Source organism: [Bacillus] enclensis (genome assembly GCF_001456935.1).
Classification (GTDB): Bacteria; Bacillota; Bacilli; order Bacillales; family Bacillaceae_B; genus Rossellomorea; species Rossellomorea enclensis.
Window position 1 is genome coordinate 980,167 of sequence record NZ_KQ758483.1, and the last position, 44,223, is coordinate 1,024,389.

Sequence of the window (44,223 nt, forward strand, 5' to 3'; positions counted from 1 at the left end):
AGAAAAATGCAGTATAAAGTCGTAAATTTACTTTTACTCAAATGACGCCCTCCTTTTTCGCTGCATATTCGATCTTTCCATCTAAAATTGTGAGCTCTACATTTATATCCCGCAGTTTCGAATGATCGCACGTCAGAATCGAATCATTCAATACGACAAGGTCGGCAAGCTTTCCAGGCTCTATGCTGCCTTTCAGGTTTTCTTCGAAACTCGCATATGCACCGTTCCATGTATAGGCCTTGATTGCTTCCTGGACGGTGATGCGCTGTCCTATGCCGATTTCCTTACCCGAATTGGACATTCTTGTGACCGCTGACACTATGCCGTGAATAGGATCTGCCGTTGTGATCGGACTGTCGGAACCAATGGCAAAAGGAATCCCGTATTCTGAAAAACTCCATAAGGGGAACGTGTGGTTGACACGCTCGCCATAATCTCTGACATATCCCTCCCCAAACTCATAAATAAATGCAGGGTTGGGAATCGGAATGATATTCAGGTCTTTCATTTTCACAAGCAGATCAGGCGGCGTCATCCCGGAATGTTCGATACGGTGACGGTGGTCTTGTCTCGGTTCGTGCTCGAGTGCGGACCTGACTGCCTCGATCATCATGTGGACGGCTTCGTCACCGATGGCATGCGCTGTGATCTGCCAGCCTGCCTGATGGGCTTTTCCAAGAGACATATTCAACTCTTCCTGTGTCAAATATAGGATTCCCGAGTCTTTGGGATCACTTGTGTAAGGATCCCTTGTTTTAGCAGTGGGACCGCTGCTGCTGCCATCAATAAAGACCTTGGCAGGACCGATTTTCATCCATTCATCCCCGAGGCCTGTCCTTATTCCGCTCTGAAGACCCATCTCAACCATTCCAGGGGAGTCATGCAGGGAGCCATACAGGGCATAAACTCTTTGTTTGATCCGTTTTGAGGAGACGGCGTTCAAAAGGGAGCGGATGTGGTCCGGCCCGTAGCCTCCGGCATCATGAACACTGGTGATGCCTTTCACTAAAAAATCTTTTGAAGCGAGTTCCAGTCCATGCATAACCTCTTCCTCGGAATAATTTGCAAACAGGAACATATTCATGTGAGCAGATTCCAGAAGCAGTCCCGTCAATTCTCCAGCCTTGCGTTCGTATTTCCCGCCTGGAGGATCTTCCGTCCGAGAATGTATCCCTGCCAGTTCGAGTGCTTTACTATTTACACAGGAAATATGCCCGCACGTCCGGACAACGATGATTGGATGCTCCGTTGATACCTCATCGAGATCCCAGCGGGTGGGATGCCGTCCTTCAGCATAATGATTCTGATTATAGCCCCATCCACGGATCCATTCTCCTTCCGGGGTGGTTTTCGCTTTTTCCTTCAACCTTTCAATTAATTCGCTAATGCTGTCAGCTGTCTTTCCATTCACTCCCAGCCTGTTTGTCCCATAAAGCTCGAGGTGGGCATGGGCATCTATAAATCCCGGTAGAATACTTCTGCCCGCTAAATCTATGATGTCAGTATCTTCACCCTTAAGGGCAAGGATTTCTTCATTCGTTCCCACCGCGATAATCTTGTTATCCTTTACGGCCACGGCTTCCATTACAGAAAACACCGAATCTACCGTAACCACTTCCCCATTAATAAAAAGCATCGTCGCGCTCACATCAACACCTCCTGATATATTCGCATCCGGGTCATGGGGACAGGTACACTGACTCATATCTTAGAGATGTTACTCCATCAATAACCAACAGTCTTTCCTCACAAGTCCTTTGACCAGGACTTCCTTGTTCAGTAGAAGCGGGTCAAGGCACCAGTCCCCCCAGGCTCACCCTTGAGCGATTCGCAATGCGGTTTTATATAACAGTTGAACCCCTTTTTCTATGTCATCCATTTCTGCGAATTCAAGCGGATTATGGCTGATCCCTTTTTCGCAGCGGACGAAGATCATCCCGTAGTCAGAGATATAGGACATAATCAATGCATCATGGAAAGGCCCGCTCATCAAAGTTGGTGAATCCAGCCCTAGCTTTCCGTCTTCTTCTTTCATGATGGCTTTGATCCAGTCGGCACAATATCTAGGCTCACTGCGGGTATCTTCTTTAATGTCAACTTTCAGCTTGTATTCAGCTGCAGATTCTTCAATAATTTTATACAGTTTTTCTTCCAGCCTTGTCCGGGCTTCGAGATCGATATCCCTTAAGTCGACTGTGAATTCAACCTTTTCGGCAATAATGTTTCTTGAATTCGGGAATACCTGCATACTGCCCACTGTCCCGACTGTTGTATCAGTGCCTTCTGTTTTTACAAGCCTGTCAAACTTTGTAATGATATCGGATGCTCCGAGAAGCGCATCCTGCCTCATTTTCATCGGAACCGAACCTGCGTGGCCGGCGAACCCTTCGAGGGTGACCGTCAGCCAGATAGGACCTGAGATCCCGGAAACGATTCCGACTGGTTTATTTACATTCTCAAGGACAGGGCCTTGTTCGATATGCAGCTCCAGAAAAGCGGCAATATCCCCTTTTTGGTAGACCGGACTCTTGCTAAGATCCGGCTCGACACCAAACTCCTTCAGAGCTTCCCTTCTTGTCATCCCCTGCTTATCCTTTCGTTCCAATTCACCTTCTTCAATCATTCCTGCCAATCCCCGGACTCCAAAGATCCCCTTGTTAAAACGACTCCCTTCCTCATCCGAGAAACAGATCACTTCTATTGTGCGTGCCGGTGTGATTCCATTCTCTTTCATGCTATGTACGACTTCAATCGCCCCGAGTGCACCTGCTGTCCCGTCAAATCTTCCCCCGTATGGCTGGGAATCTATATGAGAACCAAGAATGAGAATCGGAAGTTCGGGTTCAGATCCCTCCAGCCGGCCTATCAAGTTTCCAAAGCCATCGATTCTTGCAGTCAATCCCGCATCTTCCATCCAGCCCTTTACTATTTCCACTGCCTGGCGGTCTTCTTTTGAATGAGCCAGACGGCAGACACCGGTTTCTCCGATCTTTCCAATTTCGGCGAGTTCCTCCAGGTGCTGCTTTAATCTTTCCCTATTGATGGACATAGTGTTAACACCCCTAAATTTATAATTTGATGGTTAATAAACTAATTACTTCAATGCCTTTTGCTGCCATTATTAGTGCTTGATTCTGCCTAACCCCAACTCAACTACTGACGAGTGGTTACCATCATTGTAGTTTGAAAAATCATATGATTCATTAGACACTCTGTCCATGATGTGATGAAATAGACTTACAATACGTAAAATAGATGGAACATTCAGAAAATAAAAGACAAATTCTGGCTTTTAGCCCCCTTCCCCTTAGAATAGAATGATCCTTTGAATCTTTAGGTTCGTGAAGCGGCGGAAATAGTCCTGCTAAATTGACGAAAATGGACCCTTTTACATATTACGGATTGTTGAAGGATTATTATCGCGGTTTAGCAAAGATTTCAAATGTCAAAATTTTTTTGTAAGACAGAACTTCAGGAAAGCATCGTGTTATCAAGTTGGATTATTTGCTTATCCACTATCTGCCCCGTAGACTTATACCTGATACTTAAGCTGAAAGGGGTAACCAGGATGGCACAAATGATTCAAGGCAAGATTGCGTATATTACAGGAGCCGGACGAGGCATCGGGAAAGCGACGGCATTGGAACTTGCAAGAGAGGGAGTCCATGTAGGATTGATTGCCCGAACCGAAAGCGCTTTGAAACAAGTCGCGGAAGAAGCGAGAGCACTGGGTGTAAAGGCCAGTGTGGCTGCGGCGGATATATCTGAAATGGATCAGGTGGAAAAGGCAGTTGCGTCGCTCCAGGATGAATTGGGTTCCGCGGATATCCTCATCAACAACGCCGGTATCGGCACGTACGGGGATTTTTTAGAAATCGATCCGGAAGATTGGAAAAGGACGTTTGAAGTGAATGTGTTTGGGACTTATTATGTCACGCGCGCCGTCCTGCCTCAACTGATAGAAAAGAACCGTGGGGATATCATCAATATATCGTCAAGCAGCGGTTTGAAAGGCACCGCCGGCAGCACAGCCTACAGCGGATCGAAATTTGCGGTCCAGGGAATGACCGAGGCCTTGATGCAGGAAGTACGTAAGCATAACATTCGTGTGATGACATTGAACCCAAGTCTTGTCGCCACAGACCTTACGTTCGGGGATGAACTGGATGAAGCGGATACGGAAAAGTATATGCAGCCCGAAGATCTGGCCGAACATATGGTAGCGCAGCTGAAACTGCATCCGCGTATTTTTATCAAGCAGTCACTGCAATGGGCAACGAATCCATTTTAATGATATTTTTCGCTAAGACACACCGCCGATTTTTTGGCGGTGTGTTTTCTTATAGGAGGATACTGTTGAGTCTTTCGTCCAATCTATGTTTCTTGCTTCGGCATATTGTGTCCATAAATAAATCTTGTAATCTTTGAGCTGCTTTTTGTAATTGCTCCTCTGTGACCTGCCCTGGGTAAGTACTGAGATATTCACTTATAAATTCCGTCTGGAGTGTCTCGAACGCCTTGAACTGATGGAGCTTCTTGCCTTCGATCAAAGTTTGGAGCTGCAGGGTATGTTCCCTCATTGTTTCGAGCATTTTCAAGGCATAAATCATATTGCTGCGCTTCAGTTCTGTCTGGAATTTCCTCATACTGTACATAAAATCAAATGCGATATCATCACTGAACGCATAGTCAGATTGTTCAAATTGTTTCTGGGCATCTTTCATTCTTGCAGATATATTACCAGTTTTATCTACTACTACCTTCCATAGTGGTGATTTAACACTCAATAATTCCCTGGGAAGGACGGAAACATTAAATTCCAGTCCATTCTTCAAAAAAGCGATGATCAGGTAAATATTCTTTCTTAACTGTAATATTTTTATGTAAACAGAATTGATAGTCATAAAATGCTTTTGCAAGAAAGACATTGCTTCCCCCAGATCGGCAACTGACGGAGCCGCCACCATCAAATCAATATCCGACAGTTCATCCTTATACCCTGCCACCCCTGATCCAAGCTGGACGACTCCTTCGATATTTTCAGATAGTTCCAGAGTGCGGATGGTCCTTGTAAAATACTGTTCTCTTTCTTTTGGCGTATACATCAAACTTCCCTGCCTTCTTTTTCATTGGATGTATTATAAAGTGATTATACCAAATATTTCTTTATTCATAGATTCTTTTACTTACATATTTGAACGGCTGAAGAAATCAGCATGTATGAAGACAAGTAGGAATATTAATGACTATACCGTTAATGGAAGGGGATAAGGATGAAGAAACTGGCATTATGTGTTCTTACGATGTTGATAATGAGTGCCTGCAGTATCGGTAAAGAGGAAAAATACGAGTTATGCGGGTATGGACCAATGATGGTGGTTGAAGGAAAAGAATACTTAAGAATTGATACGAAAAAAAGGGTGATCCTTGGGGATGAACTTGGAAAGATCAAGAAACAGATAAATGAGGAATATCATCCGGTAGACAACTTTTCATCAAACACACTAGCAAAAGGATCCAGTATTTTCAGGGTAAAGGGTCAAGATCAATATCTCGTTGCTAAAACAAAGGATGAGAAATATATATTATTTCAATTGTTGGATAAGGAATAAGAAGTACCGGGTCAGGGGTTCATCCCCGCCCGGTACTTCTTATTCTTATTCCCTATCTATCGTCAATCCTTCCACAAACTTTTTTCCCATCAGTTTATCTTTCTTCCGATTGTCTTTACTTTCGAAAATGATGTCAAAATCATAGTCTTCCGGGTACAGTTCTGCAGCTGAAATATAAAGGGATAACCGTTTATGCGGAATTTCATGTTTTTCATCCTTGATTTGTACAATGCAGCGTCCCTTGTCGTCCGGTCCTTTGTAAATGATGCCGAAATCTCCGCCTGGTGATACTTTTACATTATCCCCTTTTGAAAACTGCTGAACCGACGGCTTGACTTGTGCCTTATTCCTGCGATCTCTTCTTTTATGCTTGTTCACGATGATTTGTTTTTCCATTTCTTTCTTTGCATGAATATCCTGTTCATCATTGCTGTACACTTTGGTTTCCCGGTAGGTAATATTATGCGCTTTTTCAATGATGGAAGGATGCATGCCGAGCTTCAGGGCAATGGAGAACGCCTGGCTCTCCCCTCCTTTTCCAACGATGAGCCTGTAAGTCGGTCTAAGTGTTTCAATGTTGAATTCCATGCTCCCGTTTATGAAACCCTCGTGTTCTTCAGCGAAATGCTTGATTTCACTGTAATGAGTGGTCGCGAGCAGGGTCGCTCCCTTTTCATATAATTGATCGAGGATCGCAGTCGCCAGCCCCATACCTTCCTGTGGATCCGTACCTGAACCGAGTTCATCAAGCAGCACAAGGGTACGGTCATTCGTTTCCATTAGAATTTCGATGATGTTTTTTAAGTGAGAGCTGAAAGTACTCAAGTTCTGCTCAAGACTTTGCCCGTCGCCGATATCAAGCAAGATTTTATCAAAAATACTGATTTCACTGCCCTTATCGGCAGGGATATGAAGACCGCACTGAGTCATAAGGGTGAGCAGTCCAACGGTCTTAATGGCGACGGTCTTCCCTCCCGTATTCGGTCCGGTGATCACCAAAGCATGATACGAGTCCCCCATCTCTATGGTCAGTGGCACCGCCCCTTTACCAAGCAGAGGATGGACTGCATTCTTCAAGCCAATGTAATGATGCTCGTTGACCGCCGCACTCACTCCGTCAATTGCGCGGCTGTATTTAGCCTTGGCAAAAAGGACATCATAATGAACCATCGTTTCGATGGCCAGCTTGAGCTGCTGTTCATATGTCTGTATCAGCCCTGTCAGTGCCCAAAGGATGTTCTCGATTTCCTGTTCTTCCTGAAGTTTATACAGAAGAAGCTGATCCTGCTGCACGCTCAATTCCTCTGGTTCGATATAGAGCGTCGAGCCTGATGCAGATGAATCCAGCACCGACCCTTTCACCTTTCCTCTGTATTCCTTCTTTACGGGAATCACATACCTGCCATTCCGCTGGCTCACGATAGCTTCCTGCAGCAGTGATCTGTATTTGGCCGACTTAACGATTGATTGGACTTTGTCCTTCAGCCTTTCCTCTTGAATGGCGAGCTGTTTCCGTATCCGCAGCAGCTCCCTGCTCGCATAATCATCCACCCTGCCGTTTCGGATGCAGCGATTGATTTCATCTGCGACTTCCGGTATGTCTTCAATGGAGTAAACATATGCAGACACCCTGGGAGCAAGGAATTGCTTATCGGCCATATATTTCTTTAACTTTTTGCATGTATCAAGGAAGATATACAGTTTTGTTAATCCATCAGGTCTTAAAGGAACACCTTTATTCAGGCTGGCCATGATTTTCTCCACTCCATCCATGCCATGGATCGGTACACTAGCACTTTTTTCAAGTATCCTTACCGCTTCGGTCACCTCCTCCAGCCGCATTTCGATCTGTCGTTTATTGACAGACGGCATCATATTCAACAATACTGCTTTTCCTTCTTCTGTCAGGGCGAAGTTCGACAGCTCCTGTTTCACTTTGTGAAATTCCAATGTTTGAAATGTTCGTTCGTTCAATGTTTTCTCCTCCAATAAATAAAAAATAGACCACAACAGACAGAACAATGTCCATTGTGGTCTTCACGACTTGTATACAAAGGGCCTATTTTGGAGAGCGCTAAAAAAAGCGCCCCACGTACTTCTGCACACAAAAAGAGCTGTGCACAAAAGACACAGCTCTCCTAAAATAAGGGATGTACAGGCTATGACCATTGTTCTTAACTACATTTTGCAGGCACAGTTAAATAAGCGTACATTCCACCCTTTTTTATGAAAGAGTGGAAGCCGGCAAAATGTCCGTATTCATTTCACGGTTAGTTAAGAACGACACCTAACATATTACATACTCCCTTTACTATACAAAGATTAAATTTACATCATCATTATATGCCGGAGTCCATTTATTGTCAATAATCGTTCCCCCAGCATCAGGTTTCATTAAACTTTCACGGCGGTAGATAGTTATGTCCCGGTTAGAGCAGTCTCCTGCCTTTAGCGATATAACCATTCATGATGGATGGCGGGACCAGGTTCCCTCCTGTTGCCCATACAAGATGTGTAGCCCGGGATAACTGTTTTTGCGTAAGTGAGAGCGACTCAAGGTGCGGCCTGAGCCGGGACTGCACCGGACCAAGCATGCCTGCCAGGGCGGATGGTTCAAGGGAAATGGACTCCGAGTCATATAATAGAGCCAGCATTTTATTAAGGTTCTCATCGCTTACGGTGTAAACACCGTTCAGCATCTTTTCCACCATTCTGCCGGCAAGTGCAGACGGGCGGCCGACTGCAAGTCCGTCAGCTTCTGTCATATTGCTAAGACCAATGTCCTGTACAGCGATCTCTTCATGTTTACCGGTCGAGAGACCAAGGAGCATGCATGGTGAATTCACCGGCTCAGCAAAATAGCAGTGAACATCGTCCCCGAATACATGTTTCAAGCCGTACGTTACTCCCCCTGGCCCCCCGCCGACTCCGCATGGCAGGTAGACAATCAGAGGATGCTCTTTATCTATTTCAATATCCTCTTGTTTGAATTGCTTTTGCAGTCTCAATGCTGCCACCGCATATCCCATGAACAAATCCCGCGAATTTTCATCATCTATAAAATAACATGACGGATCTTTCGAACACTGATTCCTGCCCTGTTCGACAGCATGAGAAAAATCGTTTTCGTGTTCTACGACGTTGACACCTTTTTCTCTTAGAAGGTCTTTTTTCCATTGCTTTGCATCCTGCGACATATGGACGGTGACTTTGAAACCAAGAGCTGCACCCATCATGCCGATACTGAGGGCAAGATTCCCTGTCGAGCCTACTGCTATCGAGTATTGAGAAAAAAATTCTCTGAAGGATTCCCCTGTCATTTTTGAGTAATCTTCCGTCTCGTGAATCAGTCCGTTTTCCAATGCCAGTGTTTCAGCAAGCTTCAATACTTCATAAATGCCGCCGCGTGCCTTGATCGATCCCGCTATCGGCAGCTCGTTGTCGCACTTTAACATCAGTTTCCCTGGAATAGTTGTGTGATAATGTGTTTGCAGCCTCTGCTGCATTCCAGAAAGATTAATAATGGGTGACTCGATAATGCCATCAGTGTTTCTGGTTTCCGGAAATACTTCTTTTATGTACGGGGCAAATCTTGCAAGCCTTTGTTCTGCTTCTACTATGTCCTCTGACTCTGATCGCTTGAATGATGAGAGCTTTGGATTTGGCCAAAACACTTCAGTCTGCTGCTGTAATTCTGATAGCAGTTCCTGATCAATGATAATTCGGTTGTTCACTTGTGATCTCCCCCTTTTTAAATATGACTCAGTATCTATAACGTACCATATTTCATTCTTATCCGCTCAAACATACTTCAGTATAAAATAACATAACTTGAAACCATTTATATTACATCTTCGTATTAATTAATAAAGATATCATTCACATTGGAGGAATGGACATGATGCTCCTTATTGGCATTCAATTGTTTATCATTGCCCTATTTTCGGTACTTGGATGGGCAATACGATATAAAAAGGTATATGAATTGATTTCAGGATTTGCCGGCAGGTCCGAGGAAGAAAAAGCAGAACTGATCAGGAATGGGTACCCCCAGAAGAACGGCACGCTGCTGCTTTTAACTGCCACGGGAATGCTCTTACTTCTTCCATTGTCTTTCACTTCCTTCACTTTTACAATGGAGGTTCAATTCGGCTTCATGCTGATATTCCTGATGGGCGGGATGATCTATCTTTCAAGATATGAGGTACCACGCAAACGTAAGCGAAGCTACTGGATCAGTTCTATCCTAATGATCGCTGTGTTTGCATTAATCGGCGGTCTCACTTTCATCGGTTACCAAAAAAATGAATTGATTGTATCCAATGATTCTTTCAAGATTACGGGCATGTATGGTGATACGTGGGATAAGGACAAAATCGAAACGGTCAAACTGCTCGATGAGATGCCGGAAGTCACATGGAAAATTAACGGATTTGGGCTTTCAACGAAGGCTAAGGGCGTATTCAAGGTCAAAGATTACGGAAGAAGCCTGTTATTCATCAAAAAAGAATCTCCTTATATATATGTGAAAGTGGAAGGTCAACATCTATTCATTAATGGCGGATCGCCCGAGGAAACAAGGTTGTGGTATGAAGAACTTACGGATTAAGACCTATTAACTCATATTAATTCATATTGATGCATTCCCATTTTGGACACGGTAATGATAATTTGAGATAGTAAAGTTACTAAATCAAAAGGGGATACCTGAATGATCACTCTTTTTTTCATATGCGTGTTGGTACTGTTCATTTATCTACTGTTCAAACTGCACCCCGCTTTCGGCCGGAAACCCGCTAAAAACAGGGTGGAATTTTCACCGCAATTTTCTAATGGCTCATTTAAAAATACAATCCCAACTTCAATGAATACGGACTTGAAATCTTCATTGACCATGATCCGGGATGTGGTGAGGAAAAATGAGGACTTGAAGCCCGGGGACAGCCTTCCAAACATAAATTTCCCTATGTTGGACCACCCTTCCAATAAAACGAATGTGACATGGTTCGGACATTCTGCATGTATGATCGACATTGATGGAAAGCTGATCCTACTTGATCCGATGTTCGGTGACAGCCCTTCCCCTTTCCTCGGATTAGGAGGTAAAAGATTCAGCCGGGGATTACCTTTTTCAATAAAAGATCTACCGGTAATCGACGCTGTTCTATTCTCACACGATCATTATGATCATCTGGATTACGGGACCATTCAAAAGCTGCGGGCTAAAGTCCGGCATTATTTCGTTCCGATCGGGGTGGGAAGTCACCTTGAACGGTGGGGCATCGACCCGGACAGCGTCACCGAACTTGACTGGTGGAGTGAAGTGGAATTTCAGGGGCTCACATTGGCTGCTGCGCCTGCAAGACATTTTTCCGGAAGGAGTCTGCATGACAGGAACAGCACATTATGGAGTTCCTGGATCATTAAAGGAAGTGAATCAACCATCTTTTTCAGCGGAGACAGCGGATACGGTCCCCATTTCAGGGAGATAGGCGAGCGGTTTGGGCCATTTGATCTGACCTTGATGGAATGCGGTCAATACGATCACAGATGGGCTGGCATTCACATGGTTCCTGAAGAAACCATCCAGGCCCATAAAGATGTAAAAGGCAAGCTGCTTCTCCCAATCCACTGGGGGGCCTTCACTCTATCATTCCATGACTGGACAGACCCGATTGAGCGTGTGACAAAAGCCGGTCAGAAAGAAGGAGTGCAAATTCTTACTCCGATGATTGGTGAAACGGTCGTTTTGAATGGAGGGCCTTACCCCGTAGAGAAATGGTGGGAGGAATAGGCGTCAGGTTGATAGGTAAAAAACCCCAGATCCGTTTGGTTCTGGGGTTTTCTACTGTCTAAGCTGTTAGTCTCTTCTGTGCTGATCGGCGGCCGGACCTGAGCATCTGCACTACATTAGAATTATTATTAAAGGATCATAAAATCGAAAAATGGAACGTATTTTTGGAAATTGGATCATAAATCCTGCAAATGGAACGTATTTTCGTAAAATGGATCATAAATCTGGAAAATGGAACGTAACTCTCGCACACTTCATAAAAATACGTTTCAATGGCCCTCTTAAATCCAGACTTTCCTCTAAAATAATCTTAAATGAGATTCACATTTGATCCTTTTACCACAAATCATTTAATATTCCACCGACAAACACACCCAATCGGCAGCTTTAGACCAAAAGTTACCGGGACGCGGTTCCTGTCCCCCCGTCCCGCTTCGCTTCACGTTTCCCGGTGAGTGTAAAGAACGCGATTGAACCAAGGAGAGATGTCGAGAAAAGCACTGCCCCCATCGGTACAGCGGTAGTTTCATCAATGCCGACAAGCGGTGCTACGAGGGATCCGATGACAAGCGGGAGCATGCCAAGCATGGCGCTTGCGCTTCCGGCACGATGTCCCTGTTTTTCCATGGCGAGAGTGAAAGTACTTGTCAAAATCATGCCCATTGAAGTCATATAAATAAAGATCGGAATGACCAGTGTGGCCAGCGGCCCCTGGATGATCGTGGCGATCAGTAGGATGGTTGTCGCGCTTACTGCTGTAATCACGGCGATCCGGAGCAGGTTTCTCTCGGGCACGAAATCGCTGAATTTACCGATCATGAAACTGCCCGAAATGATGGCAAGACCATTGATGCCAAATAGAATGCTGAAGGCTTGAGGAGATACTTCATAAATCCCCTGATACACAAACGGTGTGCCGGCAACATAGGCAAAGCTTCCGCCGTGAATGAGTCCGATCGTGAGCACGTAACCGATAAAGGACCTATCCGTCATCAAGCTCCCCATCGTTTTAAGCGAAGCGCCGATAGAGCTCGGAATCCTTTTTTCAGCCGGCAGGGTCTCCTTCAGCTTCAATGCAATCGTTGCGACGATCACAAATCCTACTAGTCCAAGAAAATAGAAGATCGTATGCCACGAAGCAAACGGCAGCAACAGGATCGCTCCTCCTGTAATCGGAGCGATCATTGGTGCTGTTGCATTAATCACCATTAACAACGCGAAGAATTTAGTCAATTCCCTCCCGCTGAACACATCCCGTACCACCGCACGTGAAAGGACGATCCCCGCTGAAGCAGTGAAGCCCTGGATGAAACGTGCGGCAATAAGAACGACAATATTCGGTGAAAGTGCACACAGAATGGACGATAATGCGAATAAAAAAATAGAGATTAATAGAGGCTTTCTTCTACCCTGGGCATCACTGACAGGCCCGATGACAATCTGCCCTGCAGCCAGCCCGATCAGGCATGCAGTCAGGCTGAGCTGCACCATGGAGGCACTGGCATGCAAGTCAGCCGCTATTCCCGGAAAGCTCGGCAGATACATATCAATATTCAAAGGACCCAGGATGCCGAGCATACCCAGAAGGAATGCGAGCCCGATCCGTTCTTTTCCTGTTGGTTGTGGATTCATGATTAAACACCTTTCCGTCTGCTTGTAACTAAATCTTTGTTGATTCTAGCAGAGGAACGATCGGTTTACAATGAATTTTACTCATAAAAATAGGAGAAGGCACGCTCCCCGTCAGTCCGGGACGTGCCTTCGATTTGTTTACTCTATTCTATGAGCTTGTAATCGGTATTATTTTCAATAAAAGGAGTCGGTTCACCAACGCTAAACATATGAAGTTCATGCATCGCCCTGGTACAAGCGGTATAAAATAAGCGGCGCAGGCTCTCGTCTCCGTACTGACGGGATGAGGCATCGTAAATGATCACGGCATCAAATTCGATTCCTTTGGCTAAGTAGGTCGGGATCACAACCACCCCCTGTTCGTATTGGAGTGCACCGGCCTTCATGATTTTTAAATCTTTTACACCAGTAAGGCCGGAATACGCATTTTCGCTTTCAGCAGCTGATTTACATATGACCGCAATAGAATGGTACCCACTTTTTTTAAGCTCCTCGATCGTCCGTTCAATATGTTGATGAAGCACGCTCCGATTCTCCACTTTGGTCAAAGAAGGAGTTTCACCCTCCCGTTCAAAAGCCTCGATTTCACGATCAGGCGGTACCAGTCCGCGGGTGAATTCAATTATGGGCTTAGTGGATCTATAGCTTTGCGTCAATAAAATCGTGTCTGTTTCCCCTTCCCCGTAAAGGCTCAGCAAGGTTTCGAAATTTACATGTTCCCTTGCGTGGGCAAAGATCGCCTGGTTAAAATCCCCGAGTACGGTCATTTTCGCCGCAGGAAAAAGCCTTTTAAGGAACTCAAATTGAAATGGAGAGTAGTCCTGGGCTTCGTCAATGATTACATGCTTGATCGAAGTATTCATTTGAAAGCCAAGGATCAATTCCTTTAACAGGAGATAGGGGGTTGCATCTTCGTAGTTCAATTTTCCTTGTGAAAGCATCTCCGCTGTGAAGCGGCTCATGTCATCCCAATCTTCCGGAAGGGCATCCTCCGTCAAGGGTTCTATGATTGATGGATTTGTGAATAGTTGTTTGTATATTGCTTTTGTATCAATAAATTGGAGATTTTCTATCTTTCTTCGCAGTCCCCTGAATCTCTTTCTGACGATCATCCGGGTCAGTGCTTCTTTCTCCTCGTCATAGTTTCTGAATGACCCTTCTTTCGGATCGTTTTTTCTGTTTAGATATTTGAACGCTTTTTGATATTCCTCTTTACTCAGCAGTTCGATTTTTTCTTCCACCCACGGCTTCGTCCGTTCCCGCTTCTCTGCTGCTTTCAGCTGGTCTTTCAGCCAATCGGTCAGCAACTCGATCCGATTGTGGAATTTAATGGTTGGTTCATAAGAATAAAAGCGTTCCGAGATCTGTTCACTAGTGACGATTGATTCACCTCTGAACCTGATTCCCTTGAATATCATACCGGCCTTTTCGAGGGAGTGCCTGTAGGATTTAATCAATTCGAAGAATTGGTTTGATGCTTTGAACATAATAGCATTTGTCCGGACATTGTATTTGTCGTCTTCTTTATGAAGCAGTACATATTCAAGCTGTTGATATGGATCTTCCACATCAAATTCATCACTGAGACGGTGGTTCAGATAATCCTGGAACGTCACCTGTTCCATATTTTCCTCACCTAGTTCCGGCAGTACATTGGACACATAGCTGCTGAACATGGCATTCGGGGAGAACAGGATAATTTGATCTGCATGCAGGTTATTCCGGTATTTATAGAGCAAATAGGCTATTCTTTGAAGGGCTGCAGAAGTTTTGCCGCTGCCTGCTGCTCCGTGGACAATGAGCAGCCTCCCGCTGTCATGCCTGATGATCTGGTTTTGTTTTTGCTGGATGGTGGCGACGATGTTATGCATATAGTTGTCGGTCCTCTTCCCGAGCACCTGCTGCAGGACTTCATCCCCGATTGTGAGGCTCGTATCGAACATGGATTCCAATGTCCCGTCTTTTATGATATATTGCCACTTTTTCATCAATTCCCCTTCTATCGTGCCGCCAGGTGTTTCGAATTCTGCAGGTCCTGGGGGATAATCGTAGTACACACTTGAAATAGGGGCACGCCAATCATAAACAAGAAAATCCTCTCCTGTTTTGTCAGTCAGCGACCCTATTCCAATATATATATCCTCATTGGACGTTTCCCCTTCTTCATGAAAATCAATGCGGCCGAAATATGGTTTTTCCTTCATTCGACGGAGGGATGACAGTTTTTTCACCGCCTGCCTGTGCGTACTTTGACTAACAGTCAGGACTTGTGCCTGCTGCCTCAAACTTAACACTGTCTCAAGAAAATCATCGAATGTATCCGTATTGATCTTCACTTCATCCCAGAAGTTCCTGCGGATTTCTACGACTTCATCCTGACGCCGGCCGGTATCATTTTCGAGGATTTTTATCTGTTCATCAATGATTTCAATTACACGTTTGACGCGGTCTTGTTCCTGGCGCATTTGAGGATTCATTTAAGCACTCCTTTTTTTAAAACTATAAGGTTGACACAACAAGCTCGTATGTTATATAATTATTATTGAGGAAGTGTGCTAATCACCCCTTTTATAAAAGCGTTTCTGTTTTATTCTATTACACTTACAATGGATTATCAATAGTTAATTTTCAACTGCCTTTCGTGTGGGTTATTCCATCGCCTGGCAGTTTTTTATAGTAAAAAAACAGGCAAACCCGAGTTTGCCTGTTTTGACGTCCATTCACCTACCTCTAAACCTTTAAATCACGCTTCTTATAGAACCAGAATGTCGCAGTGCCGAATAGTATGGTCAACAGGGCAGACAGAATGACATAAGCAGGTTCCAGACCGCCGTCTAAAATGTTTCTGGCTTCAAAATATTTAAACGGAGTTAGGAATTTCAACGCCTCCAGCTTTTCACTTAAATCAATCGCAAATGACAAGAAAAAAGCGGCAAGCAGAATACCGGTTGCAATGACTGAAGCTTTACCGGGCCGTTTACTCACGGCAGCTACAACAGTTCCTGTAACTATGAACAGCAGTTGAAGAATCAGCATCCCCAGCATCAGCCTTCCGATGCTGCCTGTTACGTTTTCTCCTTCGCTGTAATGTCCTGCGATCAAGATGGAAACTCCCCATGTTACAAGTGTCAGGATCAGCACATTTGTCGCTGCCGCCAGCATCTTCACTGCTACTACCTTCCTCCGGGTCACCGGCTTCACAAATAAAAATTCCACTGTCTTATCCCTTTCTTCTTTAGAAAGGATCGTTGCGCCAAGCATCGCTGCATGAATCGTTGCCATGAGGATGATGTAAAGGAACAGCAAACCATAGTATCCGATTGCCGTTGATAGATCCAAACCGCCTCCGCCCATAAAGGATTGCATGGCTTTCGGCATGCTTTCCATCAAGTCATTCATCGACTGGCCTGAAGAAGTGAAAGCACCAAATTCACTCATCCCTGCGGCAATAAGCGCCGACATACCGATGCACCAGATGATCAACGATTTACGGTGCGCTTTCATTTCTCTCCAATACATATTCACGAACAACACCTCCTTCTATACCGTATGAATATCCTTTTTCTTATACACGATGAAGCTGATAATAAAACAAAGCAGGATGATAGCCCCGCCTACGATCATGAACTCCCACTCATAGGTCTCTTCTCTCATCACATACGCATAATCAATATACTTGAATGGAGACAGATAACGGCCTGTTTCCTCCAAGCCGGCAACCATGCCCAATACGAAGAACCCAAACACTACACCAAGTGAAACGCTGACAACGGATTTTATTTTTGGAAAAAGAACTGCCAGCACCGTACCTAATGCAAACATGATCATACTGATGACGAAGAGGCTCAGAGAGATTAATAGAAAAGCAGTCAAACTAAACTCTTCATTCGCTACCAGATTGGCAATCGCCACTGCTGCTGCAACATACACGATGTTCGTAATTGCAAGACTGGTTAACGCCGCGAGTAATTTCGAAACCAACACCTTTGAACGTGTCACTGGCTTAGTTAACAGAAAATCCGCGGTTTTTTCTCGTATTTCTTTAGAAGCAATCGATATTCCTAGGGTCATTGCCTGAATGGCCCCGCAAAGCGCTATATAAAGGAATGTATATGAATAGTACCCATTGACGGACCCGATGGTCTCAACCTGGAGCCCCAAAGCTTTCCGTACACCTTCCGGAAAACCTTCCAGCGCCTTCTTGAATTCGTCGATTTCCTTTGCGATCGGCGGGAACATCGACATGAACAAAAGTGCGAGCCCCACAAGCGCAAGTGTCCACATAATCGTATTCTTACGGTACGCCTTCAGTTCATACAGATATATATTCATGGAGGATCACGCCTCCTTCTCATAATAATGCATGAAGATTTCTTCCAGATCAGGCTCTTCAATCCACAGATTGTCAATGTCGATTTCAGCGATTTTCTTCATCACTTCATTAATGTCGCCCCTGAACAAGAAGCTGATATGGTGACCGTTTGTCTCAAGATTATTCACACCCGGCATGTCAAAATGGGATGACTCCACTTCGTTTTTCACTTCGATTTTAAACTTCTTATGATTGTTTTCCTTGAGTGTGCTGATTTTTTCAACCTGGACAATTTCACCTTCTTTAATGATTGCCACCCTGTCGCACATGCGCTGCACTTCACTGAGGATGTGTGAGGAAAAAAGAATAGTCGCTCCTTTTCGGTTTTCTTCTTTCAATAGATCAAAGAAAGTCTGCTGCATGAGCGGGTCGAGTCCTGATGTGGGTTCGTCAAGGATGATCAGCTTAGGTTCATGAAGCAGTCCCTGGATGATGCCGACCTTCTTTTTATTACCCAGTGAAAGGTCATCGATTTTTTTTGTGAGATCAAGATCAAGTTTGGATGCCAGCTCATTGATTCGGGCGCTGCAATCTTTCTTGTAAAAACTCGCGGAATATTTCAGCAGGTCCATCACCTTCATATTGTCATAGTAGAAAACTTCTGAAGGCAGATAACCAACATCTTTTGCAATTTCCGGGGCATGCTCAACACAGTCCTTCCCAAATATGGCTGCCCTCCCGCCTGTCGGCTTGATCAAGGAAAGAAGGGTTCTGATGGTAGTGGACTTGCCCGCCCCATTTGGACCGATGAATCCAAAGATTTCACCTTCCTCCACATTGAAGCTGATATTGTTTATCCCCCTCGATGAGCCATATGTTTTTGTCAGCCCATTGATTTCAATTACATTCATGCCTGCCGCCTCCCTGTTCCTTAAAAGATTATTTATAAAATGATTTTTTCAATAGCTCGGTATATGAATCGAGCTCTGCGAGGATATCTTCTTTGTAAATGTCTGCAACCGACATCGAACTTGCCTTTGCCTGCTGCTGATTTGCAAAACCTTCGAACGTCCAATAAATCACCTGAATGGCCTTGCCGACGTCGATGCCTTTACGGAATTTCCCTGCATCAATATTGCTGAACAATTTAGAAAAACTGCTCCCGGTCAAGTTTTCCCTTATCTTATCGACTTCATTTTTGACTTCAGGATCAATTTCATGAAAAACACTGTTCAGGAAATTTATTAAATCAGGGTAAGTAGAAAACAACTCGAACTTAATGACCGACACTTGACGGATGATTTCAAAAATATCCCGTTCTTCCATGTCAATCCGGTCATAAATCTTTTCTGCGAACATATCCGATAGGTACTCATAAAGGGATAAATACAATTCTTTTTTACTTTTAAAATAATGAAATAAAATTCCTTTCGAAATACCGGCTTCCTTTACAATCGCATTCGTGGAAGCACGCTTATATCCGTTCTCGGCAAAAACTTTTGTCGCTGCGTTGATAATCCTGTCTTCTTTTTCAGTATCGATATTCAATGTCTTAAACAATATAAAACAAGCCCTCCTTCTGATGGACAAGTCATTGACCAGTGTGGTCAATTCCATATTACTCCTTTTGACCACACTGGTCAATGATAAATAAAAAAACATCCCGGAGTGGTTTTCGGTAACCACTCCGGGACGGCCTTCTTCTTTAAGGGCAGTATTTATTTACAATGGCAAGAAGCCGTTGGCTATTTTCATTCGAGACGCTTTCGGATAGTCTTGCCCCTGCTACGATTGGGGCCCAAATGAAGATTTCTTCTTTTGATAAACCGCTTTTCTGACAATAGGACCTTAAATATAATTCGGCCAATTCCAATGATATCTGTGAATAAAGCAGATAGGTACGGTATGCATCTGCTCGTATATCCCCGCTGCTCGAGTCGATCCAGTCGATGATGGTTACGGATCCACCTTCGGACATGATTAAATTATTCAGGTGAAAATCACCGTGGCAAAGTCTTCCCTCGAATGTGATCTTCTCTAATTTATTGATTAAGACATCCTTAAGCCTTTGTGATAATTCCCCCGCACCCTTGATCTGATTGGCTAATTTCCTTTTCATGGGTTCAAGCCCATCCATTTTCATTGAATGAATTTTTAGCTGTATGTCAACAGAGAGATCCATGTAATTCCCGGTATCCCCAGGAGAGTCTGATATAAGTTCTCCCAATGTTTTTCCCTGCACATACTCCATTATGATCGCTTGCTTTCCCTCTATCATTTTTACCTCGAGGATTTTGGGTACCGGCAGGCCGGCCGAATAGGCCAGCTTCTGTTTATCCGCTTCATACCCAGCCTCTCCGCAAGGCAGCAGTTCATTAAAAATCTTGATTACATTGCCCTCATCCAGATAGATGCTCGCAGTATTGCCGGAAGCAATTGGATTTCCCAGATTCATCCCATTTACTCCTTTGATTTTATGATAGGTTCCTGAAAAAGTTTTCTCTGTTTCATATAATCGACTGCTTTTGTTTTGTTCTTCTCTTTAGCCACATGCAGGGCTTCATTTTTTTCGCGGTAATAGGCAATGAATCGATCTTTCGAGAGTAATCCGTCAATAATGGATTTTTGAACAGCACATTGCGGTTCTGCGGTGTGGCTACAGTTCGAAAACTTGCACCGGGCAGCCAATTCCTCTATATCTTCGAATCCCTCTAAGTCAAATTCCTCTGAGCAGGCAAGATCATACTCTTCTTTTTTGAAATTCATTGTTATCCCCCTATAAAAAAATACCTTCATTCAACATTATATTCCATACGCAGAAATTCATATGTACCGCCGTTCGTATCCTGCATGAACTTATCAATGGCTGTGAAACCATTCTTCATGTATACCTTTATAGCCCTTTGATTGAATGCCGCAACCGATAAGGTGATTTTATTCGGTTTAAATTGATTGATGACAAAGGACAGCCCATCTTTCAAAAAGTCCGTTCCCTTCCCGTTCCCGGTCAAGTCCGGCCGCATACCGAGGCCGATCTCACATACCCCGTCATCAGACCTGGATATGCTGAAAAAGCCGGCAACCGCTTCTTCTTTTAGAGCGGTGAACACTGTTTCTCCCCGGAATTGCGGATCTAGGAATTCAGCCAGGTCCTCTTTATCCGCTTCCATATTATAAAAGGCATACTCACCATCATAATGCCAGCCGTAAGCAATCTCTTCCGCTTCTTTTTGAGTCATCTTTTCAAATTTATATGACATGTTAATCCCTCTGTTCCTGCCAAATTCATTATTCCACTTCATCGGTACTAAAGTGCACCCAGACACTTTTCAATGCTTACCCGAATGGAATCGTACTTTGATGAGTGATTGATCTTTATATAAAAACTCTTTAAGAATGTTTTCGTATTGGAAACCAGGAGCCAGTATTTTTCTTCATCAAGCTCTGGCTTTTTTCTCTCCAATTTAAGCTTTATTCCATCTACTAAACTCTCTATTTTGCTTGACTCAAGACCTCTGTTCAGCATTTCAATAATCGGTGTGAGCACCCTTTCATCTTCATCGTGCAGATAGACGCTGTCTGTTACAAACATCTTATTCCATATCGGATGGAGGATCTCAGGATAAAGATCACGGTTGATTTTTGGATTTTTTATAAGCTCGTCAAAGGCGTCTGCCACATGTGCAATGCTGTGCGCCCACCCTTTTTCGGGAACATACCCTCTTACATCCTTTTCTTCGTTGATATACCTGATCAAATGATCTCTCACCTGATCAACCTCCATTTGAGACAGGAAATCTTCTTCATTATCCCTGAATAAGATGAGGGCGATGAGCAGAGTGGTAAACGCCCTGGTGAACACGGTATCCGTTTCCTTATCTCCTATTCCATAAAACAATAGATGATTCAGGCAATTTTGAAGCATCTCCTTTAAGAGGTCCGACTCCAGGAGATTATCTTCAATGATCAGTTGAAAGAATAAAGTGTAGATCAATTTATCCCTGAGTACTGGATCCTTTGATCCAATATGAGTGCACATAGACCTAACTGCCATTACAAGATCTATATCCTCCCACGCTTTTTGGCCTGACTTAATTTCTGACAGTAATACCTTTAAATCGTTTTCACATAAAACAGTTTTATCTGATTGTCTATTCATGGATTATCTCCTTTTTTGATCATTGTTGTTCATACATTCAATTATTTCAAATATTACAAATTTATACAATGCTTTCACAGTAAAAAAAGCCTATCTGATTTCCAGATAAGCTTCAAGTACGTTCAATTATTTTCTCCTCGATCAATAAATGGGGCAATCCCGGCCATTTCACTGTTTCTCTTTTTTGAGATTGCATCACAGGCAAGTTCATTCAAAAACTCCTTTTCAATAAATGGAGCAATGGCTGCTAGGGACCCTATTCCTTTTGTTTGGTAACAATGTTCTGCACATTCCCTTATTACTTCTTTGCTAATGAAAGGGGCAATGGCTGCGAACCCTTCCAAGCCACGGCGTTCATAATCTTTTTCGGCACACTCATCAATGACTTGCTGGCTTATGAATGGGGCCATAGAGGCAATGCTCTCCAGTCCGTTGTATGAAACTTCCTTTTTTGTACATTCGTCAATCACTTTCTGACTAATGAATGGGGCAACGACGGTAAACGAAGATAATCCTCCTTTTTCAAAGGACTTGAGAGCACATTGATCCATGATATCCTGACTGATATAAGGGGCAATGGCTGAAAGGCCTTCGATACCACCTGCTTCAAGTTCTCTCATTGCCAGTTCATCTATCAGTCCTTGATTGATGAAGGGAGCAACCGATAATAGATCTTCCGAAGTAACGTCTCCCTTGATACTATTGACTAAATGATCTGCCTGATCTTGGGTCAAAATCGGTGCTGCTTCAATAAATTCTTCTTTTCCTATTGGTTCTGTTTTACTCAAATCATCATTTTTCACTAGTTCCTTGACGAGCCTGATCCCTTTGCCATTCGCAAGTATTTCGTCAATGCTGACTCCAAATATCTCCGCGAGCTCCGGAAGCTTTGAAATGTCAGGCATCGTCTGTCCGCGCTCCCAATTACTGATTGCCTGAAAGCTGACTCCAACCTGGTCTGCAAGATTCATCTGAGTAATCTTCTTCTCTTTCCGCAATTGCGCGATTTGTTTTCCGACTTTGTTCATATCGAACATTGCACTCACCTCATTTCATGGAATACTTCAAGTGTATCTCACAGATATATATAAGGGTATCAACTGATAGTTGAATATTGAACAAATACTCTTCAATTAAGAGTTGAGCAATACCCTTCTACCATGCAAAAAGCCAGTCTCCCAGTCTTATTACCCTGGGAACTGGCCGATTTTGTCTGAATTTGATTTCCTATCTATGTTGATCAATAAGTATCGGATTTCCATCAGGATCTTCGAGTGTAATATGAGCAGGCCCTTCACCAGATTCAACTGTCTCTGTCAGAAGGGTGAGCCCTTGAGACTTTAGTTCTTTCTGAAGGTCACGGACATCGGTAAAGCTGTCAAGGTTCTCTGCATTCTGATTCCACCCAGGGTTGAAGGTTAGTATATTTTTTTCAAACATTCCCTGAAACAGGCCGATGATGTGATTTCCGTTTTTTAAGATCAGCCAGTTCTGTGAGATGTCTCCACCTAATATTTCAAAGCCCAGCTTCTCATAGAATTCTTTTGATTTGTTTATATCCTTCACATTAAGACTTACTGAAAATGCACCCAGGTTCATTGGTATTCCTCCTAAAATTCGAATGATTACCATATCGAAAGTATAGATATGCTTTATGTTTTTCCTCAATCCCTATTATTGCGATTCATAAACAGGTACCCGACCATTCCCAACAATAATATCTTGTGATTTTCAGGAATCCGATTTGTCATCCCCACCATGTCATTATAAACATCCCTGAAAATCTCTGTATGCTCATGAGGGAACCTTCCATTATAGAAACGCGCCCAAAGAAGTCCGTCCCTGTCATAAAGAGTGAAGTTGCCGGTGAAGCCTGAACTTTTCACCTGCAGAAGACACTTCCCTTCTCGATCTTTAAGCTCTCCCTTGATCGTAAAAACACTCTTTATTTCTTCTTGTATGTATGCACCTGTAAAATCCCCTTGAGTATTATAGATTTCCACAATGCTTTGTTTAAACCCTCTGCGTCGGCAAGTAAACACGACATCGCCTTTATTCGAGGTGAATGCGATTTCTACCGGTAAAAATGTGAATGATGAGGATCTTAAAAGAATAAACAGTCTGGCCCACCAAGGAACATTAGTCAAATGAAAGGAACCCAAGAAGCTGCCGTTTTTTTCGAAAACAAGCATTTTAGGCATCCAACTGGCGTCTTTTTTAAAGATGATGTGATCTATCTCCAAAATATTTCGGCTCGAACGGGGTATTGAGATGCCCTTCACTTTCTTGTACTTGCTCCGGCTGCCAATTCCAACCCCCAGCATCATGAGTGCCGGCATTAAAAATGCCACTGCCTCCATCCACTGTTCCACAGAGTCTGCGCCCGTGTAAAACAGGAACCCCGCACCGATCGCAACCAAGGTAATAAATGCTATATAAGCAAGCTTCTCTCTACGTTTATACATATCAGCTATCATTCTATTACTCTCCTCATCAAGCGGCAGCTTCCCTATGAACCTGCCAATAACGTTTCGTATTCACTTTCCCTGACAAGTTCTTCCGCTTCAAGATTTGTCCATTCCTCTACAGGCACATCGGGATGATCCGCTAAATAGCTCTGCACAATCAGATTGCCCATCATATAATTTGCCCATCTGGGAATGCTCATGGAGGGATCCCCGAAGAACCAGGATTGATAAAGCTCCATCTCTTCTGCCATGCCGCTTTCCTGAAGCTGTGCAAATGCTACTTCAAGCTCCTCTTTATTCACTTCCTTGGTCCATGGGATCTCCACATCCGGATATACGTTTTGTGCAAATGCATCACCTTTTCCTTCGAAGATGACAAAGTCCAATAATGAATCATAGATTGGATTGTTTTCCATCGAAACAGCGTGATGATATTCATGAGCAATCGTATAGGAAAGCCTGTCTACCTTAAACGATGGATCAAGAAGCAATAAAATGACATCTTCATCGAGCGTCCAGGCAGCCACGCCTCCCATGCCTTCCATCGGGAGATCCGGATTGACCGGCAGTACATAGATGGTTTTATCCCCGCCTGACAAAACCCCGGTTGAGGCATCCAAAGCGTTTTGGATTGCTGCATTGGTCTTATCCTGATCGCGGATCAACTGAGCTGTCTGCTCTTTCAACTCGTCAATTCGATGAGTTATGGTCACATTGGGAGGGATGTCCATTTTAAGGATCATTTTCTGTTCTGATATTCTTTCGAGCAGCGGATCCTTCACGGTGTATCGATACGTGCCAAGTGTATTCAGAAGACTGTTTTCCTCCACTACTTCAATATATTCAAGTGTCTCTTCGTAAAATGGAATGATGGTGAAGTTCTGTCCCCCCGCAGAAAACGTTTCTGTCTTCTGCGGAGGCAGATCTCCATTATGGACTGTGATGTTCTCTTCTTCTTGGGAGCAGGCAGTTTGGAGGATTACTAGTAATAACACAAAGAGAATGAATGCGTAGTTTCTCATCATCGGCCCCCTCTCGTAAAATTAAGTATCAACCGCCAGTCACAGGAATATCCCTATTCAACATTAGCTTCTTGCTGACCGCAGAAACCGCGGATATGCCATAAATGCAATGACACAGCCGGCAAGTCCTGCCCCAAACAGGATGAATGCGTTGAAGAGAATGTCTCCTGCAGTTCCGTTTTGAAGAATGATTTCCTTATATCCTTCGATTGCCCAATATTGGGGCATCGCCTTGCTGATGGTCTGCATGAAGCCCGGCATGAATTCAACAGGAAGCCATAAACCCCCGAGCATAGCTCCTCCAAGCGCGATCACCTGTGTAAAGGCGATTCCCATATTTTCGGTTTTCACCAGCACAGAAAGAGCCATCCCCCAGCCTGAAACAATAAAAGCAAGCATGATGGATAAGAGGATCAATGCAGCCGGATCTCCCAATGGCAGGTCATAAACCACTACTCCAAAGGTGAACAGGACGGCAATCTGAATCAAGACGATGAGCATGAATGGTATCCATTTTCCTATGAAATAGTCTCTGACTGGCAGCGGGGTACTGGCAATCCTCGCGACCATCCCTTTATCCCGATCCTTTATAAAAACGATGACCATGGAGATCATGATGTAGAATGCGAACATGATTGTATAACCGGGAATGATCTGAGTGACGACTTCCTTGTAGCTCGTATTCTCATCCCCCGAAAAAATGGCCACAAACGCAATCATAAATACGATAGGTAAGATAAACGTCCAAAACCATAAACCTTTATCCTGTATATTCTTCTTTAATTCAGTCCGTGCGATTGCCCACATGGTTATATCCTCCTTTTCTATGAATCCCTGAGCTGAGTCCCGGTCAATTTAAAAAAGATATCTTCAAGTTTCGGCTGATACAGCTCGAGCCTGCTCGGTTCGATCCCCTTTTCGCGAAACTCTCCAATCAGATCGTGGAGAGAATTCAATGGCCTTTGACTCTCTAACAGGAACCCATTTCCTTTAGGTTCAACATGACCATGCCCGGCCAGCAGCTCCATCTTCACTTGATCACCTGCAATGAACAAGGACGGTTTATTGTATTTATCAACCAAATCCTCCATCGTTCCAAATTCGATCAACCTCCCTTTATCGATCAGGCCGATGCTGTCACAAAGCTGTTCGACTTCTTCCATATAATGACTCGAATAGATGATTGTGCTTCCTTCTGCCTTCAGTTGATTGATAATCGAAAAAATCGAGTTGCGCGATTGCGGATCGATGCCAACCGTGGGTTCATCCATGATGATGATCGCTGGTTTATGCAGCAGGGAGCAGCCAATGTTCAATCTCCGTTTCATCCCGCCCGAAAATGTCAACACCTTATCCTTCCCTCTTTCCTTTAATCCGATCTGTTCCAGCACTTTTGCTGATCTCTGTCTAAGAGTTTTGCCTTTCAAGCCATAAAGACTGCCGAAATAAATGAGGTTCTCTTGAGCTGTAAGTGTCTCTTCCAAACAAATATCCTGAGGTATGTAGCCAATCCTCTGTTTGACTTTCATCCTGTCCTTCACAACTGAATTATCCTGAACCCTGATATCCCCTTCGAAGCTTTGTAACACACCAGATAGAATCTTCATCAATGTCGACTTCCCTGCCCCGTTAGGCCCTACAAGCCCAAAACAACTTCCTTCTTCAATTGTAAAATCAACTCCGTCCAGTGCCTTAAGCGAACTATATTGCTTACTGACATTTACAACCTCAATCACAGTACACACCCCTTTTCTAAGATGGTCTTCTACTAATATATTGGATATTAATTGATATACGATTAACTTTTTTGAAAGTTTCAAAAAGATGATTGGCCTTAGATCCCTTTTCATGTCCCCATTCTTTTCTTTATATGTACCATTTAGAATATGTTAAGATAAAGAACACACTAATCAGGTTAGGAGAATGGAAATGGAAAAGACGTTAGACCACATAGGCGTAGCCGTCAGGAACATTGAAGACACCATTCACTTCTACGAAAATGTGCTTAGTGCCACCCTGATCGACCGGTACAGAAGTGATGCAAAGGGCGTCGAGAGCGAAATCGCAATCATGGACGTGAACGGTGACAGGACGGAACTGCTTGCACCGACGAATAATGAGACCTCTCCTATTGCGCGGTTCATCAGGCAAAAAGGGAAAGGTGTCCATCATATCGCGTATCGAGTGGATGACCTTGATGCTGCTTTAGAGGAACTGGAGCAACAGGGTATACGCATATTAGAGGATAGTCTCCGTGTAAACAAGCATGGAAGAAGATTGATTTATTTAAATCCTGCTGATACAGAAGGGACGATTATTGAGTATTGTGATTATCCTGATTTGAAATGATGTAAAACGAGGAAAAGGGATGGTTCTCTTGTTTGAATACCATCCCTTTTCTTAACAGCCAGAATCCTTCTTTAAAAATGTCATCTCGCCTTTCAATAACTCCCATCTTCCCTTTTCAAAATTGTCTCCACCATCATTTTCATGAATGAACCCGTCTGCACATCTTCATCATCAAGCTCTTCCTCGATCCATTGAAGCTCATTTTTTAAGAGATTCGCGATGTAACAGGCAGCCTTCTTGTGATGAGTCGGGGTCATCATTTCATAGATCTCAACAATTTTATCTTGCTTTCCCTGTGGCAAGTCCCTGTGAATGGTTTTTAATCCCAGAAGCGCCCGATTTTTTGCGTATCTCGACAACAGGATGGTCGTTACATTCCTCATTGAATGCCGCAGCATCTCAGGAGCCCAGGTATGGTTGCCTCTTTCTGCTGCTTTCTTATATTGAAATAGAAACCAAGCGGCATCCAGCACGCTGTCTTTGAAACCATCTTTGGTAATCGTCAGGTGTTGGGCAGCTTCATACTTTTTCATAAGATTTTCCGGATCATAAAGGACCGTAAAGAAATCTTTCTCTTGAATGGTCTTTTCCGTCACTGTAAACAGGTCAATGTGAAGCCAGTCTTCGTAAATCGCAATGATCTGCGGTGCAATGATGAATATATCATCGTAGAAGATCATCTCCTTATAAGCTTTGAGGTGATCGAGCCGCCTACCCAGAAACTCCTTCTCTTCCCCTTCTTCAACAAGACAATATAAATCGATATCAGAATACTCATCATGTTCATTCCTGCCCATAGACCCCTTTAAGAAAATACTCCTAACACTCCGATCTTTTTTTAAACTAGCAGTCACTTTTTCTACTGCAATTTCCTGCCGCATGCTGTTTTCCCCCTTATTGATTAAATCAGAGAAAGAGAAATCGTTTTCCCCTTCTCCGAGTTATTATTAGAGCAAGCTCTTCTTTGTGTCCAACTCTCTTTTATATTCATCATAGTTTCCAAAGTAACTTTTAAATCCATAATTTTCGATAGAAATCACTCTTTCACTCATCTTGTTGATAAAATAGCGATCATGTGAGATGAAGAAAATTGTCCCTTTAAATTCCTCAAGAGCTTCCTCGAGCGTTTCAATTGAATCTATATCAAGATGGTTCGTTGGTTCATCAAGAATCAATAAATTAATATCTTGAAACATAAGCATCGCAAGTCTTAACCTGATCCTTTCTCCACCCGATAAATGCTTTACTCTTTTAAAAACGCTGCCTTTATAAAACATAAACTTAGCAAGGTATTCGCGTGCTTTCCCTTCCAAAATCGAGATATCTTCCCTGAACGTTTCAAGGACCGTCATATGTTCATCCTTAAAATGAATTTTCTGAGGCAGATATGCAGGTTTTACATTGGCACCCAGTCTGATATCACCCTGATCCCATTGTTCTTCACCAAGAAGCATTTTCAGTAACGTCGTTTTACCGCTTCCATTCGATCCAATCAGAGACACTCTTTCACCGTATTGGATCACCAAGTCAGCCTCGTTGAAAAGTATTCTATCATGGTATCGTTTTGTCAGACCCTCAGACTTGATTGCAACCTCTCCGGAACGCACGGCATCTTTGAAGTTGAGTCTCATATTTCTTTTTTCAAAAACAGGCTTATCGATCAGATCCAGCTTATCGAGTTTCTTCTGGATACTCGCAGCCCTCCTGAAGAATTTATTGTTATCTGCCCTTAATGCCCAATCCCTGAGGCTTTTTACCTGATTTTCCATACTGCCTATCTTTTTTTGCTGCTCCCGGAAATGCTCGTATTGAATACGTATATTTTCTTCTTTCTGCCTGACAAAGGAAGAATAGTTCCCTTTGTAGGTCTTGGATTCCATGTCCTCGATTTCCACGATTTTCGAGACTACATGATCGAGAAAATAGCGGTCATGGGAAACGATGAGGACGATTCCCTTATAGCTCTTCAGGTAGCTTTCGAGCCATTCGATCGAATCCATATCGAGATGGTTGGTCGGCTCATCCAACAGCAGTATATCAGGAGCATTGATGAGGAGCTTCCCGAGCATGACCGTCGTTTTTTCACCGCCGCTTAAGTAATCAAAGTCCCTGTTTAAAAATTCTTCCTCAAACTTCAGCCCGGTACAAATCCTGCCTAATTTCTCTTCTTTCTCATATCCACCCTTAACTTCATATAACTGAATGAGATCGCTGTATTTTTTCAGTGCTTTTTCAAGAACATCACCTTCGAGCGTCTTCATCGCTTCCTCTATGTCACGCATTTTTTTCTCTATGAGCTGAGTTTCTTCGAATGCCAAATTCAGAACATCGATGACCTTCAGTCCTTTCGGCAGCTCCGGCATCTGTTCAAGATAAGCAACCTCTGCAGTTTTCGGCACGCTCACAAATCCTTCATCATAGCCGTAACTGGAGGTTTGCGGGTAGCCTGGATAGTAATGCATCGGCTCAATCCCCGCAATCAATTTCAGGATGGTACTTTTTCCGCTTCCATTGATACCGACAATGCCGACCTTCTCGCCGGTGAAAATCTCAAACGTGATATTCATCAGAACCAGGGTGGCTTCCTTATATTTTTTCACGCCATTCAATGATAATTCCAGCATGCTTTTTCCTTCTTTCATCCATAGTGTGCGTCACGCTCTTATGGACAGCATCAAGAAGTACTTTCATACTTATTTAATTAACTAAAACTAAAAAAGACCGTAAGAAGATAGCACTTCTTACAGTCTTTTATACTCGATTTTGCGACCATAGAATAGTTATTTAAACGCAACCTGCGAATGAAAACAAAGAGTCCGCCTTTATGCAGGGTCCCGATATTAAACCGGTCCCTCACATCCTATTGATGATCATCCCGAGCAAAAGTAAGCAAGTACCTTCCAAATTGCCTGATTCCATTTAAGAACATAACAAATAAGCCTATCTTGAGTAGGTATTGCCGTTCTGAATAAAATCCCTATTAATTTTAAATAAAATTAATGTTTAGCAATTTGTTGGTTCCATAAACTTACTTTCCCCCTTACACATTTTCATTATTATCTCATTTTTTCTTGTATTTGTAAATTAATTATTTCGGATAGGCATAATCTCTTCTCAACTTCATCCCCGCAACTAACCCCAAAAAGATCCAAAGTACTTCCTGCCATGTTCAGCTTCCTCGGCCGCCATTGCATCTGCCTTAGTCTTGTGGACAGTGCCTTTAGGATGTTGAGGAGGTGCATAGATGGAATAAAGCTTTAGAGGCTCATTTCCCGTATTGGTAAGGTTATGCCATTTCCCTGCTGGAATCACAATCGCAAAGTCTTCTTCCACATTCCGCTGGAAATTCAGGTTATTCGGATCATCCCCCATCTGGACTACTCCCCGCCCCTGTTCGATTCGGAGGAACTGATCGAGATTTGGGTGGTTTTCAAGTCCTATATCCTCCCCTACACCAATACTCATCAATGTTACCTGAAGATGTTGCCCGGTCCATAATGCTGTCCTGAAATTATTATTCTGGAGTGTTGCATCATCAATATTAACAGCGAACGGTTCAGGTCCGAAATCCATCCTGCTTTCAAGGGAGGATTTCAAATGGTTCAAACAATCTGCATGCTCCCAATCGCCCATGCATGCATTCAATAATGTTTCATATATCGCGGGATTACTAGTAAGCAAGGTACCCAATCTGTAGTGTTCATAGCTTTCAAGCTCCGACTCATAACCTCTTTGAAGACCCTCAAGGTAACTGTAAAAGGGAACCTGCTGTACGTTGTACATCGGCTCTGCACCAGTCATCGAAGTATAAAGACCTGTCAACTGCTGCCACTGCTCCCTTTCGTCTTCAGCTATTCTGACGAGGTTGCTTCTATGTTCTTCATCTGGCGCCAAACCTGCCATCCGGCTGTAAAAATCGACCGCAGCTGCTTTACTTTGTATACCTGAAAAAAGAAGCTTCAGTACTTGTTGTTGATCTTGTTCACCCCTCGACAAGTGATCGGCATAAGTATGATAAGGATAATACATTTACACTCATTCCCTTCTGTTTTTTACCACGATATGATATGCAAGGAAGACAGTAAATGTGTGTTTGCCCACAGAAGGCCAGTTCCTCTGTGCCTTGATCGCAAAGAAGGACTGGCCTTTTCTTACATAACCTTTGTCTCTTTTTCATAAACTCTGCAGGAAATCGGAAAGGACAGGATGATGGATGTACCCCTATTCTTCTTACTCACTACTCTTACTGTACCGTTCATGCCATCTACCAATTGAAAGACGGTCATCATTCCAAGACCCGTTCCGTTCTTACCTTTCAATGAATAATAAGGTTCGCCAAGTCGTGTTATTTGTTCTTTCGTCATTCCGATTCCATTGTCTTTGATGATGATGCATAGCATGCCGTCTTCTTCATAACTGCAAATTTCCAGTGCCCCTCCTGACTCCATTGCTTCGATCCCGTTTTTCATCACATTGATGAGAACCTGCTGCAGCTTATTGGGGTCACCTTTAATGGAATGCTGATGCAAGAGTTCAGCTTCAACAGTTATTCCTTTATTAACCGCTAGGGGCATGATGATTTCCTGTGTATGACTGATTTCCCTGGTCACATCCACGTCAACTTCCCTGTCAGGATGTGGTTTTGCAAAATTTAAGTATTGATTGATAACTTCCGTTGCCCTGTCTATTTCACTGACCGCTATCTTTGATAGTTCTGTATTCGTTGGTGCATCCGCGGGGTTTTCATTGATCAATTGCAGGAAGCCTTTAACCGTAGTAAGGGGATTCCTCACTTCATGACTCATACTCGCAGCAAGTTGGCTGACCACCTGCATTTTCTCGTATTTAATTGCTTCAAGCTGAAGAATATAGGTTGTACGGATCATTTCACTTAAATAAAAGACAAAAAAGGTCGAACCCGTCAATGTCGCAGAATAAATCAAGAATGCCGAGTAATCATTAAAACCGAAAAATATTGAAGGGAGCAAAAGACCAAGAACGGAATATCCGAATGAAAAGAACGTAAACCAATAAACCCTCTTTACCCAGGCCTTACCTGATAGATTAGGTGTCAAATAGTATATGGCAACTGTTGAAATAATGGTGATGACGACCGTAATGAAAAAGCCGGGTCCCATAAAAGGAAGACGGACAGCTATCATCGTAATTGCCAGTAATGGAAGCATCTTTCTCCCCCCATATATGCCGCCGAGGAGAAAAGGGATGAATCGCAAATCATAAAAGAATCCGTCTTTAAGCTTTACAGACAGGAGCAGGCTGAGAAAAATCAAAAATGTACTGATTAAATAGATAGGAAAAAAATTTATTTGAACCTTATATACTCGTTGTCGCGAAAGATGGTAAAAGCTTGCCAATAAAATCATTATCAGAATGACAAGTAGATTTATGAGTAAACCGTTGAATAAACCAGAATGGTCCATCGGCAATGCCTCCGTTAAGTATAGTTTCAAAATAGGATGAATAATAAGAATAAATAAAAATCAATTACTATTATACCTGAGTTTTGACAGATTGATAGAGAAACTTATACTCCTAAAAAACTGTATAAGCCCGCTCTTTACTCATTTTCCTGGGTCCAAGAAGGGGCTATCTGAACAAATTTAAAGGTTTTAATGGAAGGGATCCCGGGAATAGAGTTGTTATCACAAATATTTTTTATATACTGGGGGAGGAACTTCAATGCTTGAAACAGCAGGATTTTCAATATTCCTTATAATCCCATTGGCCATCATTCTGATTCTGATTGGCGTGACCATCTGGTTTTTTAAAAGGAAATCAAAAAGGGACAGGAACTTTTAAAGAATATAAAATATTTGGAAAAGAGAGTTTTAAACATGGTGCTGGGAAAAAATGATTTAGTCAAAAAAACCCGAACTAATTTGCATGAGGTGAGGCAAATTAGTTCGGGTTTTTAATTTGTTCATTGTACATATAGGTTTTAGCTCATCCAACGGTTGATTGGAGTGCAAGACTCCCACTGTAAGCGAAGTGTTATACAGTACTCCTTACCGGTATTGACTCTGCCAAAAAAGTTACTTTATGATACCACCAGTTTTTCGGAATATCTTCATCGTATATGAACTCCACATATCTTCCAGATCTGCTGAATCAACAATCTTCCACGCATTAAAAAATGTTTGCCCACTTTTATTAAAGAATTTATTATCACCTATACAAAAAGATGCATGCTGAATGATGCCATTCTCATTTTCCCATGTCACAACGTCACCATCCCTTATTTCTCCGTGCGCGATCTGATGGTAATTCGCTCTCTTCAACCCCAGACTGAACGTTTTTGGATGGACCCACTCATTGATGATCCACTCATGCCGGATAATCGCAAATAATGTTGCCGCCAAACAATTGCCTCCCCCGGAAGAAGGAAAGACATTTGCATATTTCTGCAAGTGCGGGTGAGATTCCAGTGAATGCCCGTAACAAACCCATTCTTCCCCCTGCTGTGCAATCTCACTGATAAGGTCTCTCTTAACCTCATATCTGAGCTCTTCCCACATGGCTTTCTGCAGAACGATGAACTGTTTTCCACCTGACTTCAGAAGATGCTCATGTGGTATCGAGTCATCAATCCTGTTCTGTGAGACCTCATAAATCAGTCCACTTCCAGCTTCTTTTTGACTGTGAAATAACTGTTTTCTTCTTGCTCTAGGAAGCCTGCCCACCCAACTTGACTCTGCAACAATGACAAATTCAACATTTTTAGATAAGTTCCAATATGTATAGCTGTTTTGCCATTGAATCTGATTATAAGTAGAGTTGGCTGAAAATTCTTCTTTCGGAATGACTAAAACGTGATCTAGGTACTCTTCAAGATTCACGAGTTCATTTTCCGTCAGAAAGAACAAATCTTTTTCAGGGATAAATGCTTCGGTCCAACGCTTGATCGTCTCAGATTCAGGCTTCATATGTATTTTCAATTCCCTTCACCTCTTACTCCGTCCATTACCTTTTCTTACGGTGCATAATATGTTGACGACTGCTCATTTTAAAGTTGTTTTTTTCGTAAAAGGGAATCAAGTCTTTTTCACAAAATAAACTGATGATATCGATGTGAGTAAGCTCATCCAGCAATCTGGAGACCATCATAGTGCCAATCCCTGTCTTCCGATATTCCTCATTCATCACCACATCTTCAATATATGCCCTGAATTCCCCGTCACTCACTGCCCTTGCGAATCCAATGAGTTCATTGTCATTCCAGGCACCCACCGCAATACCACCATTGAGGACTTTCTTGATCTGAGTCTCTTCTCTTTCTTCCCACCAATCTGCTTGTCTATATAACCTCATCAAATCAGCAGGGTCGATCCGCCTCTCCTTGAAGCTCAAATACTGTACAGGCACACTTGTCCCCCCCAATTTTTGCATGGATAATCAATCTTAAAAGACCCCATTCTCATTCGGTGATTCACTCGGGATCGGCTGCCCGACATCCCACATCTCCACAATCCTCTCACCTTCAAAACGGAACAAATGAACAACAGCCGCACCAATATCCCCAGGATGCTGCCTTACATGAGAATGAACCGCAATTCTTTCTCCTTCCTCCAACGCATGTTTGACCTCGAACATCTTTTCAGGGTTCTTATGGGCATTTTCCTCCATCCCCAGGATGATGGATTCTGCATCTCCGCGGAAATAAGGATTATGATGAAGGAATTCACCGCTTGTAAATTGTACGAACGCTTCCCGTACATCCCCCGCAGCCACCATCTGCAGAAATGACACTGCCGTCTCTTTTCGTGAACTCATATTCATAACGACAACCCTTTCTTTTTTAGAGTAATTTCGTGAACATTCTCAACAGGAACACCTGCTTCTATGTAGCTTCTTACCAGCTTCCAACCAGAACCTTTTACTTTTTTGAATGTGTTAAAGAACACATTAGCAGTTGCCATCGAATTTCCTTTTATGATGATCGTTGCTGATAAAACGGCCATTACTTCATCTTCCCTTAGAGGGAGGGTGTATAGTTGGTTGATATCCCACTTAGCTTCGTTCTCATTAACAAATTGAAACCCCTGCTTCCACCCGTTTATCGATTCTTCATAGCCGAAATCGAATATTTCCCCATTAGATATTTCCCTGGCTTGGTAATCACGGGATATGTACCTTTCCATCTCAATAATCGATGACTTCTTCCACGCAGCCAGAAATTCTTCAAGAAACCCTTCAAACGTTTCTTTCATGATAAGTCCCCCTTCAATAATATACCTTTCAAAAAATTCACACTTTTAAAATATACAAGATAAAAGGCCAGCTCTTTAAAAGAACTGGCCTGATGTTAAAAAAGTTAGAGCCACATTTGCCGTAATTTTAGATAAGAAAGTTTTAAACCACCACTCCTCAAAGTGGGTGTTTGCAGAAGATTTCCTGTCGTCCTCTATCGCGGAGGCTTGACATTCCGGCTTCGATATAAAACTCCCTGTTACAGTTTAAAGGTTAAAACTTCATTATGATTACGTACAACGCAGCTTGTATAGTATATAGTATATCATTTGACCCGGAATTTCAACCGTAAAATCTCAGGAAATGATTACGCGTCGAATACTTCGACTTTCTCCATTACATCCCCATTTCTCATGGACTTCACGATATCCATACCGGATGTTACTTTTCCAAAAACAGTATGAACGCCGTTCAGGTGCGGCTGAGGTTCATGAACGATGAAGAATTGGCTTCCGCCTGTATCTTTGCCGGCATGCGCCATGGAAAGGGAACCTTCCTCGTGCTTATGAGGGTTTCCTTCTGTTTCACATTTGATTGTGTAGCCTGGACCACCCATCCCGTTTCCATTCGGGCATCCACCTTGGCTCACGAAACCTGGGATGACACGGTGAAAAGTCAAACCGTCATAGAATCCTTCTTTAGCAAGTTTTTCAAAGTTTTCAACAGTGCCTGGTGCTTCATTCGGGAAAAGATCGAATTCCACCTTTTCACCTGTTTGAAATTGTATGTATCCTTTTTTCGCCATTTAAAACAACTCCTACTCTATAAAGTCATTCATATTTTATCATTGAAGGTTTCCATTGTCACTTTTAACATTAAACTGTCTTTCCCATCCTCCTGAAAAATGTTGTCCAATCAGTCATGAACCTCCAAGTGGACTGAATAGACTAGTAGCAGGCTTATTCAAAAGGAGGGCTGCACTTGACTGATTTACTGAGCGGCATCACCATTCATCCTCAATTAACGATTCTTGTGCCGGCTTTATGGGTATTAGGTTTTGCACTGAAGAAAACACCGCATATTCCTGACTGGCTCATCATCTGGATCCTGCTGGCCGCTGGTGTGGCAGCCAGCACTTCAACACTCGGATTGGATTTCAACGGAATCGCCAATGGGTTCATCTGCACGGGAGCGGCCATTACGACTCATCAATCGTTCAAACAGACGTTTGTAGCAAGAGTGAAAGACGAGGATAAAAGACAGCGGAATAAAAAATAGCTTAAAAAGTGCAGAAGCCGTCCTTACCCGGATGACTTCTGCATTTTTTCATTCAGCCATTACGTTTATAAATTCCCTCATATAATCCGGCAGATCAGGCGGCCGGCGGCTCGAAATGATGTGACCGTCAACTACAACCGGTTCATTCACCCATGTGGCACCGGCATTTACCATGTCATCTTTGATCCCCGGGGTACTTGTGACTTTTACACCGTTCAGTATCTTGGCAGATATCAATACCCAGCCGGCATGACAAATCTGTCCGATAGGCTTTTTCTTTGAATCCATGGCTTTAACCATTTCAATGACCTCCGGGAATCTCCTCAGTTTATCAGGAGACCATCCGCCCGGGACAAGTACCGCATCATACTCTTCAGGGTTCACGTCTCCAAATGTCAGGTCGCTGACGATTGGAACACCGTACTTTCCTATGTATTCCTCATTTGCCTTTTCCCCTGCAATATGTACTTCGGCACCTTCCTCCCTTAAACGGAGAACGGGATACCATAATTCCAGGTCTTCAAAATCCGCGCTTACAAGCTGAATGATCTTCTTCCCTTTCAGTTTCATCCTTCATCCCTCCTATGCTTTCATTGTGCTTACAAATCCTGATCTTTGCAACCAAAAGCACTTTAATTATACGGACTGTATTTTTTTATCGCTTTGATGATCGTATTGGTTTGGATAATGGAGACGACAACCGCAATCACTGTCATCATGCCCCCGCTAATGTAAATGATGGCTGACAATTGTTTACCTGTCACTTTTCTCATGAATATCACCTTTCCCGACTGAATATCATGGTGATATTATTCCATTAATTAGAAATATTATAACCCATGTTTTTTTATTATAAGTACGCTCTTTCGAAAGATCCTTCTAGAACCATTGCTAGTTATTGGATGCTCAAATATGTTTAAAAGGAGCGATGAGGGGAATAACAAAACCAAACACAAGACAAAAGGTTTTAGGAGGAGAAAATACATGAAAGTTAATAAAACATTATTAGTCGGAGCTACTGTAACAGCAGGTTCATTAGGCTGGCTGCTTTCTTCCAAAGAAAACAGAAACCATCTGCACAATATGAAAGAGGGTTTGATGACTAAAATTAAAAAACGCAAATCCGAAGACCTGCCGGTAGATAAAGGCGGTAATCCAGATCCCCAGAATATTGAGGACAATTCGATGGTCAGTGAAGGTGCTATGACCTCAGTTCAATATTATAACGAAAAAAAGCAAGATAACGAATAAAACAAGCAGGGGTTAGGATCCCTGCTTGTTTTATTTTTGACTTTATCAGTTTCAGTCCCGATTACGAACCGTAAACATTCAAAATCCACAGAGGACCCTTTTTTCTTAGATCGAATAGTATTTGCCAAGTGCTCCTTCTTCTAAGGCGGATTAGCAAACCGGCGATCGAAAGTAATTTTTTTAGAAAAAGTTTGAAAATTAAGAAAATAGTTAGTATAATAGAAAAAAGGTCAAGGAGTTGATTCTTATGAAGAAGTACTTGCTAAACGCACCAAAGCCTGATTTAATCACACTGGACTCTTTAATGGCAGAAATGATTTTGGATAAAGCTCTGCTTTTATTCCGAAAAGAGCAGATTGAGCAGAACATCGACCGGGCATTGCGAGACGGAGACAAGAATGAATTCCTGAGGCTGACCGGGGAGTTAAAAGCTATGAACTAAATTATAGGCCGTTACTTGAAGGCTATTTAAAAGGGACGAGCCCAGGCTGCAGAGCCGGGCGCCGTCCCTTTTTATGTGGTTGAAAACAGCCGGTAAAAGTGGCCGCTCCCGCGTCAGTTCGCTTCATTCACCTCATCACCTTGCCGATCGGCAGGAAGGGTCTTTATTTTTCTCACAAAATAATAATGTTTGTACAACGCCAGTACAATCATTATGATCCTGACAAGCAGGATGTCCACGTACAGAACAGACAGCAAAATGAAGAAATCGGCCGTCAGATTGATCCGGATTTTCTCTTTAAGAGTCAATCCCTTCTTTTGAAGGAAGGCGAGGACATATTTATTGTATATTTTGGTTCCTTTAAACCATGCATCAATCCGCTTCGAACTTTTGGCAAAACAAAAAGCAGCAAATAAATAGAACGGACCGCCAGGAAGGACAGGCAGCACCGTGCCGGCAAGCCCAATTCCAAGCGATACGATCCCAAGCAGCATAAACAGAATACTTTTTATCTTTTTCATAGATCATTTCCCCTACAATTGTCATCAATCCATTTATTCTATTTTAACTATAACAGGGATTTGTTGTTATTTGTTAAGGAGATTTCTGTTAAAGGGGGTTCTATTTGTGAGGTTTGGGGTGGTTTGGGGTGCGGCAGCCTTGGGGCGGGTTTTTGGTCGGCTTGGGATGAGAATGGGGCTGTATTTGGGTACTTTTGAATCTTGAAGCGGTGATTGGATCTGTTTTTGAGTACTATTTGAGTCTTTGGCGATGCTTGAGGGGATTGTAGGTACTGTTTGAATTTTAAGGCGGGGCTTAAGGGGGCTTTTAGGTGATTTTTTGAGTTTTTTGGGGCGCAAATATTACATATTTTGGATATTATTTTGAAATTGGCAGGTAATCTTTCGAAAAATGGATTTTTTCTTTCGATTTTGGGCCGGAATCTTCGAATTCACATCGATAATCTTTGAATTATACGATTAATTCCGCCACTTACCCAAAATACCCAAACGCAAAGCTCCTTCTATTCACAAAAAAGCCTGCACCCTCCCCCTGATTCCTTACCCCAAAAGAGACCCACCCCCATGAGTCTCTTCAATCAACATCTTCTCGTTCAACAGAAAACTTATTCCACCACACCCGTCCTGACAATCGTAAAGTCGACCCCAACATTTACTTTCATATCTTTATACATGGAATGCCATTTTTTCCTTGTTAAATCAGAATGAGGGACGGAGCTGCGATACACTTCCCCAAATCCGAATACATCTGAACCAACCGATTGACAATTCTTGATCAACTCTTCAATTTCCTTCTTCATGGATTCACTGATTTTTTCGTCCAGCAACTTCAGGTTTTTGGGGTTCGTCAAATCGATTGTTCGATTGATTTCCTGCAGCCGGGCATTCATGGAAATTTTTAAATCGAACTCATTCTTCTCTTGGTCTGCAAGTTGGATTTTACTTTTGCTTTTGATTGTATCGAGCGCGATGGCAACTTGCGACGAAGAGTCTTGACCTTTCATCAAGCTTGCATTTTCCCCATTTCTGAGAATCATTTCAAAATTGCCTGCCTCGTAATGGTCATTTACCAATTTGACGTAGAATGCCTGCGTTGGTGTGATCGTCCCCACCATTTTGTCGTTTTTCAAAATGGCCATTCCGGCAATGCTGATGATGTCGTTTTCCATTTTTATGAGCGGCAGGATCGGGTCGACGCCGACAGAATAATAATCATGTAGCATTTCATGGAGTGTCGGAGAAGGAATCGTTTCTCCCTTGATGTTCTGTTCTATTTCTTTAAATACATATTGCCCCGGGTCGGAGAATTGCTCATATTTTCGCCCGAGTACGTCACTCGCTTTCCCGTCCACCACAGCGAGATACGTCAGATCACTGATAGAATGATCCCTGCTTAAGGTATCCGCCAGGTTGATGAGTCCGTCTTCCGCCACTTCCTTACTGTAAAGTGCCACGCGCAGCTGACCCGACATCAACTTTTTCGGTGATTTCTGATTTGCCTTGATTCTTGCCCCTTTACTCGTTAATCCATCAGTTGAGATGACATTTGTGCTCTCCATTGATTTAGGATCTGTTTCCAGGATGAGCATCGTCGTGTGTATGCCTTCATCAAGTTTGTCATACCCTACTGTTGTGATCATCCCGATTTTCTCCAGAGTCTTTGGATCCGCACAGGAAGTTAGCTGCAGGACCATCAGGACAGCAATAATGGATATGCATATCAATTTCATACTTCTCACCCTTTCTTCGTTACTTTCTTCTTAATGATGACAAGAATGTACAAAATAACGGGATAGCAGTAGACAACGTAAAACGATATTTTCGCAAAATTATTACTTAAGGTGTTGATCTGTTCTCTAGTTACAAAAAATTGGATGACGATAAACATAACACCTGCAAATATCCAAAGAAACCACTTTTCACTTTTTTGAAAGATTCTTCCCATCCCCCTTGCAGCAGACCACACATACAGCATGAGATTCGGCAGGATGATGAGCATCCAAAATGTAATGGCCACATATTCAAAGCGCTCGATAAATGGAAGACGGACAATTTTAAATAAAGAAAGAGTGCCCCATACCGTCCGTCCAAGCTGTCCTCCGCTGAAATAAGTCAGCGATACGAGCATGATGATCAAATAGATGAGAGTCGTAAACGCCAATCCGATCTGTACATACAGATTGGTTTTCTTTTTTTCTTTCACAAAAGGGTAATAGGAATAAATGAGTTCAAATCCGATGACGGTGAAGGTCATTGCATAAGCCCCTTTTGCAATTTCCAGGGCATGTGAATCAAACAGAGGAAATACATTTTGCCAGTTGGCGAATTTAAGCGGATAAGCAATCAGTGCAATTAACCATATCCCTAAAAACACACTGAAAAAACTCACTCCGACAATGGTCCGGAAACCTCCAAGTGCCCCGTATAACACCAACATCAGCAACGTTATGGCAAGAAACCAGGTGGGAACCTCAGGAAATACCCACGCCTGGACTACTTCAATATAATTCCGGATGACCACAAGAAATGCACCCAGACAGTAGGATACGTAAACGAGATTGATAAAAGTACCAATCCATTTTCCATATATATCACGCTGAATACCGTAAATATCTGAACTCTCATAATGACTTAAGGTTTTCACGATAACAAAACCGATGATGCTCGTTACGACTCCTGAAAGGAGGACGGACATCCATGCTCCGTGCTTTGCTTCAGCATAGATGATTCTCTGAAACCCCTGGACACCTACACCCAATTGAGCAGTATGAACAATGAACATGACAAGGAAGGCGTTAATCAGGGACTGCTGAGGGGGATTGATGGATATTTTCATGAGTCGTCTCCTTTCAGTTTAATTATTTTATTTCTCCTCATCATACTTCTGGGAATCCAACGGTCTTGTCTGGAAAGGGCGCTTCGACGTCATCGAGAGCGGCAGCCGTATGATGCTATTCGTCCAATCCCTTAACCTGACTGGATAAAATGGGGCCAGGAAAGGACTGCCCAGACTTGATTGCCTCAAGAGATGAATGAGCAGGAAGCAAAAGGCAAACATTGTTCCGTAAAATCCCCAAAACCCTGCCAGAATAATGATTGGAAATCTCAAAATCCTGATCACATTACCCATCATGAAATTTGGCGTTGTAAATGAAGCCAGTGCCCCAAGCGCCACAATGATGATGAGGATATTACTGGTGAACCCCGCGTCCACGGCAGCAGTTCCGATAACGATACCTCCGACGATACCCATCGTTTGGCCCACTTTGGTCGGAAGCCTCGCTCCTGCCTCCCTCAACAGTTCAATGATGAATTCCAGCAGCAGTGCTTCAATGATCGGCGGGAACGGGACCCTCGATCGCGACTCACTCAACGGGATGAGGAGCGGCTGGGGTATAATTTCATAATGAAAGGTCAGGGAAGCAACATAGACCGCGGTGAAAAACACGGAAAGCAGCATCGCGATCATGCGCAGCATCCTAAAAAAGGAAGCTACCTGCCATTTGACGTTCTGATCTTCCATGCTTTGAAAATATTCGATAAAACTTTGAGGACACCCGATCACGAGCGAACTTCCGTCTACAAGAATGATGATTTTTCCGTTGAGGAGCCACGAGCACGCCCGGTCCGGACGCTCCGTCAGCACCATCAGCGGGAAGATGCTCATCGAGTTATCTTCAATCAGCTGCATGAGGACCGAACTGTCCATAACTCCGTCTACAGAAATATTGTTGATACGCTGTTTGACCGTCTCCACCATCTCTTTGGATGCGATACCGTCTATGTACATAACTGAGATCGAAGTCCGGGTCTGTTCACCGAGAATCATCGATACATTGGTTAGGTCGGAATTCACTAAATAACGACGGATCAGTGAAACATTGGTAGTAAGGCTCTCATTGAATCCAAGCTGCGGGCCGATCACGATCGATTCATTTTCAGGTTTTGATAAAGCGCGCCTGTCAGTTGTTGGGATCATGACAGAGACGACATTTGCGAATCCTTCAACATGAATCAGGACAGCCCCGCCGAGCAAAGCGATCACTGCTTTTTTCAATTCGGGAGTTTGTTGGACATCCCCAGAATTCATTTGGCTTTCCACGACCTTCGGCTCAACAGACGTTTCATCAAGTTGACCGAGAACATCACGATTGAACTTGTTTCCATCTATCAAGCCTTCTATATAAATGATGGTGAGATTAGGCTGCACATTGATGACCACCACATCAGAGCTGTTATGCAAACTTGTTTTGACCGATTCTATAAACTCCGATGAGGACTCAGCCAATTTGACTTCGTGCACATCGGTCTTTGTTTTCTTCTTATCGGGACTCTTCTTATTTTTCTTGAAAATCATAATGGCCCCCTTCTGTCTTATCATTTTTGGACAATGTTATCAGCTTCGTCGAGAGCGGGTGAAAATATACGGTGAGATTGGATCGTGAGTGGGTTTATTTTTTTGATTTAGGATTGGAGGTAGTTGTGAATTGGCTTGGAGGCTTCGATAGGATGTAAACGGTGATTTGTGGACTGAAAAGGCATAACGATATTTGGGGAATGGAGCGTTTAAAAAAAGTGTGTTGCGGGATTGGGCATTGAAGACATGAAATGAAGTTTTGGTTTTAAAAAGGTGTATTTAAAAGGTGTATTTAATGGAAGTTTTATTATTTCAGTGAGGATTGGAGGCGATTTGAGGGTGTATTGGGGTTTCTAAGCGGTGATTTAGGCTGGTACGGGGCTGGTTACATTTGTCTTGGGAATTAATCTTTTAAATTTGAGGAGGAATCTTTCGAAAAACGGACTTATTCTTTCGATTTCGTACCGGAATCTTCGAATTCCTAAAGTTAGTCTAAAAAGTGGACACACAAAGATGATAATAGGGCATAACTATAACTATTATTAATAAGGACGTGTATCCATGGGAAAGTATTATACAAACGAATATAAAGAATACGTAGCTAAAATGGTTGCTGAAGAAGGTAGAAAAGGGACTGAAGTGGCTTATGAGTTAGAGATTCCTTATGCTACCATGATGCGCTGGGTCAAACTTTACAATGAGAAAAAGGCTGCTGAACAATCCGGTGAGCACATCACTCCTTCCGAATTGGAAAAGTTGAAAAAAGCACACGACAAGGAACTCAAGGCCCTGAAAGAGGAAAACGAAATCCTAAAAAA

46 protein-coding genes and 1 other RNA gene (1 of these 47 only partly in view) are annotated in these 44,223 nt (G+C 43.0%); 9 read left to right on the top strand and 38 right to left on the bottom strand.

What is annotated here, in order from left to right; translation table 11 throughout:
• From AS034_RS12525 to AS034_RS12535, 3 genes are all read right to left on the bottom strand, one after another.
• On the bottom strand, positions 1-41 hold the 5' portion of the coding sequence (locus AS034_RS12525; protein ID WP_058298682.1) for a DUF3311 domain-containing protein. It extends 181 nt beyond the left edge of the window; 41 of the gene's 222 nt are visible here — the first part of the coding sequence; the start codon lies at positions 39-41; its stop codon lies off the left edge, out of view.
• Positions 38-1,648: an amidohydrolase gene (locus AS034_RS12530; RefSeq protein ID WP_032088338.1), complete on the bottom strand. Its 1,611-nt coding sequence runs from the start codon at positions 1,646-1,648 to the stop codon at positions 38-40. Before AS034_RS12530 ends, AS034_RS12525 begins: the two co-directional genes overlap by 4 nt.
• Before the next feature lie 165 nt (positions 1,649-1,813).
• Entirely contained in the window at positions 1,814-3,049 is a 1,236-nt protein-coding gene (locus AS034_RS12535; protein ID WP_032088337.1) for a Zn-dependent hydrolase, read from the bottom strand.
• A gap of 519 nt (positions 3,050-3,568) precedes the next feature.
• On the opposite strand from AS034_RS12535, the gene AS034_RS12540 reads away from it, so the two are divergent.
• A complete protein-coding gene (locus AS034_RS12540; RefSeq protein ID WP_032088336.1) occupies positions 3,569-4,291 on the top strand; it encodes a 3-ketoacyl-ACP reductase in 723 nt (240 codons plus the stop codon).
• 49 nt (positions 4,292-4,340) lie between these two features.
• Here AS034_RS12540 and AS034_RS12545 read toward each other — a convergent pair whose 3' ends face one another.
• Positions 4,341-5,105 (bottom strand): aminoglycoside 6-adenylyltransferase, encoded by a 765-nt coding sequence (locus tag AS034_RS12545; RefSeq protein WP_098151206.1) that lies wholly within the window; start codon positions 5,103-5,105, stop codon positions 4,341-4,343.
• Positions 5,106-5,273: 168 nt separating this feature from the next.
• Between AS034_RS12545 and AS034_RS12550 the strand changes: the two genes are divergently transcribed.
• Entirely contained in the window at positions 5,274-5,612 is a 339-nt protein-coding gene (locus AS034_RS12550) for a hypothetical protein (protein WP_032088334.1), read from the top strand.
• A gap of 45 nt (positions 5,613-5,657) precedes the next feature.
• Here the strand turns inward: AS034_RS12550 and AS034_RS12555 are convergent, their stop codons facing one another.
• Both AS034_RS12555 and AS034_RS12560 read right to left on the bottom strand, forming a co-directional pair.
• Entirely contained in the window at positions 5,658-7,586 is a 1,929-nt protein-coding gene (locus AS034_RS12555; protein WP_058298683.1) for an endonuclease MutS2, read from the bottom strand.
• Between the two features lie 455 nt (positions 7,587-8,041).
• Positions 8,042-9,346: a D-serine ammonia-lyase gene (locus tag AS034_RS12560; protein ID WP_058298684.1), complete on the bottom strand. Its 1,305-nt coding sequence runs from the start codon at positions 9,344-9,346 to the stop codon at positions 8,042-8,044.
• Positions 9,347-9,510: 164 nt separating this feature from the next.
• On the opposite strand from AS034_RS12560, the gene AS034_RS12565 reads away from it, so the two are divergent.
• Positions 9,511-10,221, top strand: a complete 711-nt coding sequence (locus AS034_RS12565) for a DUF3784 domain-containing protein (protein WP_058298685.1) — start codon at positions 9,511-9,513, stop codon at positions 10,219-10,221.
• A gap of 102 nt (positions 10,222-10,323) precedes the next feature.
• Positions 10,324-11,406, top strand: a complete 1,083-nt coding sequence (locus tag AS034_RS12570) for an MBL fold metallo-hydrolase (protein ID WP_058298686.1) — start codon at positions 10,324-10,326, stop codon at positions 11,404-11,406.
• Positions 11,407-11,805: 399 nt separating this feature from the next.
• On the opposite strand, the gene AS034_RS12575 is transcribed toward AS034_RS12570, so the two are convergent.
• The 16 genes from AS034_RS12575 to AS034_RS12650 form a co-directional block, all read right to left on the bottom strand.
• The gene (locus AS034_RS12575; protein WP_058298687.1) at positions 11,806-13,038 is read right to left on the bottom strand and encodes a Bcr/CflA family efflux MFS transporter; all 1,233 of its coding nucleotides are present in this window, start codon (positions 13,036-13,038) and stop codon (positions 11,806-11,808) included.
• 143 nt (positions 13,039-13,181) lie between these two features.
• Positions 13,182-15,515, bottom strand: coding sequence for an RNA polymerase recycling motor HelD (helD, locus tag AS034_RS12580; RefSeq protein ID WP_058298688.1), 2,334 nt, complete (start codon positions 15,513-15,515; stop codon positions 13,182-13,184).
• A 253-nt stretch (positions 15,516-15,768) separates the two neighbouring features.
• Positions 15,769-16,557 (bottom strand): ABC transporter permease subunit, encoded by a 789-nt coding sequence (locus tag AS034_RS12585; RefSeq protein WP_244888154.1) that lies wholly within the window; start codon positions 16,555-16,557, stop codon positions 15,769-15,771.
• A gap of 21 nt (positions 16,558-16,578) precedes the next feature.
• On the bottom strand, positions 16,579-17,370 hold the full coding sequence (locus AS034_RS12590; RefSeq protein WP_058298690.1) for an ABC transporter permease subunit: 792 nt from the start codon (positions 17,368-17,370) through the stop codon (positions 16,579-16,581).
• 6 nt (positions 17,371-17,376) lie between these two features.
• Positions 17,377-18,261, bottom strand: coding sequence for an ABC transporter ATP-binding protein (locus tag AS034_RS12595; protein ID WP_058298691.1), 885 nt, complete (start codon positions 18,259-18,261; stop codon positions 17,377-17,379).
• 28 nt (positions 18,262-18,289) lie between these two features.
• Complete coding sequence (locus tag AS034_RS12600) at positions 18,290-18,910, bottom strand: TetR/AcrR family transcriptional regulator (protein ID WP_231938042.1); 621 nt, start codon at positions 18,908-18,910, stop codon at positions 18,290-18,292.
• A gap of 145 nt (positions 18,911-19,055) precedes the next feature.
• Positions 19,056-19,805 carry a phosphotransferase family protein gene (locus AS034_RS12605; RefSeq protein ID WP_058298692.1) on the bottom strand — a complete coding sequence of 250 codons (750 nt, stop codon included), beginning with the start codon at positions 19,803-19,805 and terminating at the stop codon, positions 19,056-19,058.
• A gap of 5 nt (positions 19,806-19,810) precedes the next feature.
• On the bottom strand, positions 19,811-20,116 hold the full coding sequence (locus tag AS034_RS12610) for a ribosome small subunit-dependent GTPase A (protein WP_058298693.1): 306 nt from the start codon (positions 20,114-20,116) through the stop codon (positions 19,811-19,813).
• A 26-nt stretch (positions 20,117-20,142) separates the two neighbouring features.
• Positions 20,143-20,610 (bottom strand): GNAT family N-acetyltransferase, encoded by a 468-nt coding sequence (locus AS034_RS12615; protein WP_058298694.1) that lies wholly within the window; start codon positions 20,608-20,610, stop codon positions 20,143-20,145.
• A gap of 47 nt (positions 20,611-20,657) precedes the next feature.
• Positions 20,658-21,509, bottom strand: a complete 852-nt coding sequence (locus AS034_RS12620) for a DUF2785 domain-containing protein (protein ID WP_058298695.1) — start codon at positions 21,507-21,509, stop codon at positions 20,658-20,660.
• 122 nt (positions 21,510-21,631) lie between these two features.
• Positions 21,632-22,546, bottom strand: a complete 915-nt coding sequence (locus AS034_RS12625) for a helix-turn-helix domain-containing protein (protein WP_058298696.1) — start codon at positions 22,544-22,546, stop codon at positions 21,632-21,634.
• A 190-nt stretch (positions 22,547-22,736) separates the two neighbouring features.
• On the bottom strand, positions 22,737-23,108 hold the full coding sequence (locus tag AS034_RS12630; RefSeq protein WP_032088321.1) for a VOC family protein: 372 nt from the start codon (positions 23,106-23,108) through the stop codon (positions 22,737-22,739).
• Positions 23,109-23,173: 65 nt separating this feature from the next.
• The gene (locus AS034_RS12635; protein WP_058298697.1) at positions 23,174-23,986 is read right to left on the bottom strand and encodes a hypothetical protein; all 813 of its coding nucleotides are present in this window, start codon (positions 23,984-23,986) and stop codon (positions 23,174-23,176) included.
• A gap of 32 nt (positions 23,987-24,018) precedes the next feature.
• The gene (locus AS034_RS12640) at positions 24,019-24,999 is read right to left on the bottom strand and encodes a DUF2268 domain-containing putative Zn-dependent protease (RefSeq protein WP_058298698.1); all 981 of its coding nucleotides are present in this window, start codon (positions 24,997-24,999) and stop codon (positions 24,019-24,021) included.
• A 63-nt stretch (positions 25,000-25,062) separates the two neighbouring features.
• Positions 25,063-25,806, bottom strand: coding sequence for an ABC transporter permease (locus tag AS034_RS12645; protein WP_032088318.1), 744 nt, complete (start codon positions 25,804-25,806; stop codon positions 25,063-25,065).
• A gap of 17 nt (positions 25,807-25,823) precedes the next feature.
• Positions 25,824-26,735: an ABC transporter ATP-binding protein gene (locus tag AS034_RS12650; protein ID WP_058298699.1), complete on the bottom strand. Its 912-nt coding sequence runs from the start codon at positions 26,733-26,735 to the stop codon at positions 25,824-25,826.
• A gap of 193 nt (positions 26,736-26,928) precedes the next feature.
• Here AS034_RS12650 and AS034_RS12655 point away from each other — a divergent pair, with 193 nt between their 5' ends.
• The gene (locus AS034_RS12655; RefSeq protein ID WP_032088316.1) at positions 26,929-27,348 is read left to right on the top strand and encodes a VOC family protein; all 420 of its coding nucleotides are present in this window, start codon (positions 26,929-26,931) and stop codon (positions 27,346-27,348) included.
• 92 nt (positions 27,349-27,440) lie between these two features.
• Here AS034_RS12655 and AS034_RS12660 read toward each other — a convergent pair whose 3' ends face one another.
• The 10 genes from AS034_RS12660 to AS034_RS12700 all read right to left on the bottom strand — a co-directional run bounded on the left by AS034_RS12660 (position 27,441) and on the right by AS034_RS12700 (position 36,361).
• Entirely contained in the window at positions 27,441-28,229 is a 789-nt protein-coding gene (locus tag AS034_RS12660; RefSeq protein ID WP_058298700.1) for a nucleotidyltransferase domain-containing protein, read from the bottom strand.
• Between the two features lie 66 nt (positions 28,230-28,295).
• Positions 28,296-29,972 (bottom strand): ribosomal protection-like ABC-F family protein, encoded by a 1,677-nt coding sequence (gene abc-f, locus AS034_RS12665; RefSeq protein WP_082641682.1) that lies wholly within the window; start codon positions 29,970-29,972, stop codon positions 28,296-28,298.
• A gap of 508 nt (positions 29,973-30,480) precedes the next feature.
• Positions 30,481-31,377 (bottom strand): cupin domain-containing protein, encoded by an 897-nt coding sequence (locus AS034_RS12670; RefSeq protein ID WP_058298701.1) that lies wholly within the window; start codon positions 31,375-31,377, stop codon positions 30,481-30,483.
• A gap of 122 nt (positions 31,378-31,499) precedes the next feature.
• On the bottom strand, positions 31,500-32,534 hold the full coding sequence (locus AS034_RS12675) for a sensor histidine kinase (protein ID WP_162266031.1): 1,035 nt from the start codon (positions 32,532-32,534) through the stop codon (positions 31,500-31,502).
• 867 nt (positions 32,535-33,401) lie between these two features.
• A complete protein-coding gene (locus tag AS034_RS12680) occupies positions 33,402-34,304 on the bottom strand; it encodes a hypothetical protein (protein ID WP_058298703.1) in 903 nt (300 codons plus the stop codon).
• Between the two features lie 25 nt (positions 34,305-34,329).
• A complete protein-coding gene (locus AS034_RS12685; RefSeq protein ID WP_141687709.1) occupies positions 34,330-34,731 on the bottom strand; it encodes a GNAT family N-acetyltransferase in 402 nt (133 codons plus the stop codon).
• A gap of 36 nt (positions 34,732-34,767) precedes the next feature.
• A complete protein-coding gene (locus AS034_RS12690) occupies positions 34,768-35,145 on the bottom strand; it encodes a nuclear transport factor 2 family protein (protein ID WP_058298704.1) in 378 nt (125 codons plus the stop codon).
• Positions 35,142-35,576, bottom strand: coding sequence for a hypothetical protein (locus tag AS034_RS12695; RefSeq protein ID WP_058298705.1), 435 nt, complete (start codon positions 35,574-35,576; stop codon positions 35,142-35,144). The genes AS034_RS12690 and AS034_RS12695 overlap by 4 nt, the downstream gene beginning before the upstream one ends.
• A 103-nt stretch (positions 35,577-35,679) precedes the next feature.
• A non-coding RNA gene (ssrS, locus tag AS034_RS22365) (6S RNA) lies at positions 35,680-35,867 on the bottom strand.
• A 56-nt stretch (positions 35,868-35,923) separates the two neighbouring features.
• Complete coding sequence (locus tag AS034_RS12700) at positions 35,924-36,361, bottom strand: peptidylprolyl isomerase (protein ID WP_032088312.1); 438 nt, start codon at positions 36,359-36,361, stop codon at positions 35,924-35,926.
• A gap of 176 nt (positions 36,362-36,537) precedes the next feature.
• Between AS034_RS12700 and AS034_RS12705 the strand changes: the two genes are divergently transcribed.
• Entirely contained in the window at positions 36,538-36,834 is a 297-nt protein-coding gene (locus AS034_RS12705; protein ID WP_244888148.1) for a phage holin family protein, read from the top strand.
• Between the two features lie 48 nt (positions 36,835-36,882).
• On the opposite strand, the gene AS034_RS12710 is transcribed toward AS034_RS12705, so the two are convergent.
• Together AS034_RS12710 and AS034_RS22750 are read right to left on the bottom strand one after the other, a co-directional pair.
• Positions 36,883-37,404: a type 1 glutamine amidotransferase domain-containing protein gene (locus tag AS034_RS12710; protein WP_032088311.1), complete on the bottom strand. Its 522-nt coding sequence runs from the start codon at positions 37,402-37,404 to the stop codon at positions 36,883-36,885.
• A 62-nt stretch (positions 37,405-37,466) separates the two neighbouring features.
• Positions 37,467-37,607 (bottom strand): hypothetical protein, encoded by a 141-nt coding sequence (locus tag AS034_RS22750; protein ID WP_156416143.1) that lies wholly within the window; start codon positions 37,605-37,607, stop codon positions 37,467-37,469.
• A 211-nt stretch (positions 37,608-37,818) separates the two neighbouring features.
• Here AS034_RS22750 and AS034_RS23415 point away from each other — a divergent pair, with 211 nt between their 5' ends.
• Entirely contained in the window at positions 37,819-38,085 is a 267-nt protein-coding gene (locus AS034_RS23415) for a hypothetical protein (protein ID WP_032088310.1), read from the top strand.
• A 247-nt stretch (positions 38,086-38,332) separates the two neighbouring features.
• Entirely contained in the window at positions 38,333-38,527 is a 195-nt protein-coding gene (locus tag AS034_RS12720; protein ID WP_058298706.1) for an IDEAL domain-containing protein, read from the top strand.
• A gap of 113 nt (positions 38,528-38,640) precedes the next feature.
• On the opposite strand, the gene AS034_RS12725 is transcribed toward AS034_RS12720, so the two are convergent.
• The 4 genes from AS034_RS12725 to AS034_RS12740 form a co-directional block, all read right to left on the bottom strand.
• Positions 38,641-39,048 carry a YbaN family protein gene (locus AS034_RS12725; protein ID WP_058298707.1) on the bottom strand — a complete coding sequence of 136 codons (408 nt, stop codon included), beginning with the start codon at positions 39,046-39,048 and terminating at the stop codon, positions 38,641-38,643.
• A 605-nt stretch (positions 39,049-39,653) separates the two neighbouring features.
• The gene (locus AS034_RS12730; protein ID WP_058298708.1) at positions 39,654-40,778 is read right to left on the bottom strand and encodes a Ger(x)C family spore germination protein; all 1,125 of its coding nucleotides are present in this window, start codon (positions 40,776-40,778) and stop codon (positions 39,654-39,656) included.
• 5 nt (positions 40,779-40,783) lie between these two features.
• Positions 40,784-41,884, bottom strand: coding sequence for a GerAB/ArcD/ProY family transporter (locus tag AS034_RS12735; protein WP_058298709.1), 1,101 nt, complete (start codon positions 41,882-41,884; stop codon positions 40,784-40,786).
• A gap of 27 nt (positions 41,885-41,911) precedes the next feature.
• Complete coding sequence (locus AS034_RS12740; RefSeq protein ID WP_058298710.1) at positions 41,912-43,405, bottom strand: spore germination protein; 1,494 nt, start codon at positions 43,403-43,405, stop codon at positions 41,912-41,914.
• Between the two features lie 561 nt (positions 43,406-43,966).
• Here AS034_RS12740 and AS034_RS12745 point away from each other — a divergent pair.
• A partial coding sequence (locus AS034_RS12745; RefSeq protein ID WP_058298711.1) for a transposase occupies positions 43,967-44,223 on the top strand: 257 nt, incomplete at its 3' end.

Coding starts and splice junctions, on each gene's coding strand:
- AS034_RS12540 (WP_032088336.1), top strand. CDS start 3,569: ATGGCACAAATGATTCAAGGCAAGATTGCGTATATTACAGGAGCCGGA.
- AS034_RS12595 (WP_058298691.1), bottom strand. CDS start 18,261: ATGAATGTAATTGAAATCAATGGGCTGACAAAAACATATGGCTCATCG.
- AS034_RS12575 (WP_058298687.1), bottom strand. CDS start 13,038: ATGAATCCACAACCAACAGGAAAAGAACGGATCGGGCTCGCATTCCTT.
- AS034_RS12740 (WP_058298710.1), bottom strand. CDS start 43,405: ATGATTTTCAAGAAAAATAAGAAGAGTCCCGATAAGAAGAAAACAAAG.
- AS034_RS12585 (WP_244888154.1), bottom strand. CDS start 16,557: ATGTATTGGAGAGAAATGAAAGCGCACCGTAAATCGTTGATCATCTGG.
- AS034_RS22750 (WP_156416143.1), bottom strand. CDS start 37,607: ATGAGAAAAGTGACAGGTAAACAATTGTCAGCCATCATTTACATTAGC.
- helD (WP_058298688.1), bottom strand. CDS start 15,515: ATGAATCCTCAAATGCGCCAGGAACAAGACCGCGTCAAACGTGTAATT.
- AS034_RS12550 (WP_032088334.1), top strand. CDS start 5,274: ATGAAGAAACTGGCATTATGTGTTCTTACGATGTTGATAATGAGTGCC.
- AS034_RS12735 (WP_058298709.1), bottom strand. CDS start 41,884: ATGAAAATATCCATCAATCCCCCTCAGCAGTCCCTGATTAACGCCTTC.
- AS034_RS12710 (WP_032088311.1), bottom strand. CDS start 37,404: ATGAAACTGAAAGGGAAGAAGATCATTCAGCTTGTAAGCGCGGATTTT.
- AS034_RS12720 (WP_058298706.1), top strand. CDS start 38,333: ATGAAGAAGTACTTGCTAAACGCACCAAAGCCTGATTTAATCACACTG.
- AS034_RS12545 (WP_098151206.1), bottom strand. CDS start 5,105: ATGTATACGCCAAAAGAAAGAGAACAGTATTTTACAAGGACCATCCGC.
- AS034_RS12660 (WP_058298700.1), bottom strand. CDS start 28,229: ATGCGGCAGGAAATTGCAGTAGAAAAAGTGACTGCTAGTTTAAAAAAA.
- AS034_RS12620 (WP_058298695.1), bottom strand. CDS start 21,509: ATGAATAGACAATCAGATAAAACTGTTTTATGTGAAAACGATTTAAAG.
- AS034_RS12675 (WP_162266031.1), bottom strand. CDS start 32,534: ATGCTTCCATTACTGGCAATTACGATGATAGCTGTCCGTCTTCCTTTT.
- AS034_RS12700 (WP_032088312.1), bottom strand. CDS start 36,361: ATGGCGAAAAAAGGATACATACAATTTCAAACAGGTGAAAAGGTGGAA.
- AS034_RS12725 (WP_058298707.1), bottom strand. CDS start 39,048: ATGAAAAAGATAAAAAGTATTCTGTTTATGCTGCTTGGGATCGTATCG.
- AS034_RS12605 (WP_058298692.1), bottom strand. CDS start 19,805: ATGAATCTGGGAAATCCAATTGCTTCCGGCAATACTGCGAGCATCTAT.
- AS034_RS12565 (WP_058298685.1), top strand. CDS start 9,511: ATGATGCTCCTTATTGGCATTCAATTGTTTATCATTGCCCTATTTTCG.
- AS034_RS12670 (WP_058298701.1), bottom strand. CDS start 31,377: ATGTATTATCCTTATCATACTTATGCCGATCACTTGTCGAGGGGTGAA.
- AS034_RS12590 (WP_058298690.1), bottom strand. CDS start 17,370: ATGAATATATATCTGTATGAACTGAAGGCGTACCGTAAGAATACGATT.
- AS034_RS23415 (WP_032088310.1), top strand. CDS start 37,819: ATGAAAGTTAATAAAACATTATTAGTCGGAGCTACTGTAACAGCAGGT.
- AS034_RS12645 (WP_032088318.1), bottom strand. CDS start 25,806: ATGTGGGCAATCGCACGGACTGAATTAAAGAAGAATATACAGGATAAA.
- AS034_RS12690 (WP_058298704.1), bottom strand. CDS start 35,145: ATGAATATGAGTTCACGAAAAGAGACGGCAGTGTCATTTCTGCAGATG.
- AS034_RS12695 (WP_058298705.1), bottom strand. CDS start 35,576: ATGAAAGAAACGTTTGAAGGGTTTCTTGAAGAATTTCTGGCTGCGTGG.
- AS034_RS12615 (WP_058298694.1), bottom strand. CDS start 20,610: ATGTCATATAAATTTGAAAAGATGACTCAAAAAGAAGCGGAAGAGATT.
- AS034_RS12630 (WP_032088321.1), bottom strand. CDS start 23,108: ATGAACCTGGGTGCATTTTCAGTAAGTCTTAATGTGAAGGATATAAAC.
- abc-f (WP_082641682.1), bottom strand. CDS start 29,972: ATGCTGGAATTATCATTGAATGGCGTGAAAAAATATAAGGAAGCCACC.
- AS034_RS12535 (WP_032088337.1), bottom strand. CDS start 3,049: ATGTCCATCAATAGGGAAAGATTAAAGCAGCACCTGGAGGAACTCGCC.
- AS034_RS12625 (WP_058298696.1), bottom strand. CDS start 22,546: ATGTTCGATATGAACAAAGTCGGAAAACAAATCGCGCAATTGCGGAAA.
- AS034_RS12730 (WP_058298708.1), bottom strand. CDS start 40,778: ATGAAATTGATATGCATATCCATTATTGCTGTCCTGATGGTCCTGCAG.
- AS034_RS12640 (WP_058298698.1), bottom strand. CDS start 24,999: ATGAGAAACTACGCATTCATTCTCTTTGTGTTATTACTAGTAATCCTC.
- AS034_RS12570 (WP_058298686.1), top strand. CDS start 10,324: ATGATCACTCTTTTTTTCATATGCGTGTTGGTACTGTTCATTTATCTA.
- AS034_RS12610 (WP_058298693.1), bottom strand. CDS start 20,116: ATGAATTTCAAAAAAGAAGAGTATGATCTTGCCTGCTCAGAGGAATTT.
- AS034_RS12635 (WP_058298697.1), bottom strand. CDS start 23,986: ATGATAGCTGATATGTATAAACGTAGAGAGAAGCTTGCTTATATAGCA.
- AS034_RS12655 (WP_032088316.1), top strand. CDS start 26,929: ATGGAAAAGACGTTAGACCACATAGGCGTAGCCGTCAGGAACATTGAA.